We start from the raw sequence: 57671 nt of genomic DNA, 5'->3' as shown, positions 1-57671 counted from the left end.
ATACTAATGCTGCCGGCGATACTTTCAATATCACATTGTTCAAATACTATCTCAGTAACTTTTCACTGATAGCTGCTGACGGTAGAAAGACCGCGCTGCAGCCGGCCTGGTTCCTGGTTAGTGAAGATAATGCCGCTTCAAAGAAGATCCTGCTGCCACAGTGCCCGGAAGGGGAATACACACAGCTGTCTTTTATGATAGGCGTCGATAGCGTGCTGAATTTCAGTGGCCCACAGGATGGTGTTTTAGACCCGCTACACGGGATGTTCTGGACCTGGAACAGTGGTTATATCATGGCGAAGCTGGAAGGCACTTCACCGTCCTCCCGCCTGCCCAATCATATGCTGCAATTCCATATCGGGGGATACAGGGCGCCTCACGTTACCCAGCGAATGGTGACGCTAACCCTGCCTTCGCCACTGCTGACCGGTCCACAATATAAACCCAGGGTTATGTTACAGGCAGACGCCATGATCTGGTTCAACGGTGATTACAAGATCAGCTTCCGGCAGATGGCCGGATTTATGACGCCTGGTACGCCGGCCGACCGTATTGCAGATAATTACCAGCACATGTTTTCCGTTAAAAAGATTGTAAGCCAATAACAGCAAATGTTCCGGAAAGCGACATATATCCTTATCGCCTTCTGCCTGTGGTTATGGATCATAGGCAGGGACCGGCATGTGTTGACTGCTCATTCCCCGGCAGTGGAATACTACCAGCTGAAACTGCCGGACAGCCTGCCGCCTCCGGTATATGACTTTAAGAACAACCCGCTTACCAAACAGGGAATAGCGCTGGGAAGACGTCTGTTCTACGACCCGAAACTATCCCTGGATAGTTCCGTTTCCTGTGGTTTCTGCCATCAGCAGTTTGCTGCTTTCGGTCATTTTGATCACGCTGTCAGCCATGGGGTACTGGGCCGTACGGGCAATCGTTCCGTACCGGCATTGTTCAACCTGATCTGGCAGAAAGACTTTATGTGGGACGGGGGAGTGAATCACCTGGATATTCAGCCTTTAACGCCTATTACAGACGAAAATGAGATGGGGATGGACCTTGGAGCGCTCATTAAGCGTTTGCAGGGAAATGCGACTTACAGGAAGCTTTTTAAAGAGGCCTATGGTACTGAAGAGGTGACCAGTCAGCGGCTGTTTAAAGCCCTGTCCCAGTTCATGGTTACCATGATCTCTTTTGAATCAAAATATGACAGCGTGATACGCCGGGAACCGGGCGTGACATTTACTGCGGAAGAGCAGGGGGGATACCGGACTTTCACCCAGAAATGCGCCAGCTGCCATAAACCGCCTTTCTTTACCGATTATAGTATACGGAATAACGGCCTGCCTTACCTGCCTTCTATGAATGATGTGGGAAGGATGCGTATCACCAACAATACGGCCGATTACCTGAAGTTTAAAGTGCCTTCCCTGCGCAATGTGCTGGTCAGTGCTCCTTATATGCATGACGGTCGGTTCTTCGATATTTTCCAGGTATTTGCCATGTATAATCATGGGCAGCAAAAAGGGAATACCATTGATCCTCTTGTGAAGAATGGTATTCCCCTGACCGAAAAAGAAAAACGGCAACTGTATATGTTCCTGAATACTTTGACAGATAAAAAATTCCTGACCAATAAGGAACTGAGCGAATTGCTGATTACTGATTAAGCTATGACTAAGGAACTGAGTGAAATGCTGATCACTGATTAGTTGCAACAGTTAGTTCCGTTTGATGCACTGTAGTAATCCCGCCTCGCAAAATAGCCGTTCATCAAACAACGTTGTACGTCAACTGAAACCGTGCCCCGTTGGATATTATTGCTCAACTACAGCGGCATTGCTTAAGCCCCACTCTTCAATCAGGCCGCTTACTTTTTTCTTATATATCTTCAGCTCTGCAAGTGTCTGCTGTATAAAGCTGTTATCTTCCAGTTTGCCTATCACAGCCTCCATTTCAGCTTCGTTCTCATATGTCATCTGGCGGAAAGGATTCTGATAATCTTTCGCCCTGGAATGATAAATACCTTCTGTAAGGAATGTCTGTATATGCACGGATTGCAACAGGCATTCTTTGAGGAAAGAAGGCGTAAAGTCTCTTGCTGTTTTTTCCTCTATGTACAATAGTGAAGCAATTGCATGCTGCAGTTTGTCTGTTGCATATTGCTCACCGATGATCTTATAGTTTTCGTGTAATGCAGCCCAGCTATTGACAGACCCGGAGCGGATCCTGTCCTTAAGGTCCGCCAGTGTTTCTTCTTTCATGAGCTGTCCGCCTACATTATGCCATGGGCCGCGTTCAGCAGTTTCCACGATAGCGTGTAGTGAGCTGAAATAATGTCCGGGGTGCTCTTCAATATAGTTGAGGATATTACGCACCGCATACAGGTTGATCAACTCACGGAACAGTGGATAAGACCTGTGTACTTTCAATAGTTGCACTTTACGTGAACTGTTCTCCACATTAGCAGCGAATATCTGCAGGCCTGCCACTATTTCAGGATCGTGTATCAACAGCTCTTTTCCTTTCTCCTGTAGATCGTGTTCAGACAGCTGAACCGCCAACGGATCATGTTGAGCGTACCATGCTTTACCGGTAGCGATTTCCATCAGCGTCATGGCATGGATCATCTCTTCGATACTATCCGGCGCCAGGTAATCGTATTCTATCAGCTGTATCTTTTCAGTACGTTTATCGCGGTCAATATACTTCCATGAGTTACGCGCCAGCGCATACATGTTATGAAGGAACCAATAACCGGTCATAATCTTCAGGCTGTTGGTCTGCTCATCGTTTAATATCAGGCTGAACGGATAAGGTACATCCATCTCATACATGTAGGTGCCTTTGGCGATCAACGTAAAGCTGGCAAAGCGGGAATTATGTTTCAGGCTTACACATAGTCCGGGCCAGAAACCGCGGCCGGCAATTATTTCGCCATCTGCTCCGCGGGAGTTGTGATTGGAACCTATCGTAGCACCGGCAGCCATATTGCTCTGTCCCATGATCAGTGCAGCGCAGAGGAAGGAGTTGTTATGATGCTGTTCGTGTGCAGGAAATATCAGTGAATTCAATACTTCACAACAGGAGATCGTTGCATTGTTGCCTAAGTAGGAGTTGATCAGACGGGCGCCGTATTTCAACTGCGAATGGGAAGCCATCACAAAACGCACCGCCTTTACACCGTAGAATACGCGGCAACCATAACCGACAATGCCGTTCACCAGTTCACAGCCTTCACCTATCTGGCTGGTGGCGACGGAAGAACTGTTGATGGTGACATTCTTGATCTTATTGGCGCCCTTGAGATAAGCATCCGTACCAATAGTCACATCCTTGATGATCTTACAGTTCTTGATCACCGTGCGGTCGCCCACCATACCGTAGTAGCCGCGTTTCTTATCAAACTGGTTTTCGGTAAATCGCTTGAATTGCTCCTGCAATGCTTTATCATCCCGGTTGCGCGTCCATAGCCAGGCATCGCCGGGCAGCATGCCATCAAAAGGCATAACGCTTCTGCCACCATTCTCGTTGCACAGTTCCAGCCAGATGCGCAGATTTTCAGGCTCGCCTTCTTTCACAATGCCGTTACCGAATTTTGAATGGTCAGTAGTAGCCATCTCATTGACGTTGGAGATGATCACTTCATTACCGATGATATAATGAGAAAGAAAATTGACGTTGTGAATAGCGGCATTATCGCCAAAATCGCAGGAAGTTATTGTGCTGTTATAAAGTCCTACCGGTAGCCGGAGATTATGAAATTCCAGGTAGTAAGGCTCCAGCTTACCGATGCGCACCACACCGAAGAAGTGGCAGTGTTTTACCAGCTGAGGACTGAATTCACTGGCCACCGAGATATTGTTCCAGTCATCGGAGAAATTGTCGTTGCGCACTAATATCTCGATCTCAAGTGCACTAAGCTTACGGTAATTGCGTTGCTGCCTACCCAGTTGTTTATTCCGCAGGTAGTATTCATCCTGGCCTTCGGGTAAATAAGATGCCGCTACAAAATTGTAGCCTAACTCGGTGAGTGGCTTCTTCTGTATCACATTCATCGGAAAAGAATTGAGGTTAGTGATTATTCTACGGTAACTGATTTTGCAAGGTTCCTCGGCTTATCTACATCAAATCCTTTCAGCACGCCAATATGATAGGCCAGCAACTGCAGGGGAATAACGGAGAGGATCGGCGCTACCAGTTCATCTGCTGCCGGTACTTCGATGACATCATCTGCCATACCGGGAATAATCTGGTCGCCTTCTGTTACTACTGCGATCACTTTACCTTTACGCGCTTTTATTTCCTGGATATTAGACACTACTTTCTCGTAAAAGCTGTCATGGGTGGCTACAAAAACAACCGGTAGGTTTTCGTCCACCAATGCGATGGGACCATGCTTCATTTCTGCCGCCGGATAACCTTCTGCGTGTATATAAGAGATCTCTTTCAGTTTAAGTGCCCCTTCCAGTGCTATCGGGAAGTTGTAACCACGTCCCAGGTAAAGGAAGTCGCGGGCGTCTTTATATTTCTCCGCTATCTGTTTAACCTGATCATTCAGCTTCAGAGTGGTTGCTACCTTTTCGGAAATGGTATCCAGCTCATCCAGCAGGTGCTGGAAGCGCTGTTGTGTAATGGTCCCTTTTTCCTGTGCCACTTTCAGCCCTATCAGGCAGAGAACAGCCAGTTGTGCGGTGAATGCTTTGGTGCTGGCTACGCCTATCTCCGGACCGGCATGTGTATATGCACCCGCATGAGAAAGACGTGCTATAGAGGATCCTACCACGTTACAAACGCCTAATATAATAGCTCCTTTCTGCTTGGCGCTTTCAATAGCCACCAGCGTATCAGCCGTTTCGCCGGACTGTGATACCGCGATGATCACATCGCCTTCGCCTACTACCGGGTTACGGTACCTGAATTCAGAAGCGTACTCGACCTCTACAGGAATGCGACATAACTCCTCGATCATGTATTCCGCTACCAGTCCTGCATGCCAGGACGTACCGCAGGCCACTATGATAATACGGTTGGCCTTGCTGAGTGTGGCGGCATACTCACGGATGCCACCGAGGGTGAGGGAACCGTTCTTCGCATCCAGACGGCCACGCAAACTGTCGAAGATGGTCTGAGGTTGTTCAAAGATCTCTTTCAGCATGAAGTGATCATACCCACCTTTCTCAATAGCCGCCAGTTCAATATCCAGCTTCTGGATATATGGGGTCTGCCGTTCATTGGAGATATTTTTCAGGATCAGTTCGTCTGCCTTGATAATAGCAATTTCATAGTCGTTCACGAACACCACTTCCTTGGTATATTCCACAATGGGAGAGGCGTCTGAGGCCAGGAAGTGTTCTCCCTTACCTACGCCGATCACCAGGGGACTACCTTTACGGGCGGCGATGAGCGTATCGGGGTGGTCTTCGTCCACCAGTACGATCACATAAGCCCCTACCACCCTTTTTAAGGCGATACGCAGGGCTTCTTCCAGTCCGCACTGATTACTTTTTTGTATTTCTTCTATGAAGTGGATGAGCACTTCCGTATCCGTGTCACTTTTAAAAACATGGCCTTTTTTCAGCAACTCCTGTTTGAGTTGGGAATAATTCTCTATGATACCGTTGTGTATCATGGCCAGCTTACCGCTGCCGGAGGTATGCGGATGAGAGTTGCGGTCACTGGGTTCCCCATGGGTAGCCCATCTTGTATGGCCGATAGCCACATGACTGCGTACATCCTTGCCACTGAGGTGCTCTTCCAGTTCGGCAACTTTTCCTTTTTTCTTGTAGACCTTTAGTCCGCTGCCGTTGAGCAAAGCCACTCCGGCGCTGTCATAACCGCGGTATTCTAATCTTTTCAATCCTTTTAATACGATGGGGTAGGCTTCTCGCTGGCCTATGTAAGCAACTATTCCGCACATAAAGTTTTTCAGTTTTACATGGATAAGACGTGCAATATGGATAAAAAATGTGAAAAACGTACAAAAGATTGCGAAGAATGACTCAGAATAACGAAATGAGACTCATTCTTTTAGCATTATAAGTACCAATACTTATGCGTTTTGCGCCATTCAGGGTGATCAAATTGCATGCCTGCTGAGAAAATTCGTAATTTGTACCCCTTAATCGAACAAGAGGTCCTATGAGATACATTGTAATAATATTACTATGCTGCCTGGCATGTGATCCACCTCCACCTGAAAGGCAACCTATTCCGGTTGCTGAAGACAGTACCTTTCTTACCGGCACCTTTTACCTGGTACGCCATGCTGAACAGGGCGCCGGTGAAGATTCCGCACTGACAGAGGCTGGGCATCACAGGGCAGGGGCGCTCTATAGATTATTACAGGACTCAGGCATACAGAAGGTTTATTTCACCCACGATCTGCGTAGTATCCAGACGGCAGATTCCATCTGCCAGTACCTGGCTGTTGATACGGCTTCCTATCTGCCCGATTCCACGGGGGAAGATCTGTTGTATGAGATCACCCGTAACAGGGACTGGGGAAAGAAGCTGCTGGTGATAGGGCGTAGCAATACACTGGTGCCTATCATGCATTCATTAAAAGCAAAACCGAAGATCGATTCTATAGAGGAGAAGGATTATAGTAGTTTGTTTGTTGTGAAGAAGTACCGGGATAGCGTGAAGTGCAGAAGAACCAGCTATGAGTAGAGGTTTCTTCAGGCAATAAGCATGTTTATAACAACGTATTTAAAAAAACACGATAGGGCTCCGTTAGATGCTGTGTTAAAAACCAATAGAAGTCTCTTGTTCGTAGCCCCGGGTGATAACCCGGGGGCCTATTAAAGCAGTATCCCCTTCATGAGCGCAAACGCTACAGAGAAATAGATCAACAGTCCTGTTACATCTACAAGTGTGGCCACAAAGGGAGCAGAAGAGGTGGCGGGATCCGCGCCCAGTTTCTTTAAGATCAGTGGGAGCATGGAGCCGGAAAGCGTTCCCCATAAGACGACACCAATCAAAGACAGTCCTACGGTTATCCCGATCAGAATCGTATGGTCGCCATAAGTGTGGAAGAAGGAATTCCACAGCAGTATACGTGTGAAGCCAATGAGACCCAATACACTGCCCAGTAATAATCCTGAAATGATCTCCCTTCTCATCACGCTCCACCAGTCGGAAATAGTGATCTCTCCAAGCGCCATCGCCTGAATGATAAGCGTAGACGCCTGTGAACCGCTGTTACCACCGCTGGAGATGATCAGTGGAACGAATAAGGCCAGTACAACGGCTTTAGCTATTTCATCCTCAAAGAAGCCCATAGCAGTAGCGGTAAGCATCTCTCCGATAAACAGGATGATCAGCCATCCTATCCGCTTTTTCACCAGCTTCATTAAGGGAATATCGAGGTAAGGCTCATCCAGGGCCTCGGTACCACCGATACGCTGAATGTCCTCAGTATGTTCTTCATTGGCGATCCACAGGATATCGTCGATCGTGATGATACCCAGCAGGATGCCTGCATCGTCGACCACAGGCAGCGCCACACGGTTTTCCATACGGAACACCTGTATAGCCTCTTCCTGGTCATCATTTACGTGTAAGGCAACAAAGCGGTCATCCATAAGGGTATGAACCACTGTATCGGGCGATACCAGCAGGAATTCCCTGATTCGGAAGTCATCTATCAGCTTGCCCTTTTCATCTACTACGTAGATCACGTCAATGGTCTCACTGTCTTTGCCATATTCCCGGATATAGCGCAATACCTGTTTCACCGTCCACTCTTCCCTTACGGCTATATAATCAGGCGTCATGATACGCCCTACACTCGTTTCGCGATATCCCAGCAGACTGAGAGTGATCTTACGTTCTTCGGGATCCAGTAGTTTGATCAGCTCTTTCACCACATCACTATGCAGTTCTCCGAGGAAGGCGGTACGGTCATCCGCCGGCAGCTCGTTGAGCAGCTCTGCCACTTTTGTGGCGGGCAGTTCACGGATCACGTCTTCCTGTACATGAAACTCCAGGATCCTGAAGGCGGCAGCAGCACGGCCTATGGACAAGTGGTTCATTATCGCGTCAGCATGGTCCGGCAGCTCGTGAATGAGCTCGGCTATGTCTGTGATGAGCTGGTCGTCCAGGTACACTTTCAGTTCCGGGTAGTTCCGCTCAGCAACCAGCGTCTCAAATTTTTCCTGTAAAGCTTCATTTTCCATATTCCAAAATGCTGTCAGTGAGGCGAAATTAAACAAAGTTGGCGTCCTACATTACAATATCTCTGCCACATGTTTACGGATATTGGTAGAAATCGTGTCCGTAGGCAGGTCATTCGCATCCAATCCGAAAGGGTCTTCAATTTCCTCAGCAATCAGCTCAAGGCTGGCCAGTACGTAGAAAATGAATACTACTACAGGTATAATAAGGTAATGAAGCGTCAAGACATAGCCCAGTGGCAGCGTCATTACGAAGAAGAAGATGAACTTCTTGATAAAGACGCTGTAAGAGAAGGGGATAGGGGTATTCCTGATCCGCTCACAGGCGCCGGAGATCTCTGTAAAGGATTGCAGCTCCGTGTTGATAGTGATCAGCTGTTCGCCGGAGAGCTGTCCCTGGCGGTACAATTCATGGATATGCGCCATTATCAGGCCGGCTACCTGGTTGGGTACATGTTTATCGGCCTGTAACTCTATACCCGCTGGCAGCTGCAGCTCTTCAATGATATACCTGTTACGCAGGTGGTTCTTCAGGGTAAAGGCAAAATTAGGTATCATGAGCCGGAAGTACTCACGGGAAGCGGTATTGGATGCCGGCAGCATAGCCGCTAATTTAAGGGCAAGGTTGCGGCTGTTGTTCACCAGGGCGCCCCATAACTTACGGCCCTCCCACCAACGGTCATAAGCCGTATTGGTACGGAATACCAGCAATAAGGATATCACAAAGCCAAGTAATGAATGGATCAGGGTGATCTGCTTCAGGTCACTGTTGGGCGACATCTTTAATAGCTCCAACTCAAGAAAGGCTATCAGGGCGGAATAGGCAGACAGGGCTATAAACATGGGGAACAGCTTCCTGACTGTGTCGGCTTTATGGAAGCGGAAAATAAAGGTAAACCAGGCTTTCGGGTTGTAATCAATCATATTTTTCTATAGAGATTTACGCAAACCTAAAAATTTTACACATGATTTTGATAACTTCCTGCTTTACCTTTATTTTACGCTTCGTTTATATAACATTATGATCAAGCCATATTTATTCGTCGACAAGACAAAAGGCAAGGGCCGCGGTGTATTTACAAAAGATAGAATAGCAGCCGGTACCCGCATAGAGACTTCCCCTGTACTTGTTCTGTCTTATGACGATACAGCGATTGTCGATAAAACTAAACTGCACAATTACATCTTCCTGTGGGGTGCACGCGAAACCCGTTCCTGTATAGCACTGGGTTTCTGTTCCATCTACAACCATTCCTATGAGCCTAACTGCGAATACGAAATGGACTTTGATGCCGAAACCATGAGCATTATCACCCGCCGGGAGATTAAGAAAGGCGAGGAACTGTGCATCAACTACAATGGGGACGTAACCGATACATCACCAGTATGGTTTGATGTAAAGAAGAAATAGTATCGTAAAGGGCCATTTAATGCCGCTTCACAGGTCTCAGCCGGAAAAGCCTTCACCAGCCAGAAAGCCAACTCCCTGAAGAAATTAAATAAGGAATTGAGAAATTCCTTATTATTGTACCAAAATGTATAAGCACTTATATAATTTACCTTATGAGCTTTTATGCTTCTTTAGGATACCTGGTTTTTGGCAGCCGTTTAAGACGACTGAGCGAATACTTCCTGATGGAGGTCAATAAGGTATATGAGCAGTCTGGTATTGCATTTGACGCCAGCTGGTTTCCCGTTTTCTACATTTTGTCCCGTCAACAGAACATTCCCCTGATAGATATTGCCGAACAACTGGAGGTTTCCCACTCCGCTGTCAGTCAGCTGATCACCGGTCTTAAGAAGAAAGGCCTGGTAAAGACAGCGCCCTGCCCGGATGATGGTCGCCGGCAACTGGTCATGCTTAGTAAGAAAGGGGAGGATTTGCTGCAACAGGTACAACCTGTATGGGGCGCTATTACGGAAGCCATGAAAGAACTGACAGACGGGCATAAGCAAAGCAAACTATTGCTGGAGGCGGTGTCGCAGGTGGAAAGCGCTGTGCAGGAAACGCCTTTATCCGTGCGGATCCTGGCGTCTATGAAAAACTAATTCGATTCAATCCAATCAAAATGATACACCAATTCAAGTACGGAATTGATCAGCTTACCGTAGGTAAAGCGCTGGATGTGGCGGCTGGCCGCCTTCCCGGCGTACTGGTACCGGAGGTGACTGAACGCATAAAAACCAGTGCCGGACATGTACAGGCCATCGTAGCGGCACACAGTACCGTATATGGTATCAATACAGGCTTTGGGCCCCTGTGCGATACCAAGATATCCGAAGAAGATACCCGCGCCCTGCAATACAATATTCTCCAGAGTCATAGCGTAGGTGTAGGCAATCCTATCCCGGAAATAGTAGCCCGCGTAATGCTGGTAACCAAAGTGCATGCGCTGGCGCAGGGCTATTCAGGTGTGGCGCTGTCCACCCTTGAACGTATCATCTGGCATATCGAACATAATGTTACCCCGGTAGTGCCTGAAAAAGGCTCTGTAGGCGCTTCCGGCGACCTCGCGCCTTTATCGCATCTCTTCCTGCCATTGATAGGCCTGGGCGAAGTATACTATAAAGGGCAACGCCGGCCTTCCGCTGAAGTTTTACAGGCAGAAGGACTGGCGCCGGTGGTGCTGGGCCCTAAAGAGGGGCTGGCACTCATCAATGGTACACAGTTCATCCTGGCCTTTGCCGTGACTGCTTTACAGCGGATGCATAATGCACTGGAAGCTGCAGACATCATAGGGGCTTTGTCCCTCGAAGGACTGATGGGTACTTCCCGCCCCTTCGATCCACGTCTGCATGCCATCAGGCCTTACGCCGGCAATCAGCTGGTAGCCCACCGCCTGAAGACCATGCTTGAAAACTCTGGCATCATGGCCGCTCACGTTGACTGTGGCCGTGTACAGGATCCTTACTCCCTGCGCTGTATGCCACAGGTGCATGGCGCTTCCCGTACCGCATGGTTGCACCTTTGCGACCTGACCGCCATAGAGCTGAATGCCGTGACCGACAATCCTATCATCTTCAGTGCAGAAGATACCATCAGCGGTGGCAACTTCCACGGACAACCACTGGCCATGCCGTTGGATTATGCTACCATAGCGGCTGCAGAACTGGGCAACATCTCCGACCGTCGTTGTTATATGATGATTGAAGGCCGCTACGGACTGCCTAAATTACTGATAGAAAATGCCGGTCTGAACTCCGGTTTTATGATACCGCAGTATACTACCGCTGCTTTGGTAACGGAGAATAAAACCCTCTGTTTCCCTGCCAGCGCCGATAGTGTACCAACGTCCCTGGGCCAGGAAGACCATGTCTCCATGGGTTCTATCAGTGGCCGCAAACTCCACCAGGTAATAGACAATCTTGAATACATACTGGCGATAGAACTGCTGTATGCTGCACAGGCAGTGGATTTCAGACGTCCTTTGAAGTCTGGTCCTATCCTGGAAGCTGTACATGCCTTTGTACGTGAAACGGTTTCCTTCGCAACAAAAGACAGGATCTTCGCGAATGACATACAACTGCTGCACACTATTGTAGCTAATCAATCTTTAGTAAAAGTGGCCAACGATGCGGCCCTCGATAATCATTTATCACTAAACGGTATTTATCATGACCAGTTCGGAATTTATTAAAACATACGCGGCACATCCGCACTATAAAGCTCCCCGGGGCAACCAGCTGCATGCACGCTCCTGGCAAACGGAAGCGCCCTTACGCATGCTGCTGAACAATCTCGATCATGAAGTAGCTGAGAACCCTGATGAACTGGTGGTATATGGGGGTATTGGCCAGGCAGCGCGTAACAAAGAAGCATTACAAAAGATCATTGAGATACTGCTTGAACTGGATGAAGATCACTCTTTACTGGTGCAGTCAGGCAAACCTGTAGGTGTGGTACGCACACATCCCCAGGCGCCGCGTGTAATGCTGGCCAACAGTAATCTCGTGCCTAAATGGGCTACCTGGGAGCACTTCAATGAACTGAGAGCGAAAGGACTGATGATGTACGGCCAGATGACAGCCGGTAGTTGGATCTATATCGGTACACAGGGTATCTTACAAGGAACATACGAAACCTTTGTGGCCTGCGGTAAACAGCATTTCAACAGCGATCTGAAAGGCAAGTTAGTCGTAACAGCCGGTTTAGGTGGTATGGGCGGCGCTCAGCCACTGGCGGCTACTATGGCCGGTGCAGTATTCCTTGGTGCAGATGTGGATGAATCACGTATTCAGAAGAGAATAGCTACCCGTTATATAGATCGTATCACACATTCTTATGAAGAAGCTATTGCGTGGGCGATGGAAGCCAAAGCCAAAGGAGAAGCGCTTTCCATTGGATTAGTAAGTGATGCCGGTGATATGCTGGAACGTTTGCTGGAGGACAATATCATCCCTGATGTATTGACAGATCAGACATCTGCACACGATCCTGTGAATGGTTATATACCCAATGGAATGTCTTTACAGGAAGCGGCTGATCTACGTAAAAAAGATCCTGCTGCATATAAACAACGCGCACTGAGAAGTATGGCCCGTCATGTAGGTTATATGCTTGCATTACAGGAGAAAGGCGCTATTACTTTTGATTACGGTAATAACCTGCGCGAGTTTGCACGTGAAGGTGGAGAGCCGAATGCATTCAACTTCCCGGGCTTTACACCTGCGTATATCCGTCCCTTGTTCTGTGAGGGAAAAGGCCCTTTCAGATGGGTGGCCTTATCAGGCGATCCGCAGGATATTTATACCACGGACCAGGCTTTGATAGAAGCATTCCCTGAGAATAAAGGATTGATCAACTGGCTGAAAAAAGCACAGCAACAGGTGGCCTTCCAGGGCTTACCTGCCCGTATATGCTGGCTCGGACTGGGAGAGCGGGAGAAGGCAGGGTTGATCTTCAATGAGCTGGTAAGAACGGGTAAAGTGAAAGCACCTATTGTAATCGGGCGCGACCACCTGGATTGCGGCTCAGTAGCATCTCCCAACAGAGAAACAGAAGCGATGAAAGACGGCTCTGATGCAGTGTCTGACTGGACATTGCTGAACCTTATGGCCAATACCGGCGGCGGTGCTACCTGGGTATCTTTCCATCATGGCGGTGGGGTAGGCATGGGTTATTCACAACATGCAGGCATGGTGATATTAGCTGATGGAACTGATCGTGCCGCAGCCTGTCTGCAAAGAGTATTGTTCAATGATCCTGCGCTTGGCATCTTCCGTCACGTGGATGCAGGTTATGAAGAAGCAAAGGAAACAGCCAGAAAATTCAATATCTGACGTATGGAACTAATTGGCCCCTTTTCACAAATATTACCGCTCACAAACCTTCCCCTGAAAGGAGCGTTGCACGATGAACAACTGCAGGTCATCGAACATGGCGGTATTGTAACAGACGGTGGCAGGATACTGGCTGTTGGCGATTTTAAAGCACTGCAACATCAGTATCCTGATTGTGATGTTACACATATCACTGTGCCTTCCGTATTGTTGCCAGGCTTCATAGACTGTCATACACATATTTGTTTTGATGGCTCCCGCAACAGGGATTATGCGATGCGCATTGCAGGTAAGTCTTATCTTGAAATAGCCCGTGCAGGCGGCGGTATATGGGATTCAGTGATGAAGACAAGAGCGGCTGATCAGGAAACACTGATGAACAATACAGCAGCCCGTGCGAACCGGCATTTACACGAAGGCGTTACAACCATCGAAATAAAAAGCGGTTATGGTTTGAACCTGGATGGTGAACTGAATATGCTGCGCGCTATCCAGGATGCAGCCAGTCATACGAAAGCCACGCTGATTCCTACCTGTCTTGCAGCGCATATGCGACCAAAAGACTTTGAAGGAAATGAAGAAGCATATCTCAACTCCATCATCACCACTTTACTGCCCGTTATTCAATCAGAACAGCTGGCACATCGTGTTGATATCTTCATAGAAGAAACAGCATTCACATCCGGTCCTGCAAAACATTTCCTGCAACAGGCTGCCGACATGGGTTTTGCAGCTACTGTACATGCAGATCAGTTCTCCACAGGTGGTACTGCAGTTGCTGTAGCTGCAGGCGCGCTTTCTGCGGATCATCTGGAAGCCAGTGATGATGCTGCAATTGCTTTACTGGCAGCTGCGGATATTGTCGCAGTTGTATTGCCAGGTGCTTCACTGGGTCTCGGCATGCATTATGCACCGGCAAGAAAACTGCTGGATGCAGGTGCTACCGTAGCGATAGCAAGCGACTGGAACCCCGGTTCTGCACCCATGGGAGACTTATTATTACAGGCCGCAGTATTAAGCGCGGCAGAGAAACTATCTACGGCTGAAGTATTCGCAGCCCTTACTACCCGCGCTGCAAAAGCATTACAACTACACAACATCGGACAACTCACCCCCGGATCTGTAGCAGACATGCAGGCGTATCCCTGCGCTGACTACCGTGATATCCTGTATTACCAGGGTAAAATGAAACCAATAAGGGTCTGGAAAGAAGGGGAGCGGGTGAAATGAGATTGTTTATTTTTTAAAAGGAGTAGCCACTCCAATGGCAGGGGAATGCCCAGCGTCGTAATAACTTAGCAAACGTGATGTGGATATACAAAAACACCTTTTCAGTTGGGGGACTAGAAAATATCGGGTATGCACCAGGACAAGACAAATTGATAGTTTTGTCAAATCAAGGGCGAGGAATATTCGACTGTATTAAAGGAGAGAAAATCGCGCGGCAACATAATGATTCTGATTGGTGGGAATACTTCAATCAAACAACAAATTCAATTGCCGGTTTTGATATTTTGGATCAAATTGAGATTTCCACTTGTGGGCTTTATGGTCAGGACCATTTGCGAAAAATTACCGATGATGGATGGGCGCTTACAATATCAAAGCCAGAACCCGACGACACACCATTTGAAGAATACCTGGTGCAAAGAATTTATTTAGTATCTCCGGACAAGAAGGAAACAATTTTTGTCACCAAAGACGGACCTTGTGAATTAAGGGCATTTGGATTTTCTGACACTGGAAAATCCTTCATTGTTGCATTAAGTTGTGACCTGACTATCTATAGCAGAGAATAGCTGCAAGGGCAGGATTTCTACTTGCCCTATGCTCTAATGAGGAAAACTCATTCGTTAACCGGAAGCTCACAGTCCCCTCAAGATCCGGTAGAGATAGTGTAGAAAGGGATTGTCCCTTTCAGGAATTAAAAGCAACTTCAGCAATATAAGGATTAAACTAGCATATAGCTTTCATGTGAGTTGCATATGGCTTGCATCTTCCTCCGTTCTTCCTCCGTTCTTCCTCCGTTTTTCCTCCGTTTTTAACGTAAGAAGAACGGAGGAATATGCAAGTCATATGCAACTCATATGCTAGTTTGATCTCAATTTGGTTCCTCATACAGATTCGTTTGAGATTCTGATACTTAGTCAGAACCATTGCAAGCCAACAATACGCTACCTTACAATACACATCTTAACAAAAAACCGCCTCATTTTCATGAGACGGTTTCATTAGGTGGTTGGCAAAATATTGCTCGTGATCTGTTATTGTTTTACAACTTTACGCGTAATAGCTTTTTCTCCATAAGTCAGTTTCACGGTATACACGCCCTTAGGCAGATGCTGGCCTGCGAAGCTGCTGTTGTACTGTCCTGCGTCCAGACGGCCACGTTTCAGCACAGCTACCTGTTTACCATTGATGTCGTATACTGCCAGTACTACATCAGCTGGTTTCTCCAGGAAGAAGCTGACAGTGCTGTTATCACCAAATGGGTTAGGATAGCTGGTCAGGGAAGTGGTCAGTTTAACCGGCTCCTGCAGCGGTTTTACTGCTGCCAGTTTTGCTGCGGATGTTGTGGAACTGATCACCAGTTGCGGTGCGGTCAGACCTGCTTCTTTTGAGCGCCATACAATGCGCGGATCAGCAACGGTGCCGCTCAGCAGGGCCAGGGAAATACCGTTACGGCCAGCAGCTTTTTCGCTCTGTACATAACTGGTGATATCCCATGAATAGTACCTGCCGGTGGAGTCGGTCAATGTTGTTGTCTGTAATGCAGATGTACCTGCAGCAGGCTTGTTGTTCCATGTCAGTGCTGATTCTGTCCAGGTGGTATTGCCTACAGCGTATACGCCTACAGGAATATTGGACACACGGTTATCTTCAATCCTGCCAAATACTTTCAGTACTGCAGAAGAGATGTTGCTTACGCTGCTTACATCGAAACGCAGATAGGTCTGACGGTCGTAACCCGGTGAGGTAGCCACGTTCAGCTTGGATGACAACACTGCAGGATCAGTAGTACCGTAAGTAGTAGCTGCATAATCACCATTCCTTACATAAGCATCCTGTAAAGGAGCCAGGGTAGTCTGCGTTGAAGAAGATGAAGTAACGATCCTTACTTCAGTCAGACTGTTCCAGGCATTTACAGTGTTACCGTGACACAATATCCTTACATGTTTAGCACTGCGTGCAGAGAAGGTGAATGTTTCCAGTGCAGTTGAAGTGCCGCTGCTGTGAAGGCCTGTGGCAGCTGATGACCAGCTGCTGCCATCGGTGCTGGTTAAGATATCGAAGTTTGTTTGTCTTTGTGTACCGCTGTAGAATGCGATATCAACACGTGAAACGGTAGTGGTGGTTTCCAGGCAGAACTGTATCCACTGGCCATCGCCTTCGGCAGACCAACGAGTGTTGTAATCATTGTCCTGTACATTGGCTGGTACGTTGCCATCATTAGCACTGGCTGATACCGGTACGCACACGTTACCGCCCGGGAAATCATCCGCAGGATTCAGCATACGCTCGCGGACCCACGCGCCTGCTGGTTTTAACCTGGCAGTAGTCCAGGGGCCATTAGAGCAGGTGCCGGTTACCCATACGGCGCCGGAACGAAAGTCGTCGGAGTAATTCCAGTTGGTCCAGCTGATCTTTTTGTTGCGCATCAGATCGATGTATTGCTGCGCCATAGCGAAGTCATTCGCACCATCGCCACTCGCTTCCTGTGTACCGAACTCAGTGACGAATACAGGCAGTCTGTCAGACGCTGTGTTCAGCTGGTTCAGGTATTCTGTACGGTGTTCCTTGGCGTAGAAATGGAACGTATACATCACGTTAGGATACTGCAGCGGATTGTTGAGGATATCCTGCAGGGAACCATCGCCGGAAAGGCCCATAGTGGACCATCCATGGGTGCCTACAAGGATAACGGCATCGTTATCAATGGCACGGATAAACGGGATCATCTGGTCTGCATAGGTTTTGATCTTTGCCCAGGTAGCACCTGAGTTGGGCTCATTACAGATGTCGTAAATGATGTTGTTTTTGTTCTTGTGTGCGTTGGCAATAGCCGAGAAAAAGGTTTTCGCTCTGGAAAGGTTGTAGTTTGGATCGCCCGGCGTCAGCTGATGCCAGTCAACAAGCGCATACATGCCACGTGCAGTAGCTTCTTCGATAAGGCGGTTCACCTGTGTGGTGAAACCTGCAGGGTCGGTTTCATAACCACCTTCCTGTACATAAAGGGAAATACGCAGTACGTCTGCGCCCCAGTCATTGGCAAGGGCATCGAGAGAGGCTGCTGTTAAACAGCTTCCCCAGCCATACCACTGGATACCATGTGTGCTCATGCCTCTGAGCTGGATGGGATTGCCGTACTGGTTGCATAGTTTGGTACCGATCACCTGGAGCTGACCATTTCTGGCTACCGGTGTCTGTGCGTGGCTCTGTGACCATATGCCTGTCAGGCATAACAGCAACGCCGCAAGTTTGAAAGAAAGGCGTCTTCCATTCTTTTTCATTTGGATAGTTGTTTTGAGGGTGAGAAAATAAAAAGGTGATATGTTGATTTTGTAATGGTTACATAGGCAGATAATGATATGGTTATGCCATAGGTTAATGCTACAGGTTATAAATGCTACTAGTCGCTATAGGTTGTTTAATTCGCTTGCCGCAATATAGGTACAAATTTTAAATACGAGCTAATTTTAAGTAACAATACTACCTTTACAGTATATGAAGAAGCCAGAGTTTTACCGGCAGCCCGTTGCATGGACGGGAAGGATAGATGGTACGGATGAAGAATTATTGCGCTGGCATCAGCGTGTAACTACTGTGAATTTACTCACGGGCACATTGCCGGCATTAAAGCCCCATCAACAGGGCATTGCATTCCTGGGGTTTGCATGTGATGAAGGCGTACGCCGCAATAAAGGGCGTGTAGGCGCTGTAGAGGGGCCTGCAGCATTGAGACGTACATGCAGCAATTTTCCTGTACACTTTGATAGCGAGCTGGTTTTGGCGGATGTGGGTGATATTATATGCAAAGACAATCAGCTGGAAGAAGCGCAGGCCGCATTGGCAGATACTGTGCTGACTATACGTAAATCAGGTTACCTGCCTGTATTACTGGGTGGTGGTCATGAGATCACTTACGGCCATGCACAGGGCATTTATCAGCATCTTAAGCAACGTAAGCGGAGTGAGAAACTGGGGCTGGTGAATATCGATGCGCATTTTGATCTGCGTATACCCGGGCAGGAGGGAAGCACTTCCGGTACCGGATTCTGGCAACTGGCGCAGGACTGTAAACTGGATGGTGTTCCCTTTTATTACCTGGCCCTGGGCGTACAGGCCAACAGTAATACGCAGCAGCTATTCCGTATAGCGGGCGACCTGGATGTACAGTATGTGGACGCAGACGCTTTCCATCTGCAGGATAAAGTGCTGTTACAGGCTGCTATAAGCCAGTTTCTGAGAGATGTGGACTATTTATACCTGACAGTGGATTTAGACGTTTTTTCGGCCTCTTTTGCCCCAGGTGTGAGCGCTGTTGCCTACAATGGTATCCGTCCTGATGGTTTGTTCCTGGAATGTTACCGCAGCATCCTGCAAAGTGGTAAGCTGGCAGGTATCGATATTGCTGAACTGAACCCCTCCCTGGATATCGATAATCATACTGCAAAACTGGGCGCCTCTCTCTTGTTTGAGATGGTCAGTAACCTGCATTATCACTAAAATTGTTAGAGTCGCTTTATAGCTGCAAAATAGTATCAGTATCCCCCGGCAAGACTTGCGTAGTTCCCGCAAATATTGCCGGGGGATGCTGTTTTTTAGAGAGCTAACCCCGATCAGAATACGATCGTCTTGTTGCCATGAATGATGATCCTGTCTTCAACATGCGCTACCACTGCTCTTGTCAGCACCTGTCTTTCTATATCACGGCCCAGCGCCACAAGATCACTCACATCATGCCTGTGACTTACACGGGCCACATCCTGGTCAATGATGGGCCCCTCGTCCAGGTCGTTGGTTACATAGTGCGCTGTAGCACCTATCAGCTTAACGCCGCGTGTATAGGCATTCTTATAGGGATTGGCGCCTGCAAATGCCGGCAGGAAGGAGTGATGTATATTGATGATCTTCCCTGGGAATACCCCCACAAAACCGGGGGATAAGATCTGCATATAACGCGCCAGTACTGTGAAATCGGCTTTTGCCTCCTGTATCAGCCGGATGGCTTCCTGCTCCTTTTCTACTTTGGTGGCAGGTGTAACCGGCAGATAGTGGAATGGGATACCGAAATCTTCCGTCAGCTCTCTCAGCTCTTCATGGTTGGAGATCACGAGTGGAATATCCACCGGCAATTCCCCGCTGCGCCAGCGCCAGAGCAACTCCATGAGGCAATGGTCGTAACGGGATACCATGATAGCCATTTTTTTACGATGGAAGGTATAGTTGATATGCCAGTCCATCTTCAATGGCCCGGCTACTTTTTCCTGAAATTGTTTTTCCAGTTGTTCACTTGTAATGCCGGTATTTTCCAGGTGGAATTCCATGCGCATGAAAAATACCCCTTCTTTAGGGTCGGTACTGTGCTGACTCGCATCCAGGATGTTCGCGCCACAGGTATAAAGGAACTGTGATACGCCGGCAACGATGCCGGGCCGGTCCGGACAGCAGATCAGTAGCCTGCCGGTAATATCGCTCTGCATAAAATCGAAAATATATTCTCAGTAAAATACTAAATGTTATTTTACTTTTGGCCCAATTTTGAAGCATGAAGAAGATAGGATTGATGTCAGACACGCATAGTTACCTCCATCCGGACGTGTTCAGATACTTTGATAAGGTTGATGAGATCTGGCACGCGGGAGATATCGGTAACACTGAGCTGGCGGATAAACTGGAGGCTTTCAAGCCCTTCCGTGCTGTATATGGGAATATAGATGGGGCCGATTTGCGGGTGCGGTATCCATTACATCTGCATTTCGAACTGGAGCAGGTAAAGGTTTACATCACACATATAGGTGGTTATCCGGGGAAATATGCCCCCGGCGTAAAGGATGAACTGCTGAAAAACGCGCCCAAGCTGTTTATCTGCGGTCATTCCCATATCCTGAAAGTAATGCCTGATCCGGCTTTGAAGCTGCTGCATATCAATCCGGGAGCCTGTGGTATACAGGGATGGCATAAGGTTAAAACATTGTTACGCTTTGAATTGTCAGATGGAAATATTAGCCAACTTGAAGTAATTGAGTTGCCAAAATAGAGGGGAAGTAATACGTGAATACCATTACAATTGTTAGGATAATGCAAAAATGGCTTGTGCTGTTATCGGGATGCCTTTTTTTATGTCTGGCTACTTCAGCACAGAAAACTTCACTGTTCAAAAAAGTGGGGAGCTGGCTGGACGCAGGAAATGATTCAAATTACATCGAGGAGCATACGAAGGATCTCACTGTCCGCGTGTTCGGTTCCCGCAAATACAACTATTACGATATCGTAGATAACAAGATCGTGGGCGACGGGATTGTGGACAATGGTATTGTTTCAAATACAAAAAGCTCCCAGGAAGTACTGTACAGGCCAAATACGCCTTTTAACGTCGGCTTTGGCTTTAACTACCGCTTTATAGGTATTAATGTCGCTTTTAACCTTCCTTTTATCAACAAGGAAAAGGGAGACTATGGCATAACAAAAGTACTGGACCTGCAAACGCATATTTACTCCCGTAAACTGGTGGTAGACTTTTATGGGCAGGTGTACAGGGGATATTACATTGCCAATACAAGAAGGCTGTTCAGCAACCTGGGATCGGGGAATGTGGAAATGATCCGGCCGGATGCCCGGAATGTGAATGTGGGCCTGGATGTGCAGTATGTTTTCAATGCCAAACGTTTCTCTTACCGGGCGGCTTACCTGCAGAATGATTACCAGAAGAAGAGTGCAGGATCCTTCCTGATAGGAGGGGGCCTATTTGGGATGAGAATGAAAGGAGATTCAGGATTGATCCCTTCCTATCTTGAGAAAGCCGGGTTCTTCAATGGAGAGAATTTTCACAGGACAAGGGTATTCAGTGCGGCTGCCAACGTGGGTTATGCGCATACTTTTGTTTATAATAAACACTGGTTTGCCACGCTTTCCCTGACTGGTAGCTTAGGGGCAAACTATACTACATTGAACACAATGAAAGATGGTGACCTGAAAAGGGTAGGTTTACAACTGAATAATAATATTCGTGTTTCCATAGGGTATAATTCCGGACGGTATTATGCCGGTATCCATTATGTGGATCTGACCACCAGAAGCCAGTCGCCCGTACCTGATACCTACCAGACCATGGGTGCAGGCAATTTCCGCATCAGCTTTGCGAGAAGGTTTACCTTGAAGAAACAGTTGTTTTAAGGGCTAAAGTTTTTAGCTTTCCTGTATATCAGCAAGCCGTGTTGGCCTGACTGCTGAATCATTTCCGGTAATCAATCCGATGCTTTCTGCGCTGCATATCTGTAAGTAGCCTGGTCATACTGCCGGATTATTCTCAATCCAAAATCTTCAACTCTTGCTGCATATTCTGCCGGGCTAAAGCTTCGCGTTCTTCTCTGAACAGACTTGTTTTATAAATAGCCGGAAGTCCCAGGAAATGAGCTAATACCTTCTTTCTGCCGGGTTTATATAACATGTCGGGATAAATGCTGTATTCCTTCCTGATCTGCTGCGCATAGGCGATATAATCCGCCGCGGGTGCGCTTAATATAGACAGGTCAAAGTCCAGGAAATAATCCAGGTCGGTATTGTGACTGGTATTCAGATGTGTTTTTGTAGCCCGGATGAACTCCATCACCTGCTCGGTGCGTTCAGCCGGATAGCTGGTCTGCTGCAGGAAAGCGGCGGCAGCCAGCGCACTCTGTTCTTCATTGTCAGAATGTTTTACATCATAGATGATATCGTGGAAGAAGATGGCCAGTGACAGTCTTTCGTTGTCGGCAATGCGGTCTGCATATATTTGCTGCAACTTCAGTAATGCCTGCAGGTGGTGCAGGTCATGATAATGCCGGTGTGATTCGGTGTAGTGACTGATTATCAGCCGGAAGCCTTCTCCGATTATGGCCTGATCTTGTGTGTATGGTTGCAGCAGTTGCTGCCAGGTGGTATGCAGTGTTTCGGTCAGCATAGGATTAAAGTTAAAATAAAAATCCCGCCTACTGGATGCAGGCGGGATCTCTTTATCATTCATAGCCGGAGGCTATTTTGCTTTTGCTTTTGCAAACTGTGCACGGATCACGTTCAGTGCTCCACCTGCTTTGAACCACTCGATCTGTTGTTCATTGTAGGTGTGGTTAACCAGGATTTCGTCCTTGCTACCGTCTTTGTGGTTAGCCACAACAGTCAGTTGTTTGCCAGGCGCGAAAGTGGTCAGGCCAATGATATCGAAGGTATCATCTTCCTGGATCTTTTCGTAATCTTCCTTATTAGCAAAGGTCAGACCAAGCATACCTTGCTTTTTCAGGTTAGTTTCGTGGATACGTGCAAAAGATTTAACCAGGATAGCGCGAACACCCAGGTGACGAGGTTCCATTGCAGCGTGTTCACGGCTTGAACCTTCACCATAGTTTTCATCACCTACTACTACAGAGCCGATGTTGGCAGCTTTGTAAGCGCGCTGTACAACAGGTACGCCTGCGTATTCACCGGACAACTGGTTCTTTACAGCATCAGATTTGTCGTTGAATGCATTGATAGCACCAATCAGCATGTTGTTGGAGATGTTATCGAGGTGACCGCGGTATTTTAACCATGGACCAGCCATAGAGATGTGGTCAGTAGTACATTTGCCTTTAGCTTTGATCAGCAGTTTCAGGCCTTTCAGGTCAGTACCTTCCCAGGCAGCAAATGGCGCCAGCAGTTGCAGACGGTCGCTGGTTGGAGATACGATTACCTGAACGCCGCTACCGTCAGCTGCAGGAGCCTGATAACCAGGATCGTCCACAGCGAAACCTTTAGCAGGCAGTTCGAAGCCGGTAGGCTCGTCGAGCATTACTTCCTTACCATCTCTGGTTTTCAGTTTGTCTGTCAGCGGATTGAAGGTCAGATCACCTGCAATAGCGAAGGCAGTTACGATTTCCGGAGATGCAACGAAAGCGTGTGTAGCAGCCAGACCATCATTCCTCTTAGCGAAGTTACGGTTGAAGGAAGTGATGATGGAGTTTTTACGATTAGGATCGTCGATGTGACGCGCCCACTGACCGATACAAGGACCGCAGGCGTTAGCCAGTACAACACCGCCAATCTGGTCGAAAGTATTTAACAGGCCGTCTCTTTCGATGGTATAACGTACCAGTTCAGAGCCCGGAGTGATAGTATATTCAGCTTTAACGTCGAGGTTCTTGTCAACCGCCTGTTTCGCCAGGGAAGCAGCACGGGAGATATCTTCGTAGGAAGAGTTGGTGCAGGAACCGATCAGGGCAACTTCCAGCTTTTCAGGCCAGTTGTTTTCTTTTACAGCCTGTGCGAATTTGGAAATAGGCCATGCCAGGTCCGGAGTGAAAGGACCGTTCACGTGTGGTTCCAGTTCGTTCAGGTTGATCTCGATCACCTGATCATAGTATTTGGAAGGATCTGCGTATACTTCGGTATCCGGACGCAGGTGATCTTTCACACCGTCAGCCAGGGCTGCGATATCTGCACGCTCAGTTGCGCTCAGGTAAGCAGACATTTTGGTATCGTAAGCAAATACGGAGCAGGTAGCACCTATTTCCGCACCCATGTTACAGATAGTACCTTTACCGGTAGCGCTCAGGTTATCAGCGCCTTCACCGAAATATTCAACGATGCAACCGGTACCACCTTTAACGGTCAGTACACCAGCTACTTTCAGAATTACGTCTTTAGGGGAGGACCAGCCGCTCAGTTTACCTGTCAGTTTTACACCGATCAGTTTTGGCATTTTCAGTTCCCATGGCAGACCTGCCATTACATCTACTGCGTCAGCACCGCCAACACCGATAGCCAGCATACCCAGACCACCTGCGTTAGGAGTGTGAGAGTCAGTACCGATCATCAGACCGCCCGGGAAAGCATAGTTTTCCAGTACAACCTGGTGAATGATACCAGCACCTGGTTTCCAGAAACCGATGCCATATTTATTGGAGATAGAAGACAGGAATTCGTATACTTCCTTATTGGTGTCCACAGCTGTCGCCAGGTCTTCCGTGGCGCCAGTTTTGGCTTGAATGAGGTGATCACAGTGTACGGTAGAAGGAACAGCTACTTTATCGCGTCCGCAGGTCATGAACTGTAACAGGGCCATCTGAGCGGTGGCATCCTGCATTGCTACGCGATCGGGTGCAAACTCCACATAAGACTTTCCACGCTCATAAGCCGCGGTGGTAGGTGCATATAAGTGAGCATACAAAATCTTTTCTGAGAGTGTGAGCGGGCGTCCCAGCAGTTTACGGGTAGCTTCCACTTTACCCGGCAGTGCCGCATACACTTTTTTAATCATTTCAATATCAAACACCATGGAAAAAAATTATTTAAGACCGGTTAGAAAATGCACCGCGAAATTAATTAAATTCAACAAGTTTTTAAAAGATATGTAGACGATTGTCTATAAATGATAAGCCTGGAAAATAGCCGGTTACCCTGCCGGCCCACTGTATGAAATGCCGCTAAATCACTGCCAGCTTACTATCAGCTATTTATAGGTATGGAAATCAGACTTGTTTTTAACCTGGGATTGTAATAAATTTGATATATGAATAGATTTAAAGACTTCGTGGAATGGCAGGCCTTTGGGGTTTGTACAGCTATCGGCAATAAGCTGGGTATAGCCACCTCCCGTATTCGTCTGTTTTTCATCTATACCTCCTTTATCACCATGGGCTCCCCGCTCATCGTTTATATGATCATGGCCTTCTGGGTAAATATGAAGAATTATATCCTGAACGCCCGCAGAAACCCCCTCAGATACCTTTAACAGATTCAGCATCATTTTTGATATATAGTCATTTAAAAAGAATGACTGGTAAACTAATCCCTGATAACAGGGATATTTTGTATTAGGATTCATTTATATATTCGTGTCACGATAAGGATAAGGAAGTAAAATTTTAACCAATACACATACAAAATGAGAATGCCTTCATGGAAACACCTGGCAAATGGTGTGCTGCTTTTATCTACCGCGTTATTTATGGCTGCATGTTCGAAAAACGATAACGATGGCAAATCGAGAATTCAGGTCGCACTTACCGATGATCCAGGAGATTTTAAAGCTGTTTACATTGATGTTCAGGAAGTAAATGTCAACTACAACGATAGTGATGACAATGGTTGGCAGACATTGCCTGGCATGAAAAAGGGACGCTACAACCTACTTACACTCGTTAATGACAAAGACACTGTACTGGCAGATGCTGAAATAGCATCCGGTACAATTAAAGAAATCAGGCTCGTACTGGGTGATGACAACTGGGTGGTAACTAACGCAGGTGACTCTATCAAACTGCAAACACCCAGCGGACAGTCTTCAGGTGTGAAACTGAAGATCAACATGCCCGTATCTGAAGGGGTTCTTTACAAACTGCTGCTCGATTTCGACGTAGCGAAATCCATTCATGAAGCAGGAAGTGCCGGTAAGTATATACTAAAACCGGTTATCAGAACTGTCCTCGAAGCACAGGGCGGTAGTATCAAGGGTGTTGTATTGCCAGCAGTAGTACCTTCTGCCGTACTGGTACTGAGCGGTACTGATACCGTTGCCAGCACTTATTCCGGTGTTGGTGGCGCTTATCTGCTGAAAGGTATTGCAGCCGGTAGCTATACCCTGCATTACATTTCTGTTGATTCTACCCTGGTACCTGCTACCAAACAGGGCGTAGTGGTAGAAACTGGTAAAGTAACAACCGTAGATACCCTGACATTGCAGGACTAAGCTTGTCAATTACAGTTTGCAAACAACATCAATAAAAAAAATCCATCCGCATGCAGCCGGATGGATTTTTTTTATTGCAATATGCTTAATCCAGGTGGAAATTTGTCATTGCTTGGTAGTGGTTCTGCAACTGGTTCACAGTAATAGAACCTTTGATTTCCCGGTGTTCGTCCCGGTAATCGAGGCGTGTAGCCGGCATCCCATCTGCCAATGTATGCAGCTTCACTGAGAATGGCCCGCGTACATAAATTACCCCATCGCCATTAAGAGAGAGGGCCTCGTCTTTTTTAAATTTGAGTCTGAGTAACTGATCTTCATTCAGTGGAATGGGGTAGAGGTCTTTCAGGTCGTACCAGAACTCCTGTTCTCCGGTAAGTACACAGATCTGTTTGTCCTCACGGTTAACTTCCAATACCTGACCTTCCACAGTGTTTCCTTCGTACTGCACCAATACTATATCTCCTGCTTTTACATCTTGTAAATTGATCATGGTGAATAAAATTTTGGGTGTTTGTATTAAGAGTTATAATCTGCAAAGAGCGGTCTAGTCTTATCCTAAGATAAGCATAAGATAAGAAATAGTCCATAGACGCCGGATATTTTCCTGTCTTCTGTTCTAATACAAAAGGCAGGCCATCCGGCTTCCATGGACTATCAAATATTATCGTTTATAAATATCTGGCTATAAACGCGTTACCATCTCTATACTGTTATAAAACACGTGACCCCGCATTATCTCACCACTTCACGAATCCTTACCAGTTGTTCCAGCAGGCCTTCCAGCAGGTCGAGATGCAGCATGTTGGCGCCGTCTGATTTAGCTTTGGACGGGTCCGGATGGGTTTCAATGAACAAACCATCAGCTCCCGTTGCAATCGCAGCTTTGGCGATAGTACCGATCAGTTTTGGATTACCGCCGGTAACGCCACTGGTCTGGTTAGGTTGCTGCAGGGAGTGGGTACAGTCCATGATCACAGGTACGCCATGTTCCTTCATAATAGGAATATTGCGGTAGTCTACCACCAGGTCCTGGTAACCGAAGGTGGTTCCACGCTCGGTCAGCCATACTTTATCGTTACCGCCCTGTTTTACTTTTTCTACGGCAAATTTCATCGCCTCGCCACTTACAAACTGTCCTTTCTTCACATTGACGAATTTACCGGTTTCCGCTGCTGCCAGCAGGATATCGGTCTGGCGGCACAGGAATGCCGGGATCTGCAATACATCCACATAAGCGGCTGCCATGGCTGCTTCTGCAGCAGAGTGAATGTCAGTGGTAACAGGCAGGTTGAATGTTTCTCCTGTTTTCTGCAGAAGATCCAGGCCTTCCACGTCACCCACGCCACTGAAAGAGTTGATGCTGGTACGGTTCGCTTTACGATAAGATGCTTTGAAAATATATGGAATGTTCAGGCGTTTACAGATACCTGATACCTTTTCAGCTACATGCATCAGCAGCGCTTCATCTTCTACTACGCAAGGCCCGGCTATCAGAAAGAAATTATCTGGGTTATATTGATCCTTAAAAATTGACTTCAGGTGTGTTTGTGCTGACATGATTTTTGTATTTGAGAGTGCAAAGTTATGCTATTCTGGGGGATTACTTTCCAGCAGCGGGAACTGCTGCGACTCGCTTAATTGTCATAATATTGTAATTCGATGCCGTGGGACGTTCACTGGGCTTGCATCTGTTCCAATGGGAATCCGGGGATTGTTACCGCATTGTCATGCCTGAGGTTGTCCGTTCTGAATTATTGCGGAAGCTGTTAATATTACGCCTGAATTTTAAGTCATTCATTCGAGATAGCATGAAGAAAGATAAAATATTGGTAATCGGCGCCTGCGGGCAGATTGGTGTTGAACTTACACTGGCATTAAGGAAGATGTACGGAGACGCCAATGTGGTTGCTTCCGATCTGCGTGAAGAGCACGATCTGCTCAAAGGAACAGGTCCTTATGTATCCCTGGATGTCATGAATAAAGAGATGCTGCACGTGTTGATTATCCGTCATAACATCACCCAGGTCTACCTGCTGGCGGCTATCCTTTCTGCTACCGGTGAAAAGAACCCGCTGCTGGCATGGCATATCAATATGCAAAGCCTGCTGAATGTGCTGGATATCGCGAAAGAAGAAAATATCGACAAAGTCTACTGGCCAAGCTCCATTGCGGTATTCGGGCATGATTCCCCTAAGGAGTCTACTCCGCAGCATACCATTATCGAGCCCACCACGATTTATGGTATCAGTAAGTTTGCGGGTGAACGCTGGTGCGAATATTACAGCCACCGTTATGGCCTGGATGTACGCAGCCTGCGCTATCCTGGTCTGATCAGTTACAAATCAGCTCCGGGTGGTGGTACAACAGATTATGCTATTGAGATCTTCCATGAAGCATTGGAAGAAAAGAAATATACCTGCTTCCTCTCTGAAGGCACTTATCTGCCAATGATGTATATGCCGGATGCTATCCGCGCTACCATTGAGCTGATGGAAGCCGATAAAGCAAAGATCAAAGTGCGCTCTTCCTACAACCTGGGCGCTATGAGCTTTTCTCCCAAAGAGATAGCTGCGGAGATCAAAAAACATATCCCGGAATTCACTATCAGTTATGAACCAGATTACCGTCAACAGATAGCCGACGGATGGCCTAAGAGCATAGATGATGACCAGGCCTGCCAGGACTGGGGTTGGAAACCGGAATTTAATCTGGAGAAGATGACAGCAGATATGCTGAAGAACCTCACAAAATAAGCAGGCAATGCCCTGGCTTCAGGCAACATTATTTTTGTATATGAAGCCGGAGAACGGGAATATCCGGGTAATAACCGACGGAATATATCTTCAAAAAAAATGACGAATGCAACAATGCATTCGTCATTTTTTTTGAAACGCTTATAATTTACTAATCCACAAACCCAACCGCTACGGTTGAATTACTGAATTCGTCGATCAGGATAAACGCGCCATTGGCAGGGTTAGTATCATAACTATCTGCAAATACCGGCTGTGCGGTCTTCAGGGTAATTTTACCAATATCATTCAGGCCCAGCTCTTTCTTATCCTCCAGGATCTTATTGGAAGTTACATCGATCACATATTGTATCACCTGCACCTTTGCTTTCACGCGGTTAATACCATGCTGCAGCAGGTAAGCTTTACCCGGTACAAGTTTCTGCTGATCCATCCAGCACACTTGTGCAGAGATCTCTCTCAGCAGGGCAGGGGCATTCTCAGGTTTGGAGAACATGCTGCCACGGCTGGTATCAATCTCGTCTTCCAGTGTGATCACTACGCTCTGGCGTGCTTCTGCAGTGGTGAGCGGTGTTTCGAACTGTTCGATGGTTTTAATCTTGCTTTTCTGCTGGGAGGGGAGGGAGATGATCTCATCACCTACATTGAAATGGCCGCTCACCACTTTACCGGCAAAACCACGAAAGTCGTGATAAGCCTCTGTTTTCGGACGGATCACTGACTGTACTTTGAAGCGGGACGGATGACTGTTATCCGCATGATCAAACGTGATCTGCTCCAGGTATTCCAGCAGTGAATCGCCGTTATACCAGCTGATCTTTTCAGAGCGGGCGGCCACGTTCTCACCATAGAGAGAAGAGATCGGAATGAATTTAATAGAAGGCGCTTTGAATGTCGCACTGGCAATCAGCGCCTGGAATTCTTCCACGATCTGATTAAAGCGTGCCTCGCTATATTCCACCAGGTCCATTTTGTTGACGCATACCACTAGGTATGGTATACGCAGCAGGCTGGCGATAAAGAAGTGACGGTAAGTCTGTTCTACGATACCTTTACGGGCATCGATCAGTATCAGGGATACCTGTGCATTGGATGCACCGGTCACCATGTTACGGGTATATTCGATATGTCCGGGAGTATCGGCAATGATGTATTTACGGGTAGGGGTAGAAAAGTAAATGTGTGCCACGTCAATGGTGATACCTTGTTCACGTTCAGCTACCAGGCCGTCTGTCAGCAGTGACAGGTCTGTAAAATCAAGTCCCTTACGTTTGCTGGCAGCGTGCAATGCTTCCATTTTATCCTGTGGAATAGAATGTGTATCATAAAGCAGCCTGCCTATCAGGGTGCTTTTCCCATCATCTACACTGCCGGAAGTGGTTATACGTAAAACCTCCATGTTATATTTTTTAAGTGGCGGAAAAGGCTTGTTGTCCGCGACGATTTTATACTAATTGATTGAATCCTGTAACCAGAAAAGAAAGTGACAATTGCCGGCGATCATTAAAAGTAACCAGCCTGTTTTCTTTTCTCCATTGCTGCTTCAGAGCGTTTATCATCGATACGGGCGCCTCTTTCAGATATTTTGGCTTCCAGTATTTCACCGATGATATCTTCCAGTTTATCAGCTTCTGAGATCACTGCAGCGGTACAGGTCATATCACCAACGGTACGGAAGCGTACTTTCTGGCGGAAAGGCACTTCTTCCTCGGTGGTATTGAGGAAAGGAGAGTAAGGCCAGTACATGCCATCGCGCTCGATGATCTCTCTTTCGTGGGAGAAATAGATAGATGGGATCTGCAGGTTTTCCCGGCGGATATAGTTCCATACGTCCAGTTCTGTCCAGTTGGAGATAGGGAATACCCTTACGTTCTCACCCAGGTGTATTTTACCATTGAGCATATCGAATAGTTCAGGGCGTTGCATTTTAGCGTTCCACTGACCGAATTCATCTCTTACAGAGAAGATCCTTTCTTTCGCACGTGCTTTCTCTTCGTCGCGGCGGGCGCCGCCGATGCAGGCATCGAATTTCAGTTCTTCGATAGCATCCAGGAGGGTTACGGTCTGCAGGGCGTTTCTGCTGGCGTATTTACCAGTTTCTTCCTGTACTTTACCCTGGTCGATACTGTCCTGTACATTTCTCACAATAAGATCAAGACCCAGTGATTCCACCAGCCAGTCACGGAACTGGATGGTTTCGGGGAAGTTATGTCCGGTGTCTATATGCAGTAACGGGAAAGGAACTTTACCCGGATAGAATGCTTTCTGTGCCAGTCGCACGATAGTGATAGAATCCTTACCACCTGAGAACAGGATGGCGGGGCGCTCAAACTGTGCAGCTGTTTCACGTAAAATATAGATGGCCTCATCTTCCAATGCCTGCGGAAACTCCCACTGTATTTTATTGGTCATAAGTCTTTATTTAGATGTCCCTGTGGACCAGTTTATCAATTTAATCAGATCTTTTGTAATTATCCGTGCAATCCGCACTCTTTCTTGGATAGCTCCCACCACCATCTGCCGGCGCGGGGATGTTCTCCCGGTTCAATTGCGCGTGTACATGGAGCACAACCGATGGAGATAAAGCCTTTATCGTGCAATTTATTGTACGGTACGTTCTTCTCCTTCAGATAATTGATCATTTCGTCGTGGGTCCAGTTAATGAGCGGATTGTATTTATATAGTTGTCTGGCTTCGTCCCACTCAATGGCGTGTAATGACTGGCGGTTTTCGGACTGTTCAGCGCGAAGACCGGTGATCCATACTTTCACACCCTGGAGGGCGCGGTTCAGCGGGACAACTTTGCGGATGTTACAACATTCTTTGCGGTTTTCTACAGATTCGTAGAAGCTATTTGGGCCTTTTTCCGCGAGTAGTTTTTCTACTGAGGCGGTTTCAGGGAAATAGACTTCAAAGTTTTTCTTGTAGCGGGCGCGGGTGAGGTCCATCAGGTCGTAAGTTTCCTGGAACAGACGTCCAGTGTCAAGGGTGAATACCCTGATCGGCAAGTTGGCGCGCCAGATCATGTCGGCAATCACCTGATCTTCCTGTCCAAATGAGGTGGAAAAGGCCACCGCTCCGGGGAATTGTGCTGCCAGATACTGCATGGCAGCGATTGGATCTAGTCCTTCCAGTGCTGTACTGATATTATCCATGTGAATCTCTCAATAAGCTGACACCCATCGATAGATGTCAGTAATACTTCCTTTAGTTTAAATTGGCAGTTTCTGCTGTCTACAAAAATACATAAACTCTATAAAAAGGATAGACTTTTTTTAGTCACAGAGCTAGTAGGTGATTATCAATTGTTTGTGGGTCTTGCTATTGGTGGAGTTTGTTGGTGTGTTTTGGAAACCGTTGAGGATCGGTCCTTCCCTTATAAAACAAAAAGCCGGAGATCAACCCCGGCTTTCAAAAAAGCTTATAATATTGAAACATTCCTCGTCAATATATCCTTCAGCGTTTTATTCTCAAGGATCTTCAGCGTCGCATCCCGTACCTTACTCATGACATCATTCAACCCACACACTGCTTCATCCCGGCAATTCTCACATCTTTCATAGTAATTGAGACTCACACAGGGAAGCAGCGCAATCGCCCCATCCAGCAGGCGGATAATCCTCGCTAAAGGTATCTCTTTCGGAGCCTTCAGCAGGTAGTAGCCACCACCTTTACCTTTCTTACTTCCCAGGATACCGGCATTCTTCAATTCCAACAGGATGTTCTCCAGGAATTTGATAGAGATGTTCTTCTCGTGGGCAATTTCAGAGATGAGAATGGGACCCTTATCTGCATTTTCTGCCAGGTGTATGAGCGCGTGAAAAGCGTATTGCGTTTTTTTAGACAACATATCGATTGATTTGCATCCCTCCCAGATGTTCTTGTTACTACAAAGATAACAGCTTTTTACGTCTTACAGGCTCAGTACATCTTTCATACTGAAGATGCCTGTTTTTCCCTTCAGCCATTCCGCAGCAATCACAGCGCCGGAAGCGAATCCTTCGCGGGAATGGGCGGTATGGGTGATGGTAATATCGTCTATAGCGGAGGTATAGGTAATACTGTGGGTACCGGGAGCCGGATCTATGCGTTTGGAAACGATGGAGAGCTGTTCTGGCCTGGAGGTCTCATCATTCACCCATTCCTGCTTGCGACGTACTTTCTCCATCAGCTGCTCGGCCAGGGTAATGGCGGTACCACTCGGCGCATCCCGTTTCTGGGTGTGGTGGATCTCCTCCATTTTTACCTCGTACTGAGGCTGATTCGCCATTAATTCCGCCAGGCGTTTGTTGATCTCGAAGAAGATATTCACGCCCACGCTGAAGTTACTGGCATAAAGGAATGCCTGATGCTGTTCCAGGCACAAAGATTTTACAGTAGGGAGCTGTTCCAGCCAACCAGTACTGCCACAAACGACAGGAACATTGGCGGCGAAACACTTCAATATATTATTATAGGCGGTTTCCGGACCGGTAAATTCGATAGCAACATCTGCCTTGCTGAGTTCTTCCTTTTCCAGCAGGTGCTGACTGCTCAGGTCAATACGGTGAACGATCTCATGTCCTTTAGCTACGGCGATGGCCTCAATTGCCTTTCCCATTTTCCCGTAACCGATAAGCGCTATTTTCATAATATATTGAGTTAGATACTATTAGTAGAAATTAGTAAAAGGGGAGAAGTTACCACTTGTTGCCAAGGGCGATCGAATTGCTGTATTTCTTTTTACCGCCACCTATGGAGAAACGCAGACTGAGCCCAAGTGCCTGATTATTAATAACAGTTGGTACGATCTTCATACTCAGGTCATCCGACATGTTGAAGTCCTTCAAATGGGCAAACACAGTAGCATCCACAATATTCAGTCCATAGGCAAGCACAAATACGAGCACGGAGTAGTCCACATATTCCCGGTAAGCGTCCCGTAGGTATTTCAGGCCATTGTCACTGTACAACCCAACATAGTCATCCACAGTATCAGCATTACCGTCCATACGGATACGATAGGCGTTCCGGAAGGTACGGTAGTTGTCCATGTTGATAATAAAAGTACCGGTAGTGATGCCGAGGGCGGCATAAACCAGGGGGATCTTCCAGTACTGCCTGTTGTAGGCCTGTCCGAGGCCCGGCAGTACGGCGGAGTAAAAAGCTGCCTTCCGCGGACTATGAGGAGTGGGAGGGGCAGGTTTTACAGAATCTCTTTTGATAAAAAGTTCAGTACTGTCTTTCCGGTTGTCTGGCTGCTGTGTGCGCAGGTAAGCAGCCTTGGTGCTGTCCTGGGCCAGCAGGGTAGCGGGCAGACAAACAAATACCGGTAGTACCAGTAAACAAAGACGTAGTAAATAAGAAAATGTATTCCCGGACTGTTTAGCCACCGTATAAGTCTATTTTTTCTAATATGCTATCGAGCTCCTCGTCAGAGTAAAACTCGATGGTAACGCTACCTTTGCCATTCTTGCTTCTGTCCAGTTTCACTTTTGTGGCAAAATGACTTGCCAGGTTATCTTCTATCTTCTGATAGGCCGGTGGTAGTGAGATTTTTCCAGCCTTTTTCACATTGCCCTTGTCAATGTGGGAGGTTTTACGCACCAGGTCTTCTGTTTGACGTACGGAGAGCCCGTTCTGCATGATCTCATTGAAAACGAAGAGCTGTTTCTCTATATTTTCCACGGCGATCAATGCTCTGGCATGTCCCATGCTTATTTGTCCATTGCGGACAGCTACCTGGATATCAGGCGGCAGTTTAAGCAGGCGTATATAGTTGGTAACGGTACTTCTTTCTTTACCCATGCGGTCAGCCACCTGCTCCTGGGTGAGTACACACTCTTCCATCAGGCGTTTGTAGCTCAGGCCGATTTCTATGGCGTTCAGATTTTCCCGCTGTAAGTTTTCCAGCAGGGCCAGTTCCAGCAGTTCCTGGTCGTTCGCCTGGCGGATATAGGCCGGAATATCTTTCAGACCTGCCATCCGGCTGGCGCGTAAACGCCTTTCACCTGCTATCAGCTGGTATTTGTTAGGGCCCACCCTGGACACGGTAATAGGTTGTATTACATCGTGCAGTGAGATGGACATACTTAATTCCTGTAAAGCTTTCTCGTCAAAGTCCCGGCGTGGCTGCTTAGGATTCACATCCACCTGATCGAGCGGGATACGCTCAATACCGGTAGCTCTTGCCACGACTTGTTCTCCCAGAACGCTGGTAGTCTGTTTCAGGTCGGTATCAATATTTTGCAGCAGCGAGCGGATACCTTTACCCAGCGCCTCTTTCTTATTAGGATTCCCCTTACTCTGATTGCTCATTGTTAATTGCTAATATTTTATCTTCCAGGTTAATACGTGTAAAGTTATTCTTTTGCAGAATTTCTTTGGCCAGGTTGAGATAGTTGATCGCACCGGTACTGGCGGCATCGTACATGATCACGGATTTACCGAAGCTGGGCGCTTCACCCAGTTTGGTATTACGGTGGATGATCGTGTTGAATACGCTTTCCTCGAAGTGTTGTTTCACTTCATCCACTACCTGGTTGCTCAGGCGCAGACGGCCGTCGTACATGGTCATCAGGATACCCTCTATGGCCAGGTTGGTATTTAAACGGCTCTGAACGATCTTAATTGTATTTAACAACTTACCCAGACCTTCCAGTGCAAAAAACTCGCACTGTACCGGAATGATCACTGAGTCGGACGCCACCAGGGCGTTTACCGTGATCAGGCCCAGGGAAGGGGAGCAGTCAACTATAACAAAATCATAATCATCCTTTACGGCATCTATCACCTGCTTCATCACCTGCTCCCTGTTGGGATGGTTGATAAGCTCCAGCTCTGCACCTACCAGATCAATATGGGATGGCAGCACTTTCAGATTGGGTGTATCTGATTCCAGGATCACATCTTTGGCCTGCCCGTCATTAACCATACAGTCATATAAGCTCTGCTGTATATTACGCAGGTCAAAACCTAAACCGGTGGTACTGTTAGCCTGCGGATCCGCATCTACCAGCAATGTTTTATATTCCAGTACAGCCAGGCTGCTTGCCAGGTTAATAGCACTGGTAGTTTTTCCTACCCCACCTTTCTGATTAGCGATTGCAATTACTCTTGCCATTGTTGATTAGGTATTTCTTAGGTTTTACTATAGGATAATAAATAGGGCATGATTAGGAAGACTTCCGTCTCTTCACCATGTAACGGAATATGCGTTTTACTATAGATCGATACTGGTTCCTATTGCCGGCAGCAATAATTCCAGCCCTGCGGCTGAAAACTGTTGCTGCGTTTTCTCCTTATCTATCTTGATATACCCAAAGGTGTCGTAGTGTACGCCAATAATGCGCTTACAATCAACGAATCCTGCCGCTACAATCGCATCGTCAGCTCCCATGGTGAAATTATCTCCTATTGGTAAAATTGCAAAATCCAGTTTAGCATACCTGGGTATCAGCTGCATGTCCAGAGTCAGCGCTGTATCCCCCGCAAAATAGAAATTCCCCTCTTCCGTTGTGAATACGAAGCCCATCGGATTGCCCCCGTAAGAGCCGTCTGGCAGACCACTGGAATGGTGGGCCACCACACATTTCACTGTGCCAAAGTCGAAGTGCCATTTACCTCCTGTATTCAACGGGTGTACTTTCTCAATGCCCTGTCTGCCAGCCCATTCGGTTAGTTCAAAAGCACCTACAACAGTCGCATTTGTACGTTTTGCCAGTCCCACCAGGTCGGCCACATGGTCAGCATGACCGTGTGAACAGAATATATAGTCAGCTTCTATCTTGTTGATATCTATTTCCTTAGCCAGTTCGTTGTGTGTAATGAAAGGGTCAAAAACAATCTTCTTCCCCTTAATTTCGACCGCAAAACTGGAATGTCCGTAATAGGTGAAATTCATCCTGCAGGTGTCTATGTAAACAAAGTATATACCTATCCAAAGTGTACAAAAGTACAACGATTAGAGAATAATAAGGTCTACCCCGCTATTTATTTATTCACAGCTGGTACACATTTCAATTGTTAATTAACTCAAAATGAGATGTTTAATATTATTTGTTAAAGTAAATGCAAAATCTGCCTTCCGGTACAATATGTGGATGTGTAGTTCGTCATACCCATTATACCGCCCGCTGGTACCAAAAAAAAGGATAGGTCTGCCGAAGGGGTTATTTTTGTAAGGACAAATATTCTACATGCGTTCAGGATTCAACACGATAGTACTGTTAGTCATACTATTATTACTCGATCTTTATGTTTTTATGGCCATTAGGGCCATTTTTAATGGTTCATCAGCAAGAGTGCGTGGCTTCGTATTCGGTGGCTACTGGGGAATATCAGCCCTGGTAATATTGACTATCGCCCTCTTACCATACCTGAACTGGCAGGAATGGCCTGCCAATGCCCGCTCCTATGTACTTACTATCATATTCGGACTGGTCTTTGCCAAGATGCTGGCGGCTGTATTCCTGCTGCTCGACGATGCCCGCCGTGGTATTCAGTGGATCATCAGCCGGTTTTCTGCCGGTGGAGGAGATGCCGTAGCTACCAATGCCATCTCCCGTTCAAAATTCCTCTCCCAGATGGCCTTAGTACTGGGAGGTGGTATGTTTGCCACCCTCGTATACGGCCTCTCGAATAAATATAATTACCGGGTTCATAAAATGAAACTCGCTTTCAAAAACCTGCCACCGGCTTTTAAAGGACTCCGTATTGTACAAATATCTGATATTCATTCCGGTAGCCTGACCAATAAAGAGGCTGTAGTAAAAGGAGTGGAACTCATCAACGCACAAAAGGCTGACATTATACTCTTTACCGGCGACCTGGTGAATGACCGCGCCACAGAAATGGACAACCTGATGGAGGTCTTCAGCCAGGTTAAAGCTCCTATGGGGGTCTATTCGACCCTGGGCAACCACGACTATGGCGATTATTACGCCTGGCCCGACAGGGATGCCAATGGTTTCAGCGCACAACGGAATGAGAACCTGGAAAGACTGAAAGCGGTACATGGTGAGTTGGGCTGGAAATTGCTGATGAATGAACATGTTACCCTGGAGCGGGGCGGACAACAGATTGGTTTACTGGGAATTGAGAACTGGAGCTCCATGAGCCGCTTCCCCAAATACGGCGATATGAAAAAGGCGTACGCCGGCGCTGCACACCTGCCATTTAAGATCCTGATGTCTCATGACCCTACCCATTGGGATGCCCAGGTAAGGACAGAATATCCAGATATTGACCTTATGCTGGCAGGCCATACCCACGGTATGCAGTTCGGTGTGGAAATCCCTGGCTTCAAATGGAGCCCCGCCCGGTTTATCTATAAGGAATGGGCGGGTCTTTATAAAGAAGGAGATCAGCGCCTGTATGTGAACAGAGGATTCGGTTTCCTGGGGTATCCCGGCCGCGTGGGCATTCTGCCGGAAATCACTGTGATAGAGCTGACATAGTCTTGTCGGCTCTGGTTTCGCAGTCGACGACTTTCCGTCCTCATCCACCGACAAACGGCTATGGTCTATCGACTATTTATTCTATCTTGCAGCTGTAAAATGCTCCGTGCATGCGCTGCTGCTTTCTATTCTTATTTCTGTTATGTAGTAAGGCTGTCATGAGCCAGTCCCTTGCCGACTTGGAAAAACAACTGGATTCCCTGCTGAAAAAGAGGGAGAAAAGTGAGTTGATCCTGGGCGTCGGATATGGCAATAGCCCTGCTTATGGCAAAAAAACACAGACATATGAGACGCCGGTAGTCATGAAACCGTTCCTCTCCCCATCGGTTTCCTACTTTCATAAAACGGGATTGTACGCCAACGTAAGCAGCTATTACCTGTTTCAGTCCATCGGTAAACCCTGGTTTGAATGGGACCTTTCCGTGGGGTATGACTATTCAAAGAACCGGAAGTTCCTGACAGGCATTTCCTATACCAAATATATCTTCACCGATTCTGTTGATATCCCCATTACACCTATCAACAATGAATTATTTGCTTACTTCTATTACAGGGACTGGTGGGTGCAGCCCGGCATCAGCCTCGACCTGGGATGGGGCAACACACAAGAGAAGCTTGCAGGAGGCAGATTGAGCCGCAACATCTCCGGAAAGGATTTCAATATCGTTACAGCAGTACGTCACCCTTTTATCTTTGTCGATGTACTAAAGAATGATGACGCTATTTTACTGACCCCGTCTGTCGGGCTTACAATGGGAACTGCCAATTACTACAGCAATCTTAAATCATTCCAGTATATCTCCCGCTCCCCGAAATTACACTGGGAATGGAACGATGCCCCTCCGCCACCGGAAGATGTCCAGCGATCATTCCTGAATAGCAAGACTGCCACCGGCTTTGAAATGCGGGCGATTGACCTTACCGTCAATGCATCTTATATGCTCGGGAACTTTACGATCTCACCATCCTATACCATTTTCAAACCATTCCAGGGAGAAGAAAAACAACTCACCGGCTATTTTACCGCCAGGTTAGGGTATACTTTTAAATGATCCTCTACTGCATTTTTACTCACGTTACTGTTTTTTCTATTTTGTTATCCACACATTGCTAGTTGTTAATAATTGTAGCACACATTTTGCTATCTGTCAGATAGGGGTATGCTTTGTGAGGAACGTTATATTAATCAGACCTGAAAAACCTTTTAATCAATCGATAAAATCATCCTCTTCTGTTTAAAAACAACTATTATGAAAAAACTGTTTCTCGCGATCGCTGTACTCAGTGTGACTGCCGTTTCTACCGCAAATGCCCAGACCAAGTTCTTAAGATTCGGTCTTAAAGGAGGTGCGAATCTGGGTAAACTGGACGGTCAGGGTTACAAAGATGGCTTCAATCTCGGGTATCACCTGGGTGGTTTCGCACAGGTAAACCTGACAAAAGGCTTTGGTGTACAGGGTGAATTGATCTTTTCTTCCAGCACAGTAAAAACTACAAGTAATTTTGGTGAGGTCGTTGATCCTGAAAATCTGAACGATCCTTCTAACAACAACAAAAAGATAAAGCTGAACTACCTGAGCATTCCGCTGTTAGCGAATATCTCTTTGGGTAGCCCACGGGTTAAACTGCAGGTTGGTCCTCAGTTCAGCGCCCTGGTGAGCGACAAGAACGTATTCAAAGGTGCTGACGATGCCTTTAAAGGTGGTGATGTATCTGGTGTGGCCGGTTTATGGTTACAGCTGCCAATCATCAACATCAGTGCGCGTTACATCATTGGCTTCACTGACGTGAAAGGTGTAAACACTGTTACTGACAGAGGCAACTGGAAAAACCAGAGTATCCAGCTGGGTGTAGGTGTGACTTTATAAAAACAGCTTAAATGATATTGAAAGTCGCTTCGTCATAAAACGGAGCGACTTTTTTAATATCATTTATCTTTTCGTGGCATTATACTTGACAATATACCTATGCTTATAAAAATGAATGGAAAGCAGGCCGCAGGCTGACAAATTGGCCACTTTCCCGATTAAACTACGCAGATGAATAGATTCTATTTTGCAAACTCGGAAGAAGAAATGGAGTTCATGCCGATTATCCCTTTGAATGAAGAGAATGATGGCCTGGAAGACGAGAAAATACCTGATGAACTGGCATTACTGCCACTAAGAAATACTGTACTTTTCCCTGGAGTGGTATTGCCAATTACAGTTGGCAGGGATAAATCCATAAAGGCAGTGAACGATGCCTATAAGGCAGACAAACTGATAGGGGTTGTAGCGCAAAAAGATAGTACCATAGAAGATCCCAACCTGGTCGATCTTACCGACGTAGGTACTGTTGCCCGTATCGTTAAGCTCATTAAAATGCCGGATGGTGGCACCACAATCATTATACAGGGACGCAAACGTTTTAAGATCAGTGAAATAGTGACGGAAGATCCTTATTTCAAGGCCCGCATAGAATTGCTGCAGGATGAAATAGTGACAGATGATCCGGAATTTGACGCCTACATTTCTTCCATTAAAGACCTGGCAGGTCAGATCATCCAGTTATCACCGAACCTGCCCTCCGAAGCCAGTATCATCCTGAAGAACATTGAAAATGAATCCTTCCTGGTACACTTCGTATCCTCCAATCTGAACTGTGACCTGAAAGACAAACAGCAACTGCTCGAGATCAATAACCTGCGCACCCGCGCGGAATTGCTTCTGAAATTATTGCAGGTGGAACTGCAGCTGGCAGAGCTGAAAAATAAGATCACCAATAAAACCAAAGCAGATCTTGACAAGCAACAGCGGGAATACTTCCTTCAGCAACAGCTCAAATCCATTAAGGAAGAGCTGGGAGGAGATGCCAATGACCGTGAAGTCAAGGAATTGCAGCGCAAGGCGGAAAAGAAGCAATGGACAGAAGCTGCCGCTGACTTATTCCGCAAAGGCATTGAAAAGCTGGAGCGTATGCATCCCAGCACGCCAGATTATTCCGTGGTGTACAATCACCTGGACCTGATGCTGGACCTGCCCTGGAAAGAATATACTGAAGACAGCTATGACCTGAAAAAGGCGAAAAAGATCCTGGACAATGACCATTATGGTATGGACAAGATCAAGGAACGCATTCTCGAATACCTTGCCGTCCTCAAACTGAAAGGAGATATGAAGTCTCCGATCCTCTGTTTTGTTGGTCCTCCGGGTATTGGTAAAACGTCCCTGGGTCGTTCCATTGCCAGCGCCATTGGTCGTAAATACGTACGACTGAGCCTTGGTGGTCTGCATGACGAAAGTGAGATCAGGGGCCACCGTAAAACATATATCGGTGCTATGCCCGGTCGTGTATTACAGTCCATCCGCAAAGTGAAAACTTCCAACCCTGTCATGATCCTCGATGAGATCGACAAGATCGGTAATGATCACCGCGGAGACCCAAGTTCCGCTATGCTGGAAGTATTGGACCCTGAACAGAACGGTACTTTCTACGACAACTACCTCGAGCTGGAATACGACCTGAGCAAGGTACTGTTTATCGCTACCGCGAATAATATTAACGCTATTAACCCTGCTCTTCGCGACAGGCTGGAGATCATAGATTTAAGTGGTTATTCCATAGAAGAAAAAGTGGAGATCGCTAAGCGCCACCTGATACCAAAACAGAAGGATGCACATGGTCTGAAAACGCTGAAAATGCGTATCAGCAACAACATCGTCGAAAGAGTGATCCAGGATTATACCCGTGAAAGCGGTGTTCGTGAACTGGACAGGCAATTCGCCTCTATCATGCGTTCCATTGCCAAAGATGTGGCGCTGGAAGAGGAGATCCCTGAAAGCCTGACAGAAGAGCATATAGAGGAAATACTGGGTAAGTCCCGGTACTCCAATGAGATCTACAAAGTGGGCAACCCGGCAGGTGTGGCTGTAGGACTGGCCTGGACCTATGTAGGAGGGGACATCCTCTTCATCGAGACCAGCCTAAGTGAAGGTAAAGGTGAGCTGAGGCTGACCGGTAACCTGGGTAACGTGATGAAGGAATCCGTGAGTACAGCCCTTAGCTACCTGCATGCACATGCCAAGGAATTCAAGATCGATCCTAAGCTGTTCAACCAGCGCAATGTCCATGTACACGTTCCGGAAGGAGCAGTGCCCAAGGATGGCCCAAGTGCCGGTATCACTATGCTAACGGCCCTAACGTCTGCATTTACAGGCAGAAAGGTTAAATCCTACCTGGCTATGACAGGTGAGATCACCCTCCGCGGACAGGTATTGCCGGTAGGAGGTATCAAGGAAAAAATACTGGCTGCCAAAAGAGCAGGTATTAAGGAAATTATCCTCTGCTGGCAGAATGAAAAGGATATCAAAGAAATAAATCCTGACTATATCAAAGGATTAAAGTTCCATTTTGTAAAAGAAATGAACCAAGTGATCGATATAGCGTTATTAAAGAAGTAACATTTCCCTGCCAGCCTTTTAACAGTTGTGGCTGGCAATGGATACTAATGTTGATTGTTTTAAGGGTTTGGGAATGCCATATGTGTAGCATATGGCATTCCTGTTTATAAGCATCAGCCAATCTGCCGATAACAGATTGGCTTTGGTGTTTTATAACCTATTATTATTTAGTTTTATGCCTCTTTATGAGGAAAAACATCATTGCGCTGCTGATTGCGCTCCCGTACCTCTGCCTTTCTATGTCAACCGCCAGTGCCCAGGTACTGGGAGGAAAGAGCGTATTTTCCTTTCTTGATCTACCCGTTTCCCCTCAAATAGCTGCCCTGGGTGGCTCCAACACTAGCTTACAGAATAATGATATTGCCCTGTCTGCGCTCAACCCTGCATTATTAAGGGAAAGCATGCACCAGCATTTGCAGTTGAATTACACCAATTACTTCGCAGATGTACAATATGCCCATGCGTTGTTTGGCTACCACCTGGAGAAGTATGGAACCACGCTTGCCGGCAGCGTGCAATACATTGACTACGGCAGCGTCACACAGACAGATGCAGCAGGCAACATTCTTGGGAATTTCAAGCCCAGAGACATGGCTTTCCAACTGACGGCCTCCCGCAGATACCTGGAGCGATGGTACTATGGCATCAGCATCCAGTATGTTCAATCTTCCTATCAGCAATACGGCGCCTCCGGCTTGGCATTCCATGTAGGACTGAACTACCAGGATACAGCTCACCACTGGCAGGCCGGCCTTGTAATACGTAATATGGGCGCACAACTAAAAGCCTATACAAAAGACAACCAGGAACCTCTACCATTTGATCTGCAGATCGGAGTCTCAAAAAAACTGGACAACCTTCCCCTGCAATTCTCCGCTACTATACACCATGTACATCAGTTTGACGTCCGTTATGCTGATCCGAATTTTCAGGAAGGTACCATCACCTATGATGGAGACACCACCACCAATGGCAATACCGCCGACAAGATCTTCCGGCACTTCATACTCGCTGCACAATGGGAGATAGGCCGTTATATAGAACTGACAGCATCTTACAACCATCTCCGCAGACAAGAATTGGGGTTACCACAACAGAAGGGGATGAGTGGTTTTGCAGGAGGGATTGGTATTATCACCCGCAAGCTGCAATTAAGATATACACGCTCCTGGTATCAACGCAGCGAAGCCTTGAATCAGCTGGGTATTAATGTGCCATTGATGGAATGGAGATATTAAGGGCAAAAAAAACGGGACTACAGACGCATCTGTAATCCCGAAAAAAATATAACAACAACTACTATTCTTCCAACTGTCTCTTATACAACTGTATCGTATTCTCCAATCCGAAATAAAGCGCATCACACACCAGCGCATGCCCGATAGACACTTCTTTCAGCTGAGGAATATGCAGCTTAAAGAACCTTAAGTTATCAAGATTAAGATCATGCCCTGCGTTAAGATCCAATCCAATCGCCGTAGCTGCGCGGGCAGTATTCTTATAATCATTGAACAGCTGAAGATTCTGTGGCTGTGTACGTGCACGCTCATATTCTTCTGCATAAGGACCGGTATAAAGTTCAATACGGTCCGCACCAGCCGTCTTTGCCGCTTCCACTTTATCTACTTCAGCATTCAGGAATATAGACACACGGATACCTGCAGCCTTTAAAGTACCGATCACCTCACGGAGGAAAGACTGGTTTTTAATAGTATCCCAGCCGGTATTGGAAGTAATGGCATCAGGTGGATCTGGTACCAGCGTAGCCTGATGAGGCTTTACAGAAAGCACAAGGTCCATAAAGTCTTTCGAAGGATATCCTTCAATGTTGAATTCCGTTTTTACCAGCGGCTTTAGGTCTCTTACGTCCTGGTAGCGGATATGCCGTTCATCCGGTCTCGGATGTACGGTGATACCATCTGCGCCGAAGCGCTCACAGTCCTGCGCTACTTTTAATATATCCGGCATATTACCACCACGCGCATTGCGGAGAGTGGCAAATTTGTTGATGTTTACGCTTAGCTTGGTCATAATGCAAAATTAGTGGAATTACGTGGATAGTACATCGTGATAGATGAAGGGGAAAGTAACTAAAAAGCAAATAGCCCATAACTATCACAGTTATGGGCTATTACTAATATAGTGATTAATCAGATTAGTATCTGTAGTAATCTGGTTTGTATGGGCCTTCAGCAGGAATGTTCAGGTAGGATGACTGTGTAGGAGTCAGAACATCCAGTTCAACACCGATCTTCTTCAGGTGCAGACGGGCAACTTTCTCATCCAGGTGTTTAGGCAGTACGTAAACTTTGTTTTCGTATTTGTCTGTATGCTGCCACAGTTCCAGCTGAGCCAGTACCTGGTTGGTGAAGGAGTTACTCATCACGAATGATGGGTGACCGGTAGCGCAACCCAGGTTTACCAGGCGGCCTTCAGCCAGCAGGATGATGTCTTTACCGTCGATGGTATATTTATCTACCTGAGGTTTGATCTCAACTTTGGTGTTACCATAGTTCTTGTTCAGCCAGGCAACATCAATTTCGATATCGAAGTGACCGATGTTGGAAACGATACACTTGTCTTTCATCAGTTTGAAGTGTTCGCCAGTGATGATATCGCGGCAACCGGTGGTGGTTACGATGATATCAGCCTCTTTCACTGCATCATTCATTTTCTTCACTTCATAACCTTCCATAGCAGCCTGCAGGGCGCAGATAGGATCGATCTCAGTAACGATTACGCGGGCGCCTGCACCTCTCAGGGATTCAGCAGAACCTTTACCTACATCACCGAAACCGGCAACAACTGCAACTTTACCAGCGATCATTACGTCTGTAGCACGACGGATAGCGTCTACACAGGATTCACGGCAACCATATTTGTTATCAAATTTGGATTTGGTAACAGAGTCATTGATATTGATAGCAGGAATAGGCAGAGTACCATGCTGCATACGCTCATACAGACGGTGAACACCGGTAGTGGTTTCTTCACTCAGACCTTTCACGTGCTGGATCAACTCAGGATATTTATCAAATACCATGTTGGTCAGATCGCCACCATCGTCCAGGATCATGTTCAATGGACGGTCCTGGCTACCGAAGAACAGGGTTTGTTCAATACACCAGTCAAATTCCTTTTCATTCAGACCTTTCCAGGCAAACACAGGCACTCCTGCAGCAGCGATGGCAGCAGCAGCGTGATCCTGGGTAGAGAAGATATTGCAGGAGCTCCAGCGAACCTCAGCACCCAGGTGAACCAGGGTTTCTATCAGTACGGCGGTCTGGATGGTCATGTGCAGACATCCGGCAATACGGGCGCCCTGTAAAGGCTTGGAATTGCCGTATTCTTCCCTCAGAGACATCAAACCCGGCATTTCGGCTTCCGCAAGTTCAATTTCTTTACGTCCCCACTCGGCCAGAGACATATCTTTTACCTTGTAAGCAAGGGTAAAGTCAATGTTAGAATTAGCTATTGTAGACATTATTACTTGTTTTGTGCAAATCTACCGTTATTTTATGGGTTTAAACTATGCATTTGTTCTTTTTTTGCCTAGCCAAACAGAACAACAGTGCTTTTATAAGGCAGTTAACCTCACAGGGTTGCTAAAAATATGTTATGACACCGTTTTAGCATAAGCATAATAAAATTTTCCACTATAAATGTGGATTTATAATTTATTGAGCACTAGTACTTCACGATAGTTATCCACATTTGATGATACAACATATTCACAGAATATATAAATTTGTTTGTATAAGTATGAAAATATAAATATGTTTGTATCTTATATATATGTATTGTCTTTTATTTTATCAGATAATACTGTAGGTGGTTCCCAGAAATGGGATGGTGTGAATTGTTTGATGCGAACTACCAAAAAATGCTGCACATCACTATGCGCAGGCCAACCATCTTTATTGAGCAGTGACTTTTTTTAAAGTATTTGATGGATCATTACAACTTTACACAGATTACTATGTCTAAGCTTCCCAATCCTATGAAACGCAGTTCCATTGCAGCGTTACGTAAATTGCCGAATGCCCTCTGCAAAATCGTACTGCCATTACTATTACTGCTGATCTGCAGTGAGATAAATGCGCAGACTGTTAAAGCTGTGATCAATCCTACCGGTGGTACTCCTTCAGCCAATGACCTGAAGATTGAGGTACTTAGTGACGGTGGAATTAAGGTCACGCGGAAAGGATTATTAGAAAGTTATATCAGGACAGATAGCTCTCAGGGTATGAGAGCTTTTTTAGATTTTAAGAATAGCTCTTATCTGGTTCCGCCAAACCTGAAAAGTCCTGCTATCTGTTACATTTCACCTGTATCAGGTACCGGTGAATACTGGGATCCTTACAAGGTACATATCGTAGGTACTATCCTCGATAAATATAAAAACTATCCCACCGGACAAACCGGTACGGTAACCATTATCGTGTCTTATGTGAAGAATACCAATTATTTCTTCATGGACTACGTATTGCACCTGCCGCAGACCAGCGGCTTCACGAAGGCATTGCTGTATCAGTCAGAGCAGGTTGTAATGGGCGCCGCCGCCGGCGATGATCCTGATGCTGCCAGTACCTGTGCCTATGGTTTCATGAGTGCTGATGGTACTACCGTTGGTGTATACCGTGATGCCAGCTGCGCCCTGACGCCGGAAGCGCCCAGAAGCCATGTATATCGCTCACTGAGGAAGTTCGATTCCTGGGAGGTTTCTCTTCCCGGCCATCGTTTCTATATAAATGATGCAGGTTACTTCCCTTATAATACTGTTGCCGGCGGTATTGACGGAAACGCCCGTTCTATGGGCATCATGAAACAGTTAGGCGCTGTGTTCCGTGATGGAAGCCTGGATCCCGACCCGATGAACTTTAAAACATATCGCCTTCTTTCCGGATATGGAACGAGTATGACAGAGTTCGATACCGTTGCGGCGATGAAAGATACCATCCCTGTTCCGGGATTTGCGGCAGTGAATATCAAATTCTCCAACGGTACCTTATCCGGCAACGAAGGAAATACTGCTGACGGAGAAACGCCGGCACAAGGCCTTACCCTGACAGTATCCGGAGGTAAACTGAATGCACCTGCCTACGTATTGGTAAAGTATGACCCCGCGTATGCTTCCAACTATTCACATCCGGCTGTACCTGGAACAGACTTTACCCTGACTCAGGAAGCTTTCCTCGTACCTGCGGGCGACTATACCACGCCTAAGAACGTGACTATTCCTAACCTGCATGTGATCGGAAATGACCAGTTACAATACAGCCGTACCCTTCGTCTCAAACTGGTAAGTACCTGTACTTCCCTGTTAAGCATCTCCGGAACTTCCGAAGTGGATTATACCATTGTGGATGATGAGCCGAGAACGCTGACAATGAATATTGACAGCACCTCCCTGTACGAAGGGAATTCTTCAAAGGCAAGGATCACTATGCCAATCGGTATTACTTGTCCGGAAGATATCGTGATCACTTTCTCCCGCGTTGGAACATCAACAGCAGGAGATACAGACTACGTTGTACCTGCTAATGTTGTAATACCTGCTAACCAGACAGGAACACCAATATTCACTTTCGCTGCGAAAGCAGATAGAGTGCTGGAAAACACAGAAAACCTGTCCCTGAAATTCCAGGGTACCATCTTAGGTATCGGTGTTGCCAGCCAGAAAGATCTGCAGATAAAAGACAGTACCTTCCTGAACCCTGCTTACTCACAGATCCAGGCTGACTGTATCTCTCCCGATACCGTACGACCTGTGCCTGAAGGCTATAGCGGTTATCTTGGTCTGCACCTTCCTCCGGGAGTAACTACAGAAGTTACCATTACCATGCAGGAGATCTACGTGGATTGGGACAATGCTACTGCGGAAGATCAGGTAGACTTTGACCTGAACTATTATTCCGGTCTGGAATTCAAGATAACACCGGGTACTACAGTTACCAAAGTGCCTTTCACCGTTTTTGCAGATAAACTGATAGAAGGTCCTACACCTGAATATTTTGACCTGGATATAGTAGCAATGGATGACGTAGGCGCTGGTCGTGTATATAACTATACCGGTCCGCAGATAACTATCAGAGACGTAGATGCCGACAGTTCCAATAAAGTGATCCTGACAGCTACGCCAACAACTATTAAAGAAGGAGATGCCGGTGCTACTGTAACAGTATCATTGCCACCGGGTGTTACTTCTTTGTATGATATTCCAGTAGTTATTGCAAAAGGTCCAAGCTCAATAGCAACAGACGCTGATCTGGTAAGCGCATTACCAACCAGTGTAGTGATCAAAAAAGGACAGAACTCCGTATCCTTCCCGGCTAAAGTAATTGCGCAAAGCGACAATGTACTGGAGAATGACGAAAGCCTGTGGATCGTAACCAAACCTAACGGATTCACCATAGACTCTTCCCTGATCACCATCCAGGATGCTACAGGAGACGTTGCAGGTAACAAGGATATGAAGATCGAACTGGTGACGCCTACTTTAAAAGAAGGTAGCAACAGTGGTATCAGGATTAGTTTTGTAAATACAACAGTTACTGCACAGGATCCGATCTCTATTACTTTATCACACGATGCTTCTTCTGCAGCAGCAGCTACTGATTATAACGTACCTGCTACCATTACGCTGCCAGCCGGTCTGAATACATATACTATCACCGGCGGCTTCACTGCTGTCAGCGATAAGATCTTTGAAGCAGATGAAGCGGTAACCCTCACAGGGGTAGCTACTACTCTTCCTGGTCTGACAGTAAGCGGTTTCAGCGGATTGATCCAGGATGCTACCGGAGATGATCCTGCAAATAAACAGATCACCGTTACGTCCAGTCATCCGGAAATGGATGAAGGCGGCACTGGTTATAGCTTTACTTTCAGCCTGCCTGCAGGTTTCACAACAGAAGTGCCTATCGATATCACACCGGCGCTTGTACCGCCATCTACTGCTGCTACGGATGATTATACCTTAGCTACCACTCCACTTACACTGACCAGCGGTAATAGCGTAACGACAGGAGTAACAATTGCAGCAGATGTTGTGGTAGAAGGAGATGAAAATATGGTACTCGGTGGTACAGCTACTTCTCCGGCCATTACCGGTTTGACAGTAGTACCAGCCACCGTGATCATCAAGGATAAAACAAAGATCTCCGGACCGAAAGTTACTACAGACATAACAGATATCGTTGAAGGTGGGGCAGGCGCGTTTATCACCATTACCTTACCATCAGGTACAGTGCCTTCCACACCATTGACTGTTAACCTGACAAGAGGACTCAGTTCTGAGGCTGTTGCCGGCTTTACCGGTCTGCCGCAAACAGTTACACTGAGTGGTAACTCTGTTACTATTCCGGTGCCTGTAGCTGCCAGCATGGATAACATACTGAATGATAATGAGAAACTGGTAGTGATAGTAGAAACAGAAGGTTATCCGAAAGATTCAATAACACTCAACATGATTGATGTTACTGCAAATGATCCGGCAAACCTGAAGATCACCCTCACACCGCAACCAGCCAGCCAGGGCAACCGTGTAAAAGAAGGTGTTCCGTATACGGTGCGTGCCAGCCTGCCTCCGGGAGTGACGCCATATAAACCGGTATTGTTGTCGGTATATGCAACATCAGCTTCGGAAACCGTGCCTGCAGATTACACCGGATTGCCTACCAGCTTCACGCTGAATCCGGCAGTAGGGTATGCAGACTTCACGATTACACCAACGGCAGACAAGATTATTGAGAGTCCGGAACTGCTGCAGTTCACCGGTAGTGCGACCCTGATGCCGAGTTTAGTGATCGACACGCTGGACCTTTATATAGATGATGCTACCATCAGTGACCCGACTAAAGCGGCACTTCAAATATCATTCGATTCTACCGCCATCACCAAGGGCGGTGGCGCAACAAAAGTAACGATCGGTTTTGCTGATCCTGCAGTGATAACAACGCTTCCTATCACGATCAGCGTTACACCAGATCCTTCTTCTACTGCCGATATCACTAACTATGTGGGTTTGCCAACAACAGTGACTATCGCAAAAGACAGCAGCAAGGTTACCTTCTTCCTGAGTGTACCAAACAACTACAAACTGGAAGGAACGACAATACTACAGTTTGCCGCCAGTGCTACAGGCTTCAGCTTTCTACAGGTACCGCCGCTGAACATCCTGGAAATAGCAGGAGCGGCGCTGACAATAGAGAAAGTAAGTGACGCAGCAGAACCATCAACAGATGGCGCATTTATTATCAAAATGCCCGTTGTTTCCACTTCAGATGTTACTGTAAGTTATAGAGCAATATATGGCAGCACGAATATCGATCCGCTTCCTACATCGGTAGTTATTCCGGCCGGTTCTCAGGAACTGACGGTACCTGTTCGTATCAAAGATGACCTGATCCTGCAGGGCGATCAGACATTAAGGATAACACTGACAAACGCTGTTGCGGATAATGGAGGTAACCCTATCAACATGACAGTGGATATTACGCCTGTGTTAATAGCGGTAGGAGATGATGAAAATGCTACTACCGGTCCGAAAGCAACAGCCCGTCAGATATTAATAGAAAGGATGAGCGATGCGACCCAGCCATCTACTGCAGGTTCATTCAGGATCCGCTTTAATGACTCAACACTGGTAGCATCAGACAACGTAAAGGTGATCTATAACCTTGGAGGTACAGCTTCGCAGGGAACTGACTATAATATATTACCTGGATATGCGATCATTCCGAAAGGACAGAGCATGGTTTATGTGGATGTATCACCTGCCGGTATCCATTATGCAGGACCAGATGTAACAGTACAATCTACATTAACAGACGCTACTTCTTCACTGCCTAATGTAACCTGGACATTTGTCAGCAATCCGGTAGCAACACTGATCATCTATAACCATAATATCGATACACCTACTGTAAACCTGTTTGCTGCTACCAGCCAGATCACAGAAGGACAGGAAGTTGAGTTTGTGGTAAGGTTGAGCAGGTCTATTACAGTAGATCTGCCTGTAACCCTCGATATTACCAATGACATTTACAGAACACTTACACTTTCAGGTGGCACCGTAAATGGTAAGAGCATTGAGGTAACGGTACCGAAAGGTATGCAGGAGACACGCTTTAAAGTGAAAGTAGACAACAATGAACTGAGTGATGATGATGGATGGATCAAGGCCGCAGTAAGGGATTATGATCCGCTCAGCGCTAAACCTCCTTACTACACCGGTCTGGCAAGTGAAGTGACCAACTCAGTGGGAGACGATGATTCATTGAAACTGACCTTTACAGACAGCCGTTATGCTGTGAAAGTGGCGTTCGATACCATTGGTCAGCCATTGCCGTTCAAGCTTCATTTGAACCGCGCCAGCTCACGTATCATCACTGTATACTACGAGTTCTATACACCGGCGGCAACTGAGATCCCTGCTAATACACTGGCAGCGACTCCGGTGAAAGACTACGATAATACAGTATCGCCGGTACTGATATTACCAGGTGTAACTGATATTGATATACCGGTATTGGTAAACAGTGTGGAGAAGGATAAGATCTTCGGTATGCGTCTGCTGAGAGCGACCGTATCGTCCAACCAGCATCCGCCAACCCTGGATTCTATCGTTACCGCAACTGGTCTGATCCAGATATGTATGGAGTGTGATGTGGATGGTGATGGAGTACCGGATTATGTAGAGCGCTTTATCACTGACGGCAGATGGAAGGATGATAATAAAGGCAACCTGCGTGTACATCCTGCAATGTCTCCGAACAATGATGGATTGGGTAATGATGTGATGCAGATTGAGAACATTGAAAAATATCCGGGTAACGAAGTAACCGTATTTAACCGTTGGGGTGGTACTGTATTCACCACGAAGAACTATAACAACCAGACGAACAACTTTAATGGTAAGGGAAATGCAGGTGGGGCTAAAGGCCAGGATGTTCCGGATGGTTCTTACTTCTTCATCATCCATACTACGGATGCAAATGGTAATAAGCAACGTTACACTGGATTCATTGTAATAAAAAGATAGCGATGACTGCCAAGAAGAAAATCCTTTTAAATCTACTCATAGCTGCTGCATGTTATGTACCGGCGAAGGCTCAGCAGAGTCCTATCTATTCCCAGTATATGCTGAACGGGATTGTGATCAATCCTGCTTATGCCAGTACGGATGAATCAGCCAGTTTAACAGTAGTAGGACGTAATCAGTGGGTAGGAGTGGATGGAGCGCCTAAAACAGCCACAATGTCGTTTTATACGCCGTTGAATCAAAAAGGAACCAGTATTGGTTTCTCGGCTATGAGGGAATCGATCACTGTACAGACACGTACCGACTATAACATGCTGGCTGCGCAGAAGGTATCGCTGAACGAAACTTTGCAGCTGGCCCTGGGGTTACAGGCCGGTATGTCACAGTATAATGAAAAGAATAGTGAACTGACCACTACAGACCCGACATTCGCTTCTAATCTGAGCTATTGGAAGACGCAGGTAGGATTTGGCTTCGCTCTTTTTTCCGAGAATTTTTACCTCGGTTTATCTGCGCCCAACTTTAAAAGTTTTGATATGGGCAACAGTGTAAATAAAGTGAAGACAATTTCACACTATTATATGCAGGCAGCATATGCAGCAAGAGTAAATGACGATGTGCTGGTAAAACCATCCATATTGTTGAGACAGGCGAAAGGGACTGGCTTGCAGTATGATATCAACACAAGTGTATTGCTGAAGGAAATAGTTTGGCTGGGCGCTTCCTGGCGTTCGGAGAAAACTGTGACAGGTTTGGTACAGGTGAGAGTAGGACCCTATTTCCAGTTTGGTTACTCTTATGATACGCCGATGTCGTCAAACCTGAAAGGAGCACAGACAGTATCACATGAACTCATGCTGAATCTGCGTTTCGGATGGAGTAGCGATCATGAAATTCTGCCGCGTGTCTTCTAATTCATGAGCTTATATTACCGAAAACACATACTGATTTATCATTTTCCCGCATTACAAATGCGGGAATTTTTTTTGCCCTCATACTTTATTGATAATGAACGAATAGTGAAGGTTTTCTTCTTTTTTGGAAAAAGGCTGGGGCTAAAAACCATGTTTAAACATTTATCGTATGTATGTATAGATAGGTGAAGAGGGATAATAATATTTTCCGGATACACCTGAAGAATTTTAATTAGAAAAGTTGTGTCTTTTAATGGTTAACTTGGGAAACAGCCTGGTATTTTTACCAGGCTGGATTTTTTTATAGCGGTTTCCTCATTACGTAGTCTTTCATCCAGTAATCGTTACCAATATTGGTATCTTTCTCTTTCAGGATGGTAAAACCCTGTTTTTCGTAAAAGAATCTTGCCTTATTATCTCTTTTCACATCCAGTTCCAGGGCGGTGGCATTTGCAGCTTTTACCCGTTCAATTACACTTTCAAGCAGGAACCTGCCTACACCTTTCCCCTGGTAATCGCCATGCACGTATATCTTCTGCAGTTTATATATGCCCGGTTCTTCAGTAGTGCTGTAGGATGCAAAACCAATAGCTCGCTGGTCATCATACAACAGCAGGAACTCATGTTGTTTTTCTGTTATCTGGCTGCTCAGTGAAGCCGTGCTGTACATCATTCCTATCATATATTCCAGCTGTTCCGGTGTCATGAGGTCTTTATAGGTAGGCCTCCAGATCTCGTCTGTCAGTTGCTGTATGAGTGGAATATCGTTTATCGTAGCTGTTCTTATCTGGTACATAATTAATTTAGCGTATAATTGTTTATGCCTTTCCGTTAATTTTTTCTATTACCTCCAGCAAGCGCTCTATAGGTGTATATCCTTTGGCGATCAGGAAGTACTCATTTCCATTATCCAGGATAGCTGCCGGGAAACCTGTGATACCCCATTGCTCTACCTGTTTAAACTCCTGGACAGTATCATACCTGTTGGCATCTTCTTTCATTTTATCCAGGAATTCTTCTACGGGGAGCTGATATTTTGATAATAGCTGGCGATAGGTATCATCCTCATTCAGGCTCTTGCCCTCGTAGTTTAAAGCCAGTTGCATATCATGTGCGAAGGATAGCGCTTTAGCGGGCTGGTATTGTTTGAAGACGGTGAGCGCAATGCTGGGTTTCTCTGAATCCATGATATCATCCGTATGCAGATATTCTTCCAGGAATGCCGGTCCGAATTTAACACCAGTGACTGCCTCTACCTGTTTATGGGCCTGGCTGATGTAGCTGTACATAGCTGATGCCGGCCTGCGATTGGCGCTGAGGAACATGCCTCCGGAAAGGACCTCAACTTCCATTTCGTTCCCGAATTGCTGTAGTAAATTCTCTATAACAGGTGTAAAGCCATAACACCACCCACAGAGGGCGTCATATATATAGATCAGTTTCATGCACGTTGTTTAGTTGGCAACTCTCGATATCGTTATTTTTTCTTCCGGCTGATGAAGGCTTCCAGTTCTGCGGCACTGAAGCTGCTCAGGTTATGAGCTGCGGTTAATCCGCCTTTACGTGCGGCCAGCGTGCCGTAATAAATATCATGGAATCCGTCTGTACTGTGCGCATCCGGATCAATGGACAGCAATACATTTTTCTCCAGGGCATAAGGTATCCATTCCCAGTCGATGTCCAGCCTGCGTGGATGTGCATTGATCTCAATCACTACATTGTTGGCAGCGCATGCATCAATGATCTGTTGATGATTTACCGGGTAACCGTTACGGCTCAGCAGCAGTCGTCCGGTCATATGTCCGAGGATAGTGGTATATGGATTTTCGATTGCTTTCAGTAAGCGCGCCATGGCTTTTTCTTCGCTCATCTTCAGATTGGAGTGAACGGATGCAATAACCAGGTCGAATGTCGCCAGTATCTCATCGGGGTAATCCAGGCTGCCATCATTCAGAATATCTGCTTCAATACTCTTGAAGATACGGAAGGGCGCCAGTTGTTTATTCAGTTCATCTATCTCTGCGTGTTGTGCCTGTATCCTTTCTATACTGAGACCATTGGCATAAAATGCAGAGCGGGAGTGATCGCTGATAACGAGGTATTCAAAGCCCTGTTCTTTTGCTTTCAGGGCCATTTGCTGCAGGGTATGTTCACCATCGCTCCAGGTGCTGTGACTGTGGATGATGCCTTTAATATCCTTATGTGTGATCAGTGCAGGTAATTGCTTTTTAATGGCAAGGTCGATAGCTGCGCCGTTGCTGCGCAGGCATGGCTCAATATAATCCATGCCGGCCAGGCTGAAGATCTCAGTTTCTGCGGTGTTAGCCGGAGCATTATTCACATCGTATATGGCATTGAAACGTTCCAGGAACGAAGGGGAGGCCGTAGTGTTGAATAATGTTTTGCCGAAGTTTTCCGCTGTCGCGGGATAGATCCGGATCTTGATATGTTGTTCATGCTGCCCTAACAGGGAATCTTCTAAAGCAGTCAGCTGACTCAATACAGGCACCTGTCCCAGTTTTTCCAGCAGGGCAGGAGTGGGGAGGGCGGCAACCAGCTCTATTTCGTCGATGATGTTATCATTACGGCGGAACTGGCCTGTCAGGGACACAGTGGCAGGTGCCAGTAATTGCTGCAGTTCTTTTTCCAGGGACAGCGCGAGTGCTTCAGCCTGTGCATAGAGGTAGCGGCCCTGGTTGCTGAAGTAAAATTCGATGCTTTGTTTTACGGCATCCTGTGTTTTCGCGCCGAATCCTTTTAGGAGGGTCAGGCGGTTTTCATTACAGGCGTACAGTAATTCTCCCAGGGTTTCAGCTTCCAGTTCTTTCCAGATAGTCGCGATCTTTTTAGGGCCGAGACCTTTTATTTTCAGCATTTCAAGTATGCCTGGAGGTGTTTTTTGCAGGTATGTTTCGAGGGCTCCAAATTTTCCGGTACTCAGCATTTCCTGGATAGCTTTGCCGATAGAGTCGCCGATACCTTTTATTTTAGAGATCTCTTCCGGCGGTGTAACCTGTAGTTGCATAGGTAGTTTTTCAACAGTAAAGGCAGCGCTGGAAAAGGACTTTGCTTTGAAGCTATTATCTCCCTGGATGTCCATGAGTTTGGATATCAGGGAGAAGTTATCGGCGATGGCGTAGTTATCGAGCATAAATTGGATTGAAATGCGAATTTAATGGATCAAGTTGAAAACCGGGGGAAAGGTTGCTGCATTTCTGCCTGCCACAGGCGGGCTGGATGTTTGTAGCCCGGGATGCCACTCTGTGGACACATAACGGGATCATTCGCCGCAATCGGCTCCGTAGGTGCCGTGTTTGTAGCGCGGGGTGCCACCCCGTGGACACATAACGGGATCATTCGCTGCAATCGGCTCCGTAGGTGCCGTGCTTGTAGCGCGGGGTGCCACCCCGGGGACACATAACGGGATCATTCGCTGCAATCGGCTCCGTAGGTGCCGTGTGTTTGTAGCCCGGGGTTTCAACCCCGGGGACATGGACATGGTTATCGGGAAATTTAATGAGGCTGGGGTATAAATAAAAAAAGATCCTGGTGGTGACCAGGACCTTTTATTTTCACAGTTTGTAAAGTCGATCTTACAACTCTGGAGCGATTGGAGCTGCCGGAGCTGGAGGAGTTGCTGGTTTAGAGGTTTTTCTCTTAGCAGCAGCTTTCTTTTTAGGAGCAGCTTTCTTAGCAGC

The 57671-nt window shown here is 46.7% G+C and carries 46 protein-coding genes (1 of these 46 running past the window's edge); 22 read left to right on the top strand and 24 right to left on the bottom strand.

The annotated features are described in order from the left end of the window. Nucleotides 1-605: the 3' portion of an MbnP family protein gene (locus tag F3I09_RS25520; RefSeq protein ID WP_149697888.1), read on the top strand. The gene continues 121 nt to the left of window position 1, outside the view; 605 of the gene's 726 nt are visible here — the last part of the coding sequence; the start codon falls outside the window, past its left edge; its stop codon occupies nt 603-605. A gap of 6 nt (nt 606-611) precedes the next feature. Continuing rightward, the gene (locus F3I09_RS25515) at nt 612-1670 is read left to right on the top strand and encodes a cytochrome-c peroxidase (protein ID WP_149697887.1); all 1059 of its coding nucleotides are present in this window, start codon (nt 612-614) and stop codon (nt 1668-1670) included. A gap of 147 nt (nt 1671-1817) precedes the next feature. Here F3I09_RS25515 and F3I09_RS25510 read toward each other — a convergent pair whose 3' ends face one another. Both F3I09_RS25510 and glmS read right to left on the bottom strand, forming a co-directional pair. Continuing rightward, on the bottom strand, nt 1818-4058 hold the full coding sequence (locus F3I09_RS25510; protein WP_149697886.1) for a DUF4954 family protein: 2241 nt from the start codon (nt 4056-4058) through the stop codon (nt 1818-1820). A 23-nt stretch (nt 4059-4081) separates the two neighbouring features. Beyond that, nucleotides 4082-5920, bottom strand: coding sequence for a glutamine--fructose-6-phosphate transaminase (isomerizing) (gene glmS, locus F3I09_RS25505; RefSeq protein WP_149697885.1), 1839 nt, complete (start codon nt 5918-5920; stop codon nt 4082-4084). 221 nt (nt 5921-6141) lie between these two features. On the opposite strand from glmS, the gene F3I09_RS25500 reads away from it, so the two are divergent. After that, nucleotides 6142-6672: a histidine phosphatase family protein gene (locus F3I09_RS25500; protein WP_149697884.1), complete on the top strand. Its 531-nt coding sequence runs from the start codon at nt 6142-6144 to the stop codon at nt 6670-6672. Between the two features lie 131 nt (nt 6673-6803). Here F3I09_RS25500 and mgtE read toward each other — a convergent pair whose 3' ends face one another. Together mgtE and F3I09_RS25490 are read right to left on the bottom strand one after the other, a co-directional pair. Continuing rightward, nucleotides 6804-8180 carry a magnesium transporter gene (gene mgtE / locus F3I09_RS25495; RefSeq protein ID WP_149697883.1) on the bottom strand — a complete coding sequence of 459 codons (1377 nt, stop codon included), beginning with the start codon at nt 8178-8180 and terminating at the stop codon, nt 6804-6806. A gap of 51 nt (nt 8181-8231) precedes the next feature. Then, nucleotides 8232-9101, bottom strand: coding sequence for a bestrophin family protein (locus F3I09_RS25490; RefSeq protein ID WP_149697882.1), 870 nt, complete (start codon nt 9099-9101; stop codon nt 8232-8234). A gap of 97 nt (nt 9102-9198) precedes the next feature. On the opposite strand from F3I09_RS25490, the gene F3I09_RS25485 reads away from it, so the two are divergent. From F3I09_RS25485 to F3I09_RS25460, 6 genes are all read left to right on the top strand, one after another. Beyond that, on the top strand, nt 9199-9588 hold the full coding sequence (locus tag F3I09_RS25485; protein ID WP_149697881.1) for an SET domain-containing protein: 390 nt from the start codon (nt 9199-9201) through the stop codon (nt 9586-9588). A 152-nt stretch (nt 9589-9740) separates the two neighbouring features. After that, a complete protein-coding gene (locus F3I09_RS25480; RefSeq protein ID WP_149697880.1) occupies nt 9741-10226 on the top strand; it encodes a MarR family winged helix-turn-helix transcriptional regulator in 486 nt (161 codons plus the stop codon). 20 nt (nt 10227-10246) lie between these two features. After that, a complete protein-coding gene (hutH, locus tag F3I09_RS25475) occupies nt 10247-11815 on the top strand; it encodes a histidine ammonia-lyase (protein WP_149697879.1) in 1569 nt (522 codons plus the stop codon). Further along, a complete protein-coding gene (hutU, locus tag F3I09_RS25470; RefSeq protein ID WP_149697878.1) occupies nt 11793-13457 on the top strand; it encodes a urocanate hydratase in 1665 nt (554 codons plus the stop codon). The genes hutH and hutU overlap by 23 nt, the downstream gene beginning before the upstream one ends. Before the next feature lie 3 nt (nt 13458-13460). Further along, a complete protein-coding gene (gene hutI / locus F3I09_RS25465; RefSeq protein ID WP_149697877.1) occupies nt 13461-14687 on the top strand; it encodes an imidazolonepropionase in 1227 nt (408 codons plus the stop codon). A 74-nt stretch (nt 14688-14761) separates the two neighbouring features. Next, entirely contained in the window at nt 14762-15256 is a 495-nt protein-coding gene (locus tag F3I09_RS25460; RefSeq protein ID WP_149697876.1) for a hypothetical protein, read from the top strand. 465 nt (nt 15257-15721) lie between these two features. Here F3I09_RS25460 and F3I09_RS25455 read toward each other — a convergent pair whose 3' ends face one another. Then, a complete protein-coding gene (locus F3I09_RS25455; protein WP_149697875.1) occupies nt 15722-17968 on the bottom strand; it encodes a cellulase family glycosylhydrolase in 2247 nt (748 codons plus the stop codon). 214 nt (nt 17969-18182) lie between these two features. Between F3I09_RS25455 and hutG the strand changes: the two genes are divergently transcribed. Next, nucleotides 18183-19184, top strand: a complete 1002-nt coding sequence (gene hutG, locus F3I09_RS25450) for a formimidoylglutamase (protein ID WP_149697874.1) — start codon at nt 18183-18185, stop codon at nt 19182-19184. Nucleotides 19185-19297: 113 nt separating this feature from the next. Here hutG and purU read toward each other — a convergent pair whose 3' ends face one another. Further along, nucleotides 19298-20161, bottom strand: coding sequence for a formyltetrahydrofolate deformylase (purU, locus tag F3I09_RS25445; RefSeq protein WP_149697873.1), 864 nt, complete (start codon nt 20159-20161; stop codon nt 19298-19300). 65 nt (nt 20162-20226) lie between these two features. Between purU and F3I09_RS25440 the strand changes: the two genes are divergently transcribed. Both F3I09_RS25440 and F3I09_RS25435 read left to right on the top strand, forming a co-directional pair. Continuing rightward, nucleotides 20227-20718 carry a metallophosphoesterase gene (locus F3I09_RS25440; protein ID WP_149697872.1) on the top strand — a complete coding sequence of 164 codons (492 nt, stop codon included), beginning with the start codon at nt 20227-20229 and terminating at the stop codon, nt 20716-20718. Nucleotides 20719-20759: 41 nt separating this feature from the next. Then, entirely contained in the window at nt 20760-21854 is a 1095-nt protein-coding gene (locus tag F3I09_RS25435; protein ID WP_149697871.1) for a DUF4421 domain-containing protein, read from the top strand. Nucleotides 21855-21987: 133 nt separating this feature from the next. On the opposite strand, the gene F3I09_RS25430 is transcribed toward F3I09_RS25435, so the two are convergent. Next, the gene (locus tag F3I09_RS25430) at nt 21988-22683 is read right to left on the bottom strand and encodes a hypothetical protein (protein ID WP_149697870.1); all 696 of its coding nucleotides are present in this window, start codon (nt 22681-22683) and stop codon (nt 21988-21990) included. Nucleotides 22684-22692: 9 nt separating this feature from the next. After that, entirely contained in the window at nt 22693-24969 is a 2277-nt protein-coding gene (locus F3I09_RS25425) for an aconitate hydratase (RefSeq protein WP_149697869.1), read from the bottom strand. Nucleotides 24970-25203: 234 nt separating this feature from the next. Between F3I09_RS25425 and F3I09_RS25420 the strand changes: the two genes are divergently transcribed. Continuing rightward, entirely contained in the window at nt 25204-25425 is a 222-nt protein-coding gene (locus F3I09_RS25420; RefSeq protein WP_089832467.1) for a PspC domain-containing protein, read from the top strand. A 153-nt stretch (nt 25426-25578) separates the two neighbouring features. Continuing rightward, nucleotides 25579-26382: a DUF4382 domain-containing protein gene (locus F3I09_RS25415; protein WP_223233385.1), complete on the top strand. Its 804-nt coding sequence runs from the start codon at nt 25579-25581 to the stop codon at nt 26380-26382. An 85-nt stretch (nt 26383-26467) separates the two neighbouring features. Here F3I09_RS25415 and F3I09_RS25410 read toward each other — a convergent pair whose 3' ends face one another. Next, on the bottom strand, nt 26468-26872 hold the full coding sequence (locus F3I09_RS25410; protein ID WP_149697868.1) for a hypothetical protein: 405 nt from the start codon (nt 26870-26872) through the stop codon (nt 26468-26470). A 242-nt stretch (nt 26873-27114) separates the two neighbouring features. Next, nucleotides 27115-27939 carry a 3-deoxy-8-phosphooctulonate synthase gene (kdsA, locus tag F3I09_RS25405; RefSeq protein ID WP_149697867.1) on the bottom strand — a complete coding sequence of 275 codons (825 nt, stop codon included), beginning with the start codon at nt 27937-27939 and terminating at the stop codon, nt 27115-27117. 251 nt (nt 27940-28190) lie between these two features. On the opposite strand from kdsA, the gene F3I09_RS25400 reads away from it, so the two are divergent. Further along, nucleotides 28191-29135, top strand: a complete 945-nt coding sequence (locus F3I09_RS25400) for an NAD-dependent epimerase/dehydratase family protein (RefSeq protein ID WP_149697866.1) — start codon at nt 28191-28193, stop codon at nt 29133-29135. Between the two features lie 151 nt (nt 29136-29286). Here F3I09_RS25400 and F3I09_RS25395 read toward each other — a convergent pair whose 3' ends face one another. The 9 genes from F3I09_RS25395 to F3I09_RS25355 form a co-directional block, all read right to left on the bottom strand. After that, nucleotides 29287-30534: a sulfate adenylyltransferase subunit 1 gene (locus F3I09_RS25395; RefSeq protein ID WP_149697865.1), complete on the bottom strand. Its 1248-nt coding sequence runs from the start codon at nt 30532-30534 to the stop codon at nt 29287-29289. Nucleotides 30535-30638: 104 nt separating this feature from the next. Further along, nucleotides 30639-31547, bottom strand: coding sequence for a sulfate adenylyltransferase subunit CysD (cysD, locus tag F3I09_RS25390; RefSeq protein WP_089832479.1), 909 nt, complete (start codon nt 31545-31547; stop codon nt 30639-30641). A 59-nt stretch (nt 31548-31606) separates the two neighbouring features. Then, complete coding sequence (locus tag F3I09_RS25385; RefSeq protein WP_149697864.1) at nt 31607-32290, bottom strand: phosphoadenylyl-sulfate reductase; 684 nt, start codon at nt 32288-32290, stop codon at nt 31607-31609. Nucleotides 32291-32556: 266 nt separating this feature from the next. Then, nucleotides 32557-32985, bottom strand: a complete 429-nt coding sequence (locus F3I09_RS25380) for an Rrf2 family transcriptional regulator (RefSeq protein WP_149697863.1) — start codon at nt 32983-32985, stop codon at nt 32557-32559. A gap of 63 nt (nt 32986-33048) precedes the next feature. Beyond that, the gene (dapB, locus tag F3I09_RS25375; protein WP_149697862.1) at nt 33049-33765 is read right to left on the bottom strand and encodes a 4-hydroxy-tetrahydrodipicolinate reductase; all 717 of its coding nucleotides are present in this window, start codon (nt 33763-33765) and stop codon (nt 33049-33051) included. A gap of 49 nt (nt 33766-33814) precedes the next feature. After that, entirely contained in the window at nt 33815-34507 is a 693-nt protein-coding gene (locus tag F3I09_RS25370) for a DUF5683 domain-containing protein (RefSeq protein ID WP_149697861.1), read from the bottom strand. Then, on the bottom strand, nt 34500-35432 hold the full coding sequence (locus F3I09_RS25365; RefSeq protein WP_149697860.1) for a ParB/RepB/Spo0J family partition protein: 933 nt from the start codon (nt 35430-35432) through the stop codon (nt 34500-34502). The genes F3I09_RS25370 and F3I09_RS25365 overlap by 8 nt, the downstream gene beginning before the upstream one ends. Next, nucleotides 35416-36237, bottom strand: coding sequence for a ParA family protein (locus F3I09_RS25360; RefSeq protein ID WP_106603209.1), 822 nt, complete (start codon nt 36235-36237; stop codon nt 35416-35418). The genes F3I09_RS25365 and F3I09_RS25360 overlap by 17 nt, the downstream gene beginning before the upstream one ends. Nucleotides 36238-36336: 99 nt before the next feature. Continuing rightward, nucleotides 36337-37017 carry a metal-dependent hydrolase gene (locus F3I09_RS25355; RefSeq protein ID WP_149697859.1) on the bottom strand — a complete coding sequence of 227 codons (681 nt, stop codon included), beginning with the start codon at nt 37015-37017 and terminating at the stop codon, nt 36337-36339. A gap of 295 nt (nt 37018-37312) precedes the next feature. On the opposite strand from F3I09_RS25355, the gene F3I09_RS25350 reads away from it, so the two are divergent. The 5 genes from F3I09_RS25350 to porQ all read left to right on the top strand — a co-directional run bounded on the left by F3I09_RS25350 (nt 37313) and on the right by porQ (nt 44252). Next, on the top strand, nt 37313-38572 hold the full coding sequence (locus F3I09_RS25350; RefSeq protein WP_149697858.1) for a metallophosphoesterase: 1260 nt from the start codon (nt 37313-37315) through the stop codon (nt 38570-38572). Nucleotides 38573-38730: 158 nt separating this feature from the next. Then, on the top strand, nt 38731-39624 hold the full coding sequence (locus tag F3I09_RS25345; RefSeq protein ID WP_149697857.1) for a hypothetical protein: 894 nt from the start codon (nt 38731-38733) through the stop codon (nt 39622-39624). 198 nt (nt 39625-39822) lie between these two features. Then, nucleotides 39823-40440, top strand: coding sequence for a porin family protein (locus F3I09_RS25340; RefSeq protein WP_149697856.1), 618 nt, complete (start codon nt 39823-39825; stop codon nt 40438-40440). 171 nt (nt 40441-40611) lie between these two features. Beyond that, nucleotides 40612-43014 carry an endopeptidase La gene (gene lon / locus F3I09_RS25335; protein ID WP_149697855.1) on the top strand — a complete coding sequence of 801 codons (2403 nt, stop codon included), beginning with the start codon at nt 40612-40614 and terminating at the stop codon, nt 43012-43014. A gap of 185 nt (nt 43015-43199) precedes the next feature. Beyond that, on the top strand, nt 43200-44252 hold the full coding sequence (gene porQ / locus F3I09_RS25330) for a type IX secretion system protein PorQ (protein WP_149697854.1): 1053 nt from the start codon (nt 43200-43202) through the stop codon (nt 44250-44252). 61 nt (nt 44253-44313) lie between these two features. Here the strand turns inward: porQ and F3I09_RS25325 are convergent, their stop codons facing one another. Both F3I09_RS25325 and ahcY read right to left on the bottom strand, forming a co-directional pair. Further along, on the bottom strand, nt 44314-45045 hold the full coding sequence (locus F3I09_RS25325; RefSeq protein ID WP_106603216.1) for a pyridoxine 5'-phosphate synthase: 732 nt from the start codon (nt 45043-45045) through the stop codon (nt 44314-44316). Nucleotides 45046-45169: 124 nt separating this feature from the next. Then, a complete protein-coding gene (ahcY, locus tag F3I09_RS25320; RefSeq protein ID WP_149697853.1) occupies nt 45170-46498 on the bottom strand; it encodes an adenosylhomocysteinase in 1329 nt (442 codons plus the stop codon). A gap of 495 nt (nt 46499-46993) precedes the next feature. Between ahcY and F3I09_RS25315 the strand changes: the two genes are divergently transcribed. Next, nucleotides 46994-53059: a gliding motility-associated C-terminal domain-containing protein gene (locus tag F3I09_RS25315; RefSeq protein ID WP_188133958.1), complete on the top strand. Its 6066-nt coding sequence runs from the start codon at nt 46994-46996 to the stop codon at nt 53057-53059. 2 nt (nt 53060-53061) lie between these two features. Then, entirely contained in the window at nt 53062-53973 is a 912-nt protein-coding gene (locus F3I09_RS25310; protein ID WP_149697851.1) for a type IX secretion system membrane protein PorP/SprF, read from the top strand. Nucleotides 53974-54274: 301 nt separating this feature from the next. On the opposite strand, the gene F3I09_RS25305 is transcribed toward F3I09_RS25310, so the two are convergent. From F3I09_RS25305 to F3I09_RS25295, 3 genes are read right to left on the bottom strand one after another with little or no spacing between them, the layout of a single operon-like run. Then, entirely contained in the window at nt 54275-54769 is a 495-nt protein-coding gene (locus F3I09_RS25305) for a GNAT family N-acetyltransferase (protein WP_149697850.1), read from the bottom strand. Between the two features lie 22 nt (nt 54770-54791). Next, the gene (locus F3I09_RS25300; protein WP_149697849.1) at nt 54792-55418 is read right to left on the bottom strand and encodes a DsbA family protein; all 627 of its coding nucleotides are present in this window, start codon (nt 55416-55418) and stop codon (nt 54792-54794) included. 32 nt (nt 55419-55450) lie between these two features. Beyond that, on the bottom strand, nt 55451-57124 hold the full coding sequence (locus F3I09_RS25295) for a DNA polymerase/3'-5' exonuclease PolX (RefSeq protein ID WP_149697848.1): 1674 nt from the start codon (nt 57122-57124) through the stop codon (nt 55451-55453). Nucleotides 57125-57671: the final 547 nt, after the last annotated feature.

Origin of the sequence: Chitinophaga sp. CF418 (assembly GCF_900142925.1) — a bacterium.
Lineage (GTDB): Bacteria > Bacteroidota > Bacteroidia > Chitinophagales > Chitinophagaceae > Chitinophaga.
This window is presented reverse-complemented; position numbering and strand designations above follow the sequence as displayed.

Excerpts from the sequence above, each read along its gene's own strand:
- F3I09_RS25515 (WP_149697887.1), top strand. The coding sequence starts at position 612 with ATGTTCCGGAAAGCGACATATATCCTTATCGCCTTCTGCCTGTGGTTA.
- F3I09_RS25510 (WP_149697886.1), bottom strand. The coding sequence starts at position 4,058 with ATGAATGTGATACAGAAGAAGCCACTCACCGAGTTAGGCTACAATTTT.
- glmS (WP_149697885.1), bottom strand. The coding sequence starts at position 5,920 with ATGTGCGGAATAGTTGCTTACATAGGCCAGCGAGAAGCCTACCCCATC.
- F3I09_RS25500 (WP_149697884.1), top strand. The coding sequence starts at position 6,142 with ATGAGATACATTGTAATAATATTACTATGCTGCCTGGCATGTGATCCA.
- mgtE (WP_149697883.1), bottom strand. The coding sequence starts at position 8,180 with ATGGAAAATGAAGCTTTACAGGAAAAATTTGAGACGCTGGTTGCTGAG.
- F3I09_RS25490 (WP_149697882.1), bottom strand. The coding sequence starts at position 9,101 with ATGATTGATTACAACCCGAAAGCCTGGTTTACCTTTATTTTCCGCTTC.
- F3I09_RS25485 (WP_149697881.1), top strand. The coding sequence starts at position 9,199 with ATGATCAAGCCATATTTATTCGTCGACAAGACAAAAGGCAAGGGCCGC.
- F3I09_RS25480 (WP_149697880.1), top strand. The coding sequence starts at position 9,741 with ATGAGCTTTTATGCTTCTTTAGGATACCTGGTTTTTGGCAGCCGTTTA.
- hutH (WP_149697879.1), top strand. The coding sequence starts at position 10,247 with ATGATACACCAATTCAAGTACGGAATTGATCAGCTTACCGTAGGTAAA.
- hutU (WP_149697878.1), top strand. The coding sequence starts at position 11,793 with ATGACCAGTTCGGAATTTATTAAAACATACGCGGCACATCCGCACTAT.
- hutI (WP_149697877.1), top strand. The coding sequence starts at position 13,461 with ATGGAACTAATTGGCCCCTTTTCACAAATATTACCGCTCACAAACCTT.
- F3I09_RS25455 (WP_149697875.1), bottom strand. The coding sequence starts at position 17,968 with ATGAAAAAGAATGGAAGACGCCTTTCTTTCAAACTTGCGGCGTTGCTG.
- hutG (WP_149697874.1), top strand. The coding sequence starts at position 18,183 with ATGAAGAAGCCAGAGTTTTACCGGCAGCCCGTTGCATGGACGGGAAGG.
- purU (WP_149697873.1), bottom strand. The coding sequence starts at position 20,161 with ATGCAGAGCGATATTACCGGCAGGCTACTGATCTGCTGTCCGGACCGG.
- F3I09_RS25440 (WP_149697872.1), top strand. The coding sequence starts at position 20,227 with ATGAAGAAGATAGGATTGATGTCAGACACGCATAGTTACCTCCATCCG.
- F3I09_RS25435 (WP_149697871.1), top strand. The coding sequence starts at position 20,760 with ATGCAAAAATGGCTTGTGCTGTTATCGGGATGCCTTTTTTTATGTCTG.
- F3I09_RS25430 (WP_149697870.1), bottom strand. The coding sequence starts at position 22,683 with ATGAATGATAAAGAGATCCCGCCTGCATCCAGTAGGCGGGATTTTTAT.
- F3I09_RS25425 (WP_149697869.1), bottom strand. The coding sequence starts at position 24,969 with ATGGTGTTTGATATTGAAATGATTAAAAAAGTGTATGCGGCACTGCCG.
- F3I09_RS25420 (WP_089832467.1), top strand. The coding sequence starts at position 25,204 with ATGAATAGATTTAAAGACTTCGTGGAATGGCAGGCCTTTGGGGTTTGT.
- F3I09_RS25415 (WP_223233385.1), top strand. The coding sequence starts at position 25,579 with ATGAGAATGCCTTCATGGAAACACCTGGCAAATGGTGTGCTGCTTTTA.
- F3I09_RS25410 (WP_149697868.1), bottom strand. The coding sequence starts at position 26,872 with ATGATCAATTTACAAGATGTAAAAGCAGGAGATATAGTATTGGTGCAG.
- kdsA (WP_149697867.1), bottom strand. The coding sequence starts at position 27,939 with ATGTCAGCACAAACACACCTGAAGTCAATTTTTAAGGATCAATATAAC.
- F3I09_RS25400 (WP_149697866.1), top strand. The coding sequence starts at position 28,191 with ATGAAGAAAGATAAAATATTGGTAATCGGCGCCTGCGGGCAGATTGGT.
- F3I09_RS25395 (WP_149697865.1), bottom strand. The coding sequence starts at position 30,534 with ATGGAGGTTTTACGTATAACCACTTCCGGCAGTGTAGATGATGGGAAA.
- cysD (WP_089832479.1), bottom strand. The coding sequence starts at position 31,547 with ATGACCAATAAAATACAGTGGGAGTTTCCGCAGGCATTGGAAGATGAG.
- F3I09_RS25385 (WP_149697864.1), bottom strand. The coding sequence starts at position 32,290 with ATGGATAATATCAGTACAGCACTGGAAGGACTAGATCCAATCGCTGCC.
- F3I09_RS25380 (WP_149697863.1), bottom strand. The coding sequence starts at position 32,985 with ATGTTGTCTAAAAAAACGCAATACGCTTTTCACGCGCTCATACACCTG.
- dapB (WP_149697862.1), bottom strand. The coding sequence starts at position 33,765 with ATGAAAATAGCGCTTATCGGTTACGGGAAAATGGGAAAGGCAATTGAG.
- F3I09_RS25365 (WP_149697860.1), bottom strand. The coding sequence starts at position 35,432 with ATGAGCAATCAGAGTAAGGGGAATCCTAATAAGAAAGAGGCGCTGGGT.
- F3I09_RS25360 (WP_106603209.1), bottom strand. The coding sequence starts at position 36,237 with ATGGCAAGAGTAATTGCAATCGCTAATCAGAAAGGTGGGGTAGGAAAA.
- F3I09_RS25355 (WP_149697859.1), bottom strand. The coding sequence starts at position 37,017 with ATGAATTTCACCTATTACGGACATTCCAGTTTTGCGGTCGAAATTAAG.
- F3I09_RS25350 (WP_149697858.1), top strand. The coding sequence starts at position 37,313 with ATGCGTTCAGGATTCAACACGATAGTACTGTTAGTCATACTATTATTA.
- F3I09_RS25345 (WP_149697857.1), top strand. The coding sequence starts at position 38,731 with ATGAGCCAGTCCCTTGCCGACTTGGAAAAACAACTGGATTCCCTGCTG.
- F3I09_RS25340 (WP_149697856.1), top strand. The coding sequence starts at position 39,823 with ATGAAAAAACTGTTTCTCGCGATCGCTGTACTCAGTGTGACTGCCGTT.
- lon (WP_149697855.1), top strand. The coding sequence starts at position 40,612 with ATGAATAGATTCTATTTTGCAAACTCGGAAGAAGAAATGGAGTTCATG.
- porQ (WP_149697854.1), top strand. The coding sequence starts at position 43,200 with ATGAGGAAAAACATCATTGCGCTGCTGATTGCGCTCCCGTACCTCTGC.
- F3I09_RS25325 (WP_106603216.1), bottom strand. The coding sequence starts at position 45,045 with ATGACCAAGCTAAGCGTAAACATCAACAAATTTGCCACTCTCCGCAAT.
- ahcY (WP_149697853.1), bottom strand. The coding sequence starts at position 46,498 with ATGTCTACAATAGCTAATTCTAACATTGACTTTACCCTTGCTTACAAG.
- F3I09_RS25315 (WP_188133958.1), top strand. The coding sequence starts at position 46,994 with ATGTCTAAGCTTCCCAATCCTATGAAACGCAGTTCCATTGCAGCGTTA.
- F3I09_RS25310 (WP_149697851.1), top strand. The coding sequence starts at position 53,062 with ATGACTGCCAAGAAGAAAATCCTTTTAAATCTACTCATAGCTGCTGCA.
- F3I09_RS25305 (WP_149697850.1), bottom strand. The coding sequence starts at position 54,769 with ATGTACCAGATAAGAACAGCTACGATAAACGATATTCCACTCATACAG.
- F3I09_RS25300 (WP_149697849.1), bottom strand. The coding sequence starts at position 55,418 with ATGAAACTGATCTATATATATGACGCCCTCTGTGGGTGGTGTTATGGC.
- F3I09_RS25295 (WP_149697848.1), bottom strand. The coding sequence starts at position 57,124 with ATGCTCGATAACTACGCCATCGCCGATAACTTCTCCCTGATATCCAAA.